Raw genomic sequence first — 57,671 nt, 5'->3', positions numbered from 1 at the left:
CCGATCCGCTGCGCGGGCTTCTCCAGCAGGTCGTCCAGGCGTTCCAGTGACAGCGCCAGGTGGGTGCCGCGCTTGGTGGTCGCCACCGCGTGCACCTCGTCGAGGATCACCACGTCCACCGCGGTCAGGGTCTCCCGTGCGGAGGAGGTCAGCATCAGGAACAGCGACTCGGGCGTGGTGATCAGGATGTCGGGCGGCGACTTGACCAGGTTGCGGCGGGCCGACGCCGGGGTGTCGCCGGAGCGGACGCCGACGGTGATGCCCGGTTCCGGGAGGTCGAGCTCCTGCGCCGCGCGGGTGATGCCGGTCAGCGGGGCGCGCAGGTTGCGTTCGACGTCGACCGCGAGAGCTTTGAGCGGCGACACGTAGAGCACCCGCGTGCCGTGTGCACGCTCGGGTTCGGCAGCCAGGCGGTCGAGAGCCCACAGGAACGCCGAGAGTGTCTTTCCGGAGCCGGTGGGTGCGATGACCAGCGTGTTGTCGCCGTCGGCGATCGAGTTCCAGGCGCCGACCTGGGCCGGGGTGGGCTCGTCGAACGCACCGGTGAACCACCGCCGGGTCGGGGCGGTGAACCGGTCGAGCACTGCGGGACTTCGGGCCACCATCCCATCTTCCATCACGCATCCGACAAGCCCGGGTATACAGTGCTCCCACACCAGCAGATGCGGGGAATCCGGTGAGAATCCGGAGCGGTCGCGCCACTGTGTCCCGCGGGAGAACCGCGGGGAGTCAGGTCGCCGTACCTGCTGGTCCGGACACCACAGGACGCGTAATCCTCAGGGAGGACCCCCATGACCTCGACCACTGCGTCGACCAAGCCCGTCGCCCCGGCGCTGGCCGTACCGAACCTCTCGGTCGCCAGTGCGGCACTCTGGCTCAGCCTGACCGTGCTGCTCGCCGCCCTTGCCTACTACTTCCTCGGTTACGACCAGGGCGCCGTCTCCGTCTTCGGATCGGACACCCACGTGCACGAGTTCGTGCACGACGCCCGTCACTTCCTCGGTTTCCCCTGCCACTGAGCGCACCAGAGACCAGGAGACAACCACACATGGAGAAGAAGTTCATCGGCGCAGGCCTGCTCTCGGGTCTGGTCGCCGGCATCGTCGCGTTCGTGTTCGCCCGGCTGTTCATCGAGCCGCAGGTGGCCAAGGCGATCGACTACGAAGAAGGACGTTCGCACGCCGAGGAGGCTCTCGAGGCCGCCGGTGGCGGCCACGATCACGGTGCCGAGGTGGTCACCCGGTCGGTGCAGGAGAACATCGGCGCAGGCGTCGGAACCGTCGTGTTCGCATTGGCGGTCGGGGCGATCTTCGCGGTCGCCTTCACCGTCCTCTGGGCGTACATCGGACGCCGCTACCCGGCCACCGATCCTCGTGCGGTGTCCGCCGCACTCGGCGTCATCGGCTTCGTCGCCGTGGTCGGCGTCCCGTTCTTCGCGTATCCGGCCAACCCGCCGGCCGTGGGCAACGACGACACCATCGGGGCCCGATCGGGTGCGTTCCTGACCATCACGCTGCTGTCGATCGCCTTCGCGATCGTCGCGGTGGTCGCGGCCCTCTGGTTGCGACCGCGCATCGGCGGGCTCGTCGGTGCCGTCGTCGGTGCCATCGGCTACCTGGTCGCGGTGACCATCGCCATCGCGTTGCTGCCGGAGTTCCACGAGGTGCCCGAACCGGTCACCGACGCACAGGGAACCATCGTGTTCCCGGGCTTCCCCGGTGGTGTGATCGGCGACTTCCGCGTCTACGCGATCGCCAACCAGGTCATCCTCTGGACGGTGCTGACCGTGGTCTTCGCGATCGTCATCGGAGTGTTCGCGCGATCTACCAGGTCGACCGCGGCCGAACGCGTCGAGGCCGACACGGCCTCCTGACACCTGCGATCGAGTGCGAATCCCGTCGCACACGGCTGATCACCGCCGGACGCACCGCGCCCAACCGCGCGGTGCGTTTCGGTGGTGCCCGGGTCGCCCTCGACCCGCGCGGACGCCGTGACGTCGGCGAGCTGATCGGCGATGTGGGCGACCCGACCCTTCTCGTCTGCGGTCCGGAGCGGCACGTCGCCGAGTCGGCGACCGTGCTGGGCGGCGGGTCCCGCATCGACGAGCGACTGCGGTCTCTGGATGTCGGCGCCTGGGACGGGCTGGCGCCCGACGACGTCGCGCCGGCAGACCTCGGCATGTGGTTCACCGACCCGACGAGTCGCCCGCACGGTGGTGAGACGGTCGCGGAGTTCGTGCGGCGCATCCATTCCTGGCGCGCGTCGGGGCCCCTTCCCGATGTCGTGGTCGTCGCGAAGCCGGTGGCACAGGCGCTCCTCTGCACCGACACCGATGCGTACTTCGCCACCGAGGTGCGCCCGGCGACCGTGTACGAGCTCGCGACCCCGATTTCGTAGAAGTTGTTCCCGGAATCCGGGAACGACTTCTACCGAATCGCGCGTCGTCGGCCAGCGGTAGGAACAGAATTTGCGATCTGTCTCTAGACAGTCATCGTGACTCCTGACACAGTAGTGATCGAAAAGTGAAACCTGTTCCAGGAGCGTGCGATGTTCGAATGGTCCGACGAGGACGAGATGGTCCGGGATGCGCTGCGCGCGTTCATCGACAAGGAGATCCGGCCACACGTCGACGAACTCGAGTCGGGGCAGCTGCCGCCGTACGACATCACCCGTAAGCTCCTCGCGACCTTCGGGGTCGACGCGATGGCCCGCGACAGCCTGGAGAAGGAGCTCGCCCGCGAGGCGGATCCCGATCACGACCCGTCGAAGAAGTCGGGCGGCGGCGGGGGTGGTCTCGGCGACTCGATGTTCCTGATCCTCAACAGCGAACTGGCCGGCGTCAGCCTCGGCCTGGTCGCGTCGATGGGCGTGAGCATGGGTCTCACGGTGTCGACCATCCGCGGAAAGGGGACGCTCGCGCAGAAGAAGCGCTGGCTGCCCGAGCTGGTCACGATGGAGAAGGTCGGCGCCTGGGCGATCACCGAACCCGACTCCGGCTCGGATGCGTTGGGCGGCATGAAGACGTCGGTGAAGCGGGACGGCGACGACTACATCCTCAAGGGCAACAAGACCTTCATCACCAACGGCCCGTACGCCGACACCATCGTGGTCTTCGCGAAGCTCGACGACGGTTCGGACACCCCGATGCGCGACCGCAAGGTGCTGTCCTTCGTGCTCGACAAGGGCATGCCGGGACTCACCCAGGGCAAGGCGTTCAAGAAGATGGGCATGAACAGCTCGCCGACCGGTGAGTTGTTCTTCGACGACATCCGAGTCGGTAAGGACCGCTTGCTGGGGGAGACCGAGGACACCGGCTCCGACAGCCGGGGCTCGGAGGGCGCCAAGGCCGGCTTCACCGCCGAGCGGATCGGGATCGCCGCGTTGTCGCTGGGCATCATCAACGAGGCGCAGCGCCTGTCCATCGACTACGCGAAGAGCCGCACACTGTGGGGGCAGGAGATCGGCAACTTCCAGCTCATCCAGCTGAAGCTGGCCGAGATGGAGATTGCCCGGATCAACGTGCAGAACATGCTCTTCAACGCCGTCGAGCGGTCACGGGCGGGCAAGCCGCCGAGTCTCGCCGAGGCGTCGGCGATGAAGCTGTACTCATCGCGCGCCGCCACCGATGTGGCGATGGAGGCGGTCCAGCTGTTCGGCGGCAACGGCTACATGGCCGAGTACAAGGTCGAGCAGCTCGCACGTGACGCCAAGTCGCTGATGATCTACGCCGGGAGCAACGAGATCCAGGTGACCCACGTGGCGAAGGGGCTGCTGCGCAGCTGATCTGCGCAGCAGCCGACCCTCACTCCGCGCGGTCGGTCACCAGCAGTACCCGGCCCCGACCGCCGTCGCGGAAGTCGACGTAGGCCTTCTCGGCGTCGGCGAGGCGATGCGTCGACCGGATCCGCGGGGCCAGGGTGCCCTGGTCGGCCTGTGCGAGCAGTGCGGCGAGGCGTGTGCCGTCCGAGGTCACGAATTGCGTGTGGACCGTGACGCCGTCGCGCGGCGGTGTGGCACCGACGACGACCTCGACGAAGGTGCCGCCGGGCCGGACGACACCGGTGGTGGCCCCGCCGAGGACTGCCGCGTCGAGGACCGCGTCGACCTGCGCGGTGCTGTCGGCGGCGATGAACTCGTCGGTCACGAACTCGACGCCGACACTCGCTGCGAATTCACGGTCCTGTTCGCGTCCGAGTCCGATCACACGCCATCCGCGAGCCACGGCGAGCGGGGCGGCGAATCCGCCCACCGCGCCGCCGATCCCGGTGATCAGCAACGTGCCCGCGGCCGGGCCCAGCAGATCCAGTGCCTGGTCGGCGGTCAACGTGTTGAGCGGTAGCGATGCGGCGTCGGTGAGGTCGAGACCGTCGGGCACGACGGCGATGTCGGTGGCCGCGAGCACGATCTCCTCGGCCTGCGGACCGACCGTCTTGGCGGTGCCGCCGGAGAGCCCGGCAACCCGTGTCCCGACCGTCAGCGACGCATCGGTCACCTCGGCGCCGACCTCGCTGATCACGCCGGCGACATCCCAGCCGAGCCCGAGGTCGCCTGCCTTCGTCCACCCCTGTCGGAGTGAGAAGCCGCCGATCACCTGATCGTCGATGGGGTTGATCGTCGCTGCGGTGACCGCGATCCGGATATCGGTCGGGCCGAGTTCGGGCGGGGTCACCGCCGCCACGCGGAGGTCGCCCTGCTGGTCGGTGAGGACTGCGGTGATGGTGCGGTCGGCGGTCATGGTCGCTCCTTCTCGTCGGACGTGAGTGCGCGTGCTGCGCGGTACCGTGACAACTCTGGACGTTGGGCTATCCGCTGGGAAGTAGGTACCTTGAAGTGCGTAACTCTCGCCGGGTGAGTGCAGACCAGGAGATGACATGCCGACGATGACCGCCGCACAACAGCGGCAAGAGGCCAAGCTCGCCTACGACGCGTACCTCGCGTTGTGCCCGAGCCGTCGGGTGCTGGAGCGCATCAGCGACAAGTGGGTGACGCTGGTCATGTGCGCGCTCGCCGATGGGCCGCAACGGTATTCGGAGCTGTCCCGCACGATCGCCGGGGTCAGTCCGAAGATGCTCACCCAGACCCTGCGCAACCTCGATCGCGACGGACTCCTGACCCGGGCGGTCACACCGACCGTGCCGGTGACCGTCGAGTACGCGATGACCGACCTCGGCCGGTCGCTGCATGCCCAGATCCAGGGGATCAAGATCTGGTCGGAGCAGCACATCGACGAGATCGATTCCGCGCGGGAGCGTTACGACGCCGCGGCGAGCGTGACCGACTGATCGCCCCCGGGGCATCACAGCTGACCGGCTCGCTGCGGTACGGATCGCCGGGGGCGATGACCGGCGTTGCCGTGTCGGATCAGATGTCGTCGACGGTGACCGGACGTCCGGTCGGGATCGCGAGAGCGATGACTGCGGCAGTCACGCTCGCCACCAACGAGATGGCCGCGGCCCACACATAACCCGACTCACCGGGCACCGACACCGGGCCCGCCGGAGTGGAGATCTCGATGGCCGACCACGTGAGGATCATCCCGACCGTGGCCGCCGACGCCGAGGTCCCGACCACTCGCATGAGGGCGTTGACGCCGTTGGCCTCGCCGGTCTGTTCCACGCGGACCACTCGCATGATCAGCGCGGGCATCGCCGAGTAGGCGATGCCGAGACCGGCGCCGATGATGCAGGCGACGGCGATGATCACCGGCCATCCGATCCGCCACGGGCCGATCAGCACGGTCAGGAACACGACGTAGCCGACACCGAGGATCCCGCCACCGACGGCGAGGGCGATCCGCGGTCCGTGGCGTGCGGCGATCCGCGCGCTGATGTTCGAGAAGACGAACATCACCAGACCACTCGGCGTCAGGATGAGGCTGGCGGTGACCATGTCCAGCCCCAGTCCGTTGGGACTCGATGTCGGGGCCATCAACAGCTGGATCGGGATGAGCTGCATCGAATAGAACGCGAAGCCGGCGGCGACGGACGCGATGTTGGTCAGCAGCACGGGACGGTGCATGGCGACCGCGAGATCGACGAGCGGGTTCGCCACGCGTCGCTCCACCAGCGACCAGATCACCGCAACGACGGCCGCGGCGCCGAACAGTCCCAGGGTGAGTGGACTGCCCCATCCCCAGGTCGCCCCCTTCGACAGCGGCAGCAGGATGCAGACCAGGATCGCGATCAGACCGATGGCGCCGACGGCGTCGAAGCGGCCGCCGACGCGCGTCGGACTTGCCGGGATGGTCCGTGCCAGGCCGACGCCGCACAGCACCGCGAACGCGGCCGTGACGAAGAAGAGTGCATGCCAGTTCACGTGCTCGGCGATGATCGCCGCGAACGGCAGGCCGAGTGCGCCGCCGATGCCCAGCGATGCGCTCATCGTCCCGACCGCGGAGCCCAGGTGCCGTGCGGGCACGATGTCGCGCATCACGCTGATCCCCAGCGCGATCGCACCGAATCCCATGCCCTGCAGCGCTCGGCCGATCAGGAACGGCAGCAGGGCGTCGACGACCGCGCACACCACCGAACCGGCCGCGACGCACGCCATGCTCAGCAGCAGCATCAACCGCTTGCCGTACATGTCGCCGAGTCGCCCCCCGATCGGGGTGATGGCCGCACCGACGAGCAGCGTGATCGTCAGTGCCCACGACGTGTTGTCGGCACTGGAGTGCAACATCGTCGGCAACTGCGGGATGAGGGGGACGATGATGGTCTGGGTCAGTGCGACGACGATCCCGGCGGTACACAGCAGGACCACCGCCAGACGCGGGGTGCGATCGGTCGGAGTCGGTGGTGGGGTGGTGGCCGTCGGATCGTCGCGACGCGTCGCGCTCACGGTCGCATCCACCTCCACGTCGCCATGCCGCCACGCTATCGGGTGGGGCGGGGCAGGACCGAACCGGAGTGGATCGGGTCACGCCGCGGTGACCGTACTCGCGCGTAGCCGATCCATTGGTCACAATCGTCGTCGTCGCCCGTCGACGTCCTGGTGTTCCACGCCGAATGCGCGTGGGACAGTCGGTCGGAGCCGCGAGACCTCGTGAGGCCACCGCGCCCGTGGGGGAGGGAGTAGTGATGTTCACCCGGATTGCCATCGTGAACCGTGGTGAGGCCGCCATGCGCCTCATCCGCGCCGCTCGAGCCATGTCGGCCGAGACCGGACAGCACATCGAGGTCGTCGCCCTGCACACCGACGTGGAGCGCACCGCCACCTTCGTGCGTGACGCCGACATCACCTACGACCTGGGACCGGCCGCCAACCGGCCGTACCTGAACCTGAAGACCCTGGAGCGCGCGCTGCTCGAGACCGGCGCCGACGCCGCATGGGTCGGCTGGGGATTCGTCGCCGAGGACCCGCGTTTCGCCGAGCTCTGTGAGCGGATCGGCATCACCTTCGTCGGCCCCTCGCCGGAGGCCATGCGCAAGCTCGGCGACAAGATCGGCGCGAAGCTGATCGCCGAAGAGGTCGGTGTGCCGGTCGCACCGTGGAGCGGTGGCGCAGTCGACAGCGTCGACGACGCCAAGGCCGCGGCCGCCCGGATCGGCTATCCGCTGATGCTGAAGGCGACGGCCGGCGGCGGCGGTCGCGGCATCCGCGTGATCACCAGCGACGACGAACTGGTGGATGCCTACGAGCGCACCCGCGCCGAGGCCGAGCGGGCGTTCGGCAGCGGCGTCGTGTTCCTGGAGCGTCTGGTCACCGGTGCCCGCCACGTCGAGGTACAGGTCATCGCCGACGGGCAGGGGACCGCGTGGGCGCTGGGGGTGCGCGACTGTTCGGTGCAGCGGCGAAACCAGAAGATCATCGAGGAATCCGCGTCACCGGTGCTCGCGCCCGAGCAGGCCGAGGAGCTCAAGCGGTCGGCCGAACGCCTCGCGCTGGCCGTCGGCTACCGCGGTGCCGCGACCGTCGAGTTCTTGTACCACCCGGGCGAGAAGCTGTTCGCCTTCCTCGAGGTCAACACCCGACTCCAGGTCGAGCACCCGATCACCGAGTCGACCACCGGCTTCGACCTGGTCCGTGCGCAGCTGTCGGTGGCGGCCGGCGTCCCGCTGTCGGGCGAGATGCCGCGTGAGCGCGGCCATGCCATCGAGGCCCGCCTCAACGCCGAGGATCCGGATCGCGACTTCGCGCCCGCGCCCGGCCGCATCGCCCGACTCGACCTCCCGACCGGACCGGGCATCCGCATCGACACGGGCGTCAGCGAGGGCGATGTCATCCCCGCCGACTTCGACTCGATGATCGCCAAGATCATCGCCGTCGGCAGCGATCGTGAGGAGGCGCTCGGACGCCTGCGCCGCGCGATGTCGGAGACCCGCGTCGTCATCGAGGGCGGCGCGACCAACAAGAGCTTCGTCCTGGAACTGCTGGACCGTCCCGAGGTGATCGACGGCAGCGCCGACACAGGTTGGATCGACCGGGTTCGGGCCGCCGACGGTCTCGTGGTCAATCGGCACGCCACCATCGCACTGGCCGCCTCCGCCATCGACGCGTACGAGGAGGAGGAGTCCGTCCAGCGCTCGCGGCTGCTCGCGACCGCCGCCGGTGGGCGCCCGCAGGTCCAGCATCGCAGTGGCCGGCCGCTCGACCTCAAGTTGCGCGGTGTCGGCTACCGCGTGCGGGTGGCCCGCATCGGCGCGCATCGCTTCCGGGTGGTCATCGAGGCGGGTGACCAGTCTCGCACCGCCGACGTCGATCTCGACCGTTTCGACGAGCACACCGCGCAGATGGTCCTCAACGACGTCCGCTACCGCCTGTTGATGGACACCCACGGGCCGGTGCGGTTCGTCGAGGTCGACGGAATCGCGCATCGCGTCAGCCTCGACGAGGGTGGCGTCCTGCGCGCTCCGGCGCCCGCCCTGGTGGTGGCCCTGCCGGTGGAGGTCGGTACCGAGGTGGAGGCCGGGGCCCCGGTTCTCGTCCTCGAGAGCATGAAGATGGAGACGGTGCTGCGGGCACCGACCCGCTCGCGCCTGCGCGAGTGCACGGTCTCGGTCGGGTCGCAGGTGGAGGTCGGCGCGCCGCTGCTGCGCCTCGAGCCGCTGTCCGACGACACCGACGACGAGGCCCACGCACCGGTCGAGGTGGCCGACCTCGAGCTCCCCGAGCCCGCACAGCTCGATGCCGCCGACCGCACCACCCGCACGCAGGAGGACCTGCGCAGCCAGCTGCTCGGGTACGACGTCGATCCGCACGACCGGTCCCGCCTGCTGCACGACTACCTGAACGTGCGCCGGGTCGCAGCGCAGGGCGGTCGCCGACCGCTGGCCGACGAGATCGAGTTGATCGACGTCTTCGCCGATCTCGCACAGCTGAGTCAGAACCGACTGTCCGACGAAGAGCTCGGCGTCGAGCACGTGCACAGCGCGCGGGAGAACTTCCACACCTACCTGCAGAGTCTCGACGTCGACCGCGACGGTCTGCCTGCGGCGTTCCACGATCAGCTCCTGAGGGCGCTACGGCATTACGGTGTCACGGATCTGGATCGCAGTCCCGATCTGGAGGCGGCGGTCTTCCGCATCTTCCTGGCGCTGCAGAACCCCGCCGACTCGGTGACCGTCGTCAGCGCGCTGCTCAAGGAGTGGCTCGCCGAGCCGACTCCGCGCGACGAACTGCGTGACGACGTCGCAGCCGGACTCGACGGGCTCGTCGCGGCGACGCAGGTCCGTTTCCCGGCGATCGCCGACCTCGCGCGCGCCGTGGTCTACGCCTGGTACGGGCAGCCGCTGCTGCGGCGCAACCGCGCCCGCATCTACAACGATGTCCGCAAGCAGTTGCGGCATCTCGACGGCGCGCCGGACTCGTCCGACCGCGACGAGCGGATCGCCGCGATGGTCCGCAGCACCGAGCCGCTGGTCCGCCTGCTGGGCCAGCGGATCGAGCGCGGCCATCTCGACAACACGGTGATGCTCGAGATCCTCACCCGCCGCTACTACGGGAACACCGGACTCAAGAGCGTGCGGACCCACCAGGCCGGTGGCACGACATTCGTCGTCGCCGAGCGCGACGGCGTGCAGTTGGCCTCGGCCGCGGTGAGTTTCGACAACGTCGCGGCAGCGGTCGGCGGGCTGGTCGAGCTGGCCAAGGACACCTCGTCGATGGACGCCGACATCTACCTCAGCTGGGAGCAGCAGCCCGACAGCTTCGACGAGATGGCCCGGGTCCTGCACGACATCGTCACCGCCAATCCCGGCCCGCACCAGTTGCATCGTCTGACCTTCGCCGTCGCCGGTTCGGGCAATGCGCGGATGCACCACCACTTCACCTTCCGCCCGTCGGCGACGGGGATGGTGGAGGAGCGGCTCATCCGCGGCCTGCACCCGCACATCGCGCGTCGGATGCAGATGGAACGCCTGCGCAAGTTCGACCTCACGCGACTGCCGTCGTCGGACGACGAAGAGGTCTACCTGTTCCGCTGTGTGGCCAAGGAGAACCCGGCCGACGATCGGCTGATCGCCTTCGCCCAGGTGCGTGACCTCGACGCACTGCGCGAGCACGACGGTCGCCTGATGACGCTGCCGACCGCGGAGACCACCCTGGCCTCCTGCGTCGACTCGATCCGTCAGGCCCGTGCCGACGGCAAGCGCACATCGGACACCAACCGCATCGTGATGTACGTGTGGCCCCCGATCGGCACCGCACCCGCCGACCTGCAGACGATCTCCGACCACATCTGGGCGACCACACGTGGAGTGGGCATCGAGGAGGTGCTGCTCATCGCGCGTCGTCGTGATCGCGTCAGCGGCACGCTCGAGAAGGTGACGGTCCGCTTCTCGGTCACCGCGACGGGCGGGTTCGATGTCGTCGTCGGCGACCCGACGGACGAGCCGATCGAACCGGTCGACTCCTACCGCCAGAAGGTGCTGCGCGCCGCGCGCCGCAACACCGTCTACCCCTACGAGCTCGTGGATCTGCTGGGTGCGTTCACCGAGCACGACCTCGACGACGCCGGGCAGCTCGTGCCCGTCGACCGGCCTCGTGGCAACAACTCCGCGGCCATCGTCGCGGGCATCGTCACGACGCCGACCGCCAAGCATCCCGACCAGGGGGTCACCCGCGTACTGCTGCTGGGCGATCCGACGAAGTCCCTCGGCGCATTGTCGGAGCCGGAGTGTGCGCGGGTGATCGCCGCCATCGACCTCGCGGACCGACTGGGGGTACCGGTCGAGTGGTACGCCCTGTCCTCGGGCGCCCGCATCTCGATGGACTCCGGCACCGAGAACATGGACTGGGTGGCCAAGGCGCTCAAGCGCGTCGTCGAATTCACCCAGGCGGGCGGAGAGATCAACATCGTCGTCGCCGGTATCAACGTCGGTGCGCAGCCGTACTGGAACGCCGAGGCCACGATGTTGATGCACACCAAGGGTGTGCTGGTGATGACGCCGGATTCGGCGATGGTGCTCACCGGTAAGCAGTCGCTCGACTTCTCCGGTGGTGTGTCGGCGGAGGACAACTTCGGTATCGGCGGCTACGACCGCGTGATGGGCCCCAACGGCCAGGCCCAGTACTGGGCGCCGAACCTCGCGGCCGCTCGCGACGTCCTGATGTCGCACTACGACCACACCTATGTGGCACCCGGTGAGGCCGGGCCGCGTCGCGCCACCACCACGGACCCGGTGGACCGCGACGTCCGCGACTTCCCGCATGTGCTGGCGGGCAGCGACTTCACCACGGTCGGCGACATCTTCTCGGTCGCGACCAACCCGGACCGCAAGAAGCCCTTCGACATCCGCACGGTGATGCGCGCCGTCGCCGATCAGGACCACCAGGTACTCGAGCGGTGGGCGGGGATGGCCGACGCGGAGACCGCGGTGGTCGCCGACGTGCACCTCGGAGGAATCCCGGTGTGCCTGCTGGGCATCGAATCGCAGGAGGTGCAGCGGCGCGGCTACAAGCCGACCGACGGGCCGGACGTGTACACGGCGGGCACGCTGTTCCCACAGTCGTCGAAGAAGGCGGCCCGCGCGATCAACGTCGCCAGCGGCAACCGACCGCTGGTGGTGCTGGCCAACCTCTCCGGCTTCGACGGGTCACCCGAGTCGATGCGCAAGCTCCAGTTGGAGTACGGCGCCGAGATCGGTCGTGCCATCGTGAACTTCCGTGGCCCCATCGTGTTCTGCGTGATCTCGCGCTATCACGGCGGAGCGTTCGTGGTGTTTTCCAAGGCGCTGAACCCGAACATGACGGTGCTGGCCATCGACGGTTCGTTCGCGTCGGTGCTCGGCGGCGCACCCGCGGCGGCTGTGGTCTTCGCCGGCGAGGTCGCCTCGCGGGTCGCGGCCGATCCACGGGTCCGTGCGGTCGAGGCGCGGATGGCCGAGGCCGCGGGAGCCGAACTGCCTGCGCTCAACGCCGAACTCGCCGACGTCCGGCAGTCGGTGCGCGCGGAGAAGATCAGCGAGGTCGCCGCCGAGTTCGACGGTGTGCACAGCATCCGACGTGCGGTGGAGGTCGGTTCGGTGGACGCCGTCATCGGCGCCGACGAACTGCGGCCCCGGATCATCGCGGCCATCGCCGGATTCGGCGGTGCCGCCGACAGCTGACCCTGTGATCTCGCCCGGGTCGGTCCGCGTCACCGGACCGGCTCGGGGCGGTACGGGATCGAGTCGCTGACACCGGGGTCGACCCGGATCGGTCTGCCCAGCTGGGGAAACGCCCGCTGCGGGCAGGCCGGCCGGTCGCAGACCTTGCACCCGGCGCCGATGGGCACCACCGTGCGTGGGTCGCGCAAGTCGACGCCGGTGGAGTAGACCAGTTCGTCGGCGTGCGCGAGATCGCAACCGAGGCCGACGGCGAATCCGGTACGGGGGCCGAGGAATCCGTGTCGGTCGTCGTCGGTGGTGCGTGCCAGCCAGAAATACGATCGGCCGTCGGGCATCTGCGACACCTGCGTGTGGATGCGTCCGGGCGCCGAGAAGGCGTCGTGCACCACCCACAGCGGACAGCTGCCGCCCACCCGGGAGAAGTGGAATGCGGTCGCCGACTGTCGCTTCGAGATGTTGCCGGCCCGGTCGGTGCGTACGAAGATGAACGGCACCCCGCGACTGCCGGGGCGTTGCAGCGTCGACAGCCGGTGGCACACGGTCTCGAACCCCACCTCGAACTGCAGCCCGAGCAGTTCGACGTCGTACCGTGACGCCTGCGCGGCCCGCAGGAACGGTCCGTACGGCAGTACCAGCGCCCCGGCGAAGTAGTTCGCTAATCCGATGCGTGCCAACGGGATCGACATCTCGTCGAGGCCGTCGTCGGCGGCCACCAACCGGTCGATGAGCTCACCCTGGGTGAGCAGCGCCAGCTGGGTGGCGAGTTGGAACGCCCGCTGGCCGGCCGTCAGTCGTCGGGCGAGGTGGACCACCCGGGCGGTCTCGTCGTACCGCCGTTTGGGTACGTGCGCCATCGTGGTCCGGCCCGGCTCGCCGGGGCCGCCGTCGCCCGGTTCGGTGTCGGACGTGATCGTGACCGAGATGCCGAACTCGGCGCGGAGCAGATCCGCGAGCTGTACGTCGAGTCCGCCGATCGACAGCCCGTGCAGTTCGAAGAGTTGCTCGGCGGCATCGTCGAGTTCCGGGATGTGGTTCTTGCGGTCGTAGAAGAAGTCACGGACCTCCTCGAACGGCATCGGCGGCAGGTTCGCCGTACCGGGATCGCTGACCTGGCCCCGGTAGGTCTCCAGCTCGGCGGTGGCCGCCATGAGTCGCCGGTGCAGCGACACCAGCGTCTGCCCGACGTCGGGCATCCGGGAGACCAGTTCGGCGACCTCGGAGCGTCGGGCTCGCCCTGATTCGGCGTGGGTGGCCAACGCGTCCGCGACGTCGGCGACGAGTCGGGCGTCGCCGTCGGCGGCGAAGTAGTTCGGGTCGAGGTCGAACTCGTGGGTCAGCGACATCAGGACCGGGACCGTGATCGGCCGCTGATCGTTCTCGAGTTGGTTGACGTAGCTCGTCGACAGGTCGATCCGCCGGGCCAGCGCGGCCTGCGACAGTCCCGCCTCGTCGCGCAGGCGTCGAAGACGAGCTCCGACGAACATCTTGGCCATGCGGGTCAGACTACGCGCAGGGGCGTACACAAGATTCACAGATTCGACGCCACCGATTCGCCAAAATACGCATCTGCCGCGTCTTTCGCTGGGGGTTACCGGCTGCGTACGGTGCGAACATGATCACCCACACCGTGCGGACCCGCCGCAGCGCCGACGAATTCCCGCAGTCCGACCATCTCGCCCAGAAGATCGCCGAGGTGGCGGTAGATCCCGTCGACGTTCCGCCGGAGACCGCGGCGATGGTGATAAACCGCATCATCGACAACGCATCGGTGAGTGCGGCGTCGGTCATCCGACGACCGGTGACCACCGCCCGGACGCAGGCCCTCGCGCATCCGGGGACGCCGGGTGCGACCGTCTTCGGCGTCGACGGCCGCTACTCGCCGGAGTGGGCCGCATGGGCCAACGGTGTCGCGGTACGCGAACTCGACTTCCACGACACCTTCCTGGCGGCGGAGTACTCACACCCCGGTGACAACATCCCGCCGCTGGTCGCGGTCGCCCAGCAGAAGGGCGTGTCCGGCGCGGATCTGATCCGCGGCCTCGCAACCGCCTACGAGATCCAGATCGACCTGGTGCGCGGGATGTCGCTGCACAAGCACAAGATCGACCACGTCGCGCACCTGGGACCGTCGGCGGCTGCGGGCATCGGCACCATGCTCGGCCTCGACGAGGAGACGATCTACCAGGCCGTCGGGCAGGCGCTCCACCTGACCACCGCGACCAGGCAGTCGCGCAAGGGCCTGATCTCCAGTTGGAAGGCGTTCGCGCCGGCGCATGCGGGCAAGATCGCCGTCGAGGCGGTCGATCGGGCCCTGCGCGGCGAGGGTGCGCCCGCCCCGATCTGGGAAGGGGAGGACGGCGTCATCGCCTGGCTGCTGGACGGCCCCGACGGCGCCTACGAGATCCCGCTGCCGGGCCCCGGTGAAGCCAAGCGCGCCATCCTCGACAGCTACACCAAGGAGCACTCGGCCGAGTACCAGAGTCAGGCGCCGATCGATCTGGCGCGTCGGCTGCGCGAGCGGATCACCGACCTCGACGAGATCGAGTCGATCGTGCTGCACACGTCCAACCACACGCACGTGGTGATCGGGACCGGGTCGAACGATCCGCAGAAGTTCGATCCGTCCGCCAGCCGCGAGACACTCGACCATTCGGTGATGTACATCTTCGCGGTCGCTCTCCAGGACGGCACGTGGCACCACGAGGCCTCCTATGCGCCAGAGCGTGCCAACCGACCTGACACCATCGCCCTCTGGCGCAAGATCTCGACGGTCGAGGACCCGGAATGGACCCGGCGGTATCACTCGGAGGACCCGCGCGAGAAGGCCTTCGGGGCCAAGGCTGTCATCACACTGCGCAACGGGGAGGTCATCTCCGACGAGCTCGCCGTCGCCGACGCGCATCCGCTGGGCGCCCGGCCGTTCGGGCGCGAACAGTACGAGGCGAAGTTCGCCACGCTCGCCGAGGGCGTCGTCGAGCCGGCCGAGCAGGAGCGGTTCCTCGGTGTGGCCACCCGTCTCGCCGAGCTCCGCGGTGACGAGCTGCTCGGACTCAACGTCCGGGTCGCGGACACCGTGCTGGACAAGGCGCCCACCATCCCCGACGGGATCTTCTGATGAGCGGCGCGAATCCGTCGTTGTTCTCCTCGTCGGTCGGTGACTCGGCCAAGCGTCGCGCCCTGCGGGACGGTTTGTCGTCGGGAACGCTGCAGCGCTGGCCGGGGGCGTTCTCGCCGCTGGTCGCGAAACTGGTGGCCGACATCGGATTCGAGGGTGTCTACGTCTCGGGCGCGGTGCTGTCCGCAGACCTCGGGCTGCCCGACATCGGGTTGACGACGCTCACCGAGGTCGCCGGCCGCGGTCAGCAGATCGCCCGGGCCACCGACCTGCCCACCCTCATCGATGCCGACACCGGGTTCGGTGAACCGATGAGCGCTGCCCGCACCGTGGCGACACTCGAAGACGCGGGACTCGCGGGTTGTCACCTCGAGGATCAGGTGAACCCCAAACGCTGCGGCCATCTCGACGGCAAGGACGTTGTCGGCGTGGGGGACATGGTGCGCCGCTTGGGCGCCGCGGTGTCGGCGCGGCGCGACCCGGACTTCGTGATCTGCGCGCGCACCGACGCACGTGCCATCGAAGGTCTCGATGCCGCGATCGACCGTGCGAAGGCGTATGTCGACGCGGGCGCCGACCTCGTCTTCACCGAGGCACTGCGCGACCTGGGGGAGTTCGAGGCGTTTCGCGCCGCCGTGGACGTCCCCCTGCTGGCGAACATGACCGAATTCGGCAAATCCGAGCTCCTGACGGCTCGGCAGCTCACCGACGTCGGCTACAACGCGGTCATCTACCCCGTGACCACACTTCGGATCGCGATGGGGGCCGTGGAAGCGGGACTCCGTGAGATCGATTCGGCCGGAACGCAATCAGCGCTTCTCGACGGAATGCAGCATCGGTCACGACTCTACGAGCTGCTCCGGTACTCCGACTACAACTCCTTCGACTCCGACCTGTACAACTTCACCATCGAGGAGGCACGGCTGTGACCATCGCGACGCCGACCGGCGACACCCAGACGACCATCCACAAGGGACTCGCCGGAGTGGTGGTCGACACCACGGCGGTCTCCAAGGTCGTCCCCGAGACCAACTCGCTGATCTATCGCGGCTATCCCGTGCAGGACCTCGCCGCGCACTGCTCGTTCGAGGAGGTGGCATACCTGCTCTGGCACGGCGAACTGCCGACACCGCTCGAACTGGATGCGTTTCTGCAGCGCGAACGCGCATCCCGCCGCGCGAGCCGATCACTGCTGAGCTTGCTGGCGAAGCTGCCCGATAACTGCCACCCGATGGACGTCGTCCGGACGGCGATCAGTTACCTGGGCGCCGATGACCCGATCGAGGACGACCCGACCCCGTCGGCGAACCTCGACAAGTCGCTCCGGCTCTTCGCGGTGTTGCCGACGATCGTCGCCGCCGACCTGCGTCGACGGCGCGGACTCGATCCGATCGCGCCGCACAGCCACCTCGGGTACGTCGAGAACTTCTTCGTGATGTGCTTCGGTGAGGCGCCGGACCCGGTCATCCTGAAAGCCTTCGAGCAGTCGATGGTCTTGTACGCGGAGCACAGCTTCAACGCCTCGACCTTCGCCGCTCGTGTCGTGACGTCCACGCAGTCGGACATGCACAGCGCCGTCACGGCGGCGATCGGCGCCCTCAAGGGGTCGCTGCACGGCGGCGCGAACGAGGCTGTCATGTACGACATGATCGACATCGACCGTCCAGAGAACGCGCGTGAGTGGCTGGAGGGCAAACTCTCCCGCAAGGAGAAGATCATGGGCTTCGGTCACCGCGTCTACAAGAACGGAGACTCCCGGGTGCCGACGATGAAGGCGGCCCTGACCAAGGTCTCCGAGCATCTGGGCGACCGACGATGGTTGGAGATCTACGATGTCCTGGAGGCGGAGATGTCGGGCCGCACCGGGATCAAGCCCAACCTGGACTTCCCGACCGGTCCGGCCTACCACCTGATGGATTTCGACATCGGATCGTTCACGCCGATCTTCGTGATGAGTCGGATCACCGGGTGGACCGCACACATCATGGAACAAGCGGCGGCGAATGCCCTGATCCGCCCGCTGAGTGAGTACTCGGGCACACCGCAGCGCGCCGTCGGCGCGTGATCGTCCCGGGTTCGCCCGGGTGAGAGAGGAAGTATCAGCGAGTGTTCGACAAGGTTCTGGTTGCCAATCGCGGCGAGATCGCGATCCGCGCGTTCCGCGCCTCCTACGAGTTGGGTGCCAACACGGTGGCGGTGTTCCCGTACGAGGACCGTAATTCGGTGCATCGGACGAAGGCTGATGAGTCGTATCAGATCGGGTCGCCGGGGCATCCGGTGCGGGCGTATCTGTCGGTCGAGGAGATCGTGGGGGCCGCGCGTCGGTCGGGGGCGGATGCGGTCTATCCCGGTTACGGGTTCCTGTCGGAGAATCCTGATCTGGCAGCCGCGTGTGCGTCGGCGGGGATCACTTTCGTGGGTCCGCCGACCGAGGTGTTGGAGCTGACCGGCAACAAGGCGCGCGCGGTGGCCGCTGCGCGTGAGGCCGGGCTACCGGTGTTGGCGTCGTCGGCGCCCTCTGCCGATGTCGAGGAGTTGCTGGCTGCGGCGCGGGATATGACGTTCCCGGTGTTTGTGAAGGCGGTGGCCGGCGGCGGTGGTCGCGGGATGCGTCGGGTCGCGACGATCGATGAGCTGGCGGAGTCGATCACGGCGGCCTCGCGGGAGGCGGAGTCGGCCTTCGGTGATCCGACTGTCTTCCTGGAGCAGGCGGTGATCAATCCCCGTCACATCGAGGTGCAGATCCTGGCCGACACCCACGGTGATGTGATCCATCTGTTCGAGCGGGATTGCAGCCTGCAGCGCCGGCATCAGAAGGTCATCGAGTTGGCGCCCGCACCGAACCTGTCGCCGGAGTTGCGGGAGCGGATCTGCGCGGATGCGGTCGCCTTTGCTCGCCAGATCGGTTATTCGTGTGCCGGTACCGTCGAGTTCTTGCTGGACCAGCGGGGGCAGCATGTGTTCATCGAGATGAATCCGCGGATCCAGGTCGAGCACACGGTGACCGAGGAGATCACCGATGTCGATTTGGTGGCGGCGCAGTTGCGGATCGCGTCGGGTGAGTCGCTGTCGGATCTGGGATTGTCGCAGGACACCCTGGCTATCCGCGGAGCGGCGCTGCAGTGTCGGATCACTACCGAGGACCCGACGAACGGGTTCCGACCCGACACCGGTCGGATCACCGCGTACCGCACGCCGGGTGGGGCCGGAGTGCGTCTGGACGGTGGCGCGAACCTGGGTGCGGAGGTGTCGGCGCACTTCGACTCGATGCTGGTGAAGCTGACGTGTCGCGGTCGTGATTTCGAGACCGCGGTGGCGCGGGCGCGTCGAGCTGTCGCCGAGTTCCGCATCCGCGGGGTCGCCACGAATGTGCCGTTCTTGCAGGCGGTCCTGGACGATCCGGATTTCCGGGCCGGTCGGGTCACCACGTCGTTCATCGAGGAGCGGCCGCAGTTGCTGACCGCTCGCGCGTCTGCCGATCGCGGTACCCGCATCCTGACCTACCTGGCTGATGTGACGGTGAACAAGCCGCACGGTGAGCGGCCGACCCCGGTGTATCCGCGCGACAAGTTGCCGGATGTGGATCGGGCGGTGTTGGCTGCACCGGTCGATGGTTCACGTCAGCGGCTGCTGGAGTTGGGGCCGGAAGGGTTCGCCGCGGATCTGCGGGCGCGTCCGCAGCTGGGGCTCACCGACACGACGTTCCGGGATGCGCATCAGTCGTTGTTGGCCACGCGGGTACGCACCAGTGGTCTGCTCGCGGTCGCGCCCTATGTGTCGGCGTTGACCCCGCAGTTGTTGTCGGTGGAGTGCTGGGGTGGGGCGACCTACGACGTGGCGTTGCGGTTCCTCAAGGAGGACCCGTGGGATCGGTTGGCGCAGTTGCGCGAAGCGATCCCGAACATCTGTCTGCAGATGCTGTTACGTGGCGCGAACACTGTCGGCTACACGCCGTACCCGAGCAAGGTCACCACCTCGTTCGTCGACGAGGCCGCGGCCACCGGTGTCGACATCTTCCGGATCTTCGACGCGCTCAACAACATCGAGGCGATGCGTCCGGCGATCGAGGCGGTCCGGGCCACCGGTACCGCGGTGGCCGAGGTCGCCATGTCCTACACCGGTGATCTGGCTGATCCGTCGGAGAGCCTGTACACCCTCGACTACTACCTGCGGTTGGCCGAGCAGATCGTCGATGCGGGCGCGCATGTGCTGGCCATCAAGGACATGGCCGGTCTGCTGCGCGCACCGGCCGCGACGAAGCTCGTCTCTGCGTTGCGGTCGGAGTTCGACCTACCCATCCACGTCCACACCCACGACACCCCCGGCGGCCAGCTCGCGACCTACCTCGCCGCGTGGGAGGCCGGTGCCGATGCGGTCGACGGTGCGAGCGCGGCGTTGGCGGGAACCACCTCGCAGCCGGCGTTGTCGGCGATCGTGGCCGCGACCGCGCACACCGACCGTGACACGGGTATCGATCTGTCGGCGGTGTGTGACCTCGAGCCGTATTGGGAGGCGCTGCGGAAGGTGTACGCGCCGTTCGAGTCCGGGCTGCCCGCCCCGACCGGTCGGGTCTACACCCACGAGATCCCCGGCGGCCAGTTGTCGAATCTGCGGCAGCAGGCCATCGCGCTGGGCCTCGGCGACCGGTTCGAGCAGGTCGAACAAGCCTACGCGGCCGCGGACCGGATGCTGGGCCGACTGATCAAGGTCACCCCGTCGTCCAAGGTGGTCGGCGACCTGGCTCTCGCGCTCGTGGGGCGGGGCATCTCGGCGGCCGATTTCGCCGCCGACCCCACCTCCTATGACATCCCCGACTCGGTGATCGGGTTCCTGCGAGGCGAACTCGGCGACCCCGCCGGCGGCTGGCCGGAACCGTTGCGCACCAAGGCGTTGCAGGGGCGGTCACCGGCACCGGAGGTGGTGGCGATCTCCGATGAGGACTCCGCCGCCCTCGACCAGCCGGGCCAGACCCGTCGCGACACCCTCAACCGGCTGCTGTTCCCCGGCCCGACCACCGATTTCGAGGAGCATCAGGTCACCTACGGCGACACCTCCCGATTGTCGGCGAACCAGTTCTTCTACGGCCTGCGCTACGGCGAAGAACACCGCGTCGCACTCGAACCCGGCGTCGAACTACTCATCGGCCTCGAAGCGATCAGCGAACCCGACGACCGCGGACTACGCACCGTCATGTGCATCCTCAACGGCCAACTACGCCCCGTACAGGTCCGCGACCGGGCCGTCGGTGTCGAGGTGCCCGCCGCCGAGAAAGCCGACCCCGACAACGACCACCACGTAGCCGCACCCTTCGCCGGGGTGGTCACCGTCGCCGTTGAGGTCGGCGACGAGATCGAACCCGGCGCACGCGTCGCCGGTATCGAAGCCATGAAGATGGAAGCCGCCATCACCAGCCCCAAAGCCGGCACCATCTCCCGCATCGCCATCACCACCACCGCACAAGTCGAAGCCGGAGACCTCATCATCGAACTCACCTGACCCCACCCCCGACGACCGTGCGCCCCAACACCTCGACCGTGCGCCCGAACGCGTTGATCGTGCGCCCGAGCGCGTTGATCGTGCGTTTGGGGAGGTCGATCGTGCGCTGGTGACCAATGGCGGCGCATCATCCGATTGGTGAGTGGCGTCTGATGTGCACGGTCGACGGTCAGGAGCGCACGGTCGGCGGTGTGGGGTGCACGATGAACGATCTGGAGCGCACGGTCGGCGGTGTGGGGTGCACGGTCAATGATCTGGAGCGCACGGTCGACGAGGGTGGGGATCAGCGGAAGAGGTCGGCGCGGGTGCGGGTGCCGGCGATGATCGCGGCGTTCGGCTCGTCGACGTCCGCGATCCAGGCTCCAGCCTGCTCTGGGGTCTTTCCGGCGGCGATGTGCCTGGTCGTCAATCGATCCCGACGGACGTCGGCGGGCGCGTCCACATAGACCAGGCGATCGAGCAGAGGTGCGATCCGATCCCACGGGGGCTCGTCGAGACCGAGGTAGTTGCCCTCTACGACGACAAGGCGTGCGGATGACGGAATGACCAGCGATGCCGATATCGGTTCGCCGACGGTGTGATCGAAGTCGGGGCAGTACACGTCGGACCGCCGGTACGCGCCGACGACACGCTCCAGCAGCGCCGCGAACCCCTCGGCATCGAAGGTGTCGGGAGCACCCTTGCGCGTTTCCCGACCGAGGGACCGCAGAACCGCGTTCGACAGATGGAAGCCGTCCATCGGCAGATATCCGACCGCGCTGTCGCCGTGGTGTTCTCGACACCGGCGCACCAGATCGAGTGCGACGGTGGTCTTGCCTGCCCCGGGAGCGCCGGTGATCCCGACGACGACGCGCGCACCGGCACCTGATTCGGTACCGAGTCCGACGAGGAGGTCGTCGAGATCACCGGGCCCGGTCATGCCCGTGAGCCTAGCGCCCGCGGACGAGGAGCAGGCCGGCCCGGCGCGGCGGCCTCAGGCCAGGGCATCCCGGAGTTCGCGGGCCGCGGCGACCATGTTGGTCAGCGACTCGGTGACCTCGGGCGTCCCGCGGGTCTTCAGTCCGCAATCGGGATTGACCCAGAGACGTTGCGGTCCGACTGCTTTCAGTGCGGACTGCAACGACGACGTGATCTCGGTCGACCCCGGGACACGGGGCGAATGGATGTCGTAGACACCCGGTCCCACCGCGTTGCCGAATCCGATCGCGTTGAGATCGTCGAGGACCTCCATGTGCGAACGCGCCGCCTCGATCGAGGTCACGTCCGCGTCGAGATCGGCGATGGCGCCGATGACCTCACCGAACTCGGAGTAGCAGAGATGAGTGTGGATCTGCGTCGCGTCGTCGACACCCGACGTCGAGATCCGGAACGCCCGCACCGCCCAATCGAGATAAGCGGCCTTCTCCGCGTCGCGGAGGGGGAGCAGTTCGCGCAGCGCGGGCTCGTCGACCTGGATGATCCCGACGCCCGCCCGCTCGAGGTCCACGGTCTCGTCGCGGATGGCGAGGGCGATCTGGTTCGCCGACGCCGACAGCGGTTGATCGTTGCGCACGAACGACCAGGCGAGGATGGTGACCGGACCGGTCAGCATGCCCTTCACCGGCTTCGAGGTCAGTGACTGCGCGTAGGTGATCCAGTCGACCGTCATCGGCGACGTGCGGACGACGTCGCCGAACAGGATCGGCGGACGCACGCACCGGGTCCCGTACGACTGGACCCAACCGTTGGCCGTGGCGAAGAACCCTTCGAGCTGTTCGGCGAAGTACTGCACCATGTCGTTGCGTTCGGGTTCGCCGTGGACGAGCACGTCGAGACCGATCTGCTCCTGCAGCGTGATCACGTCGGCGATCTCACCCTGCATCCGACGTTCGTACTCGGCCTGGTCGATCTCGCCCGTGCGCAACGCCGCCCGCGCCAGGCGGATCGCCGACGTCTGCGGGTACGAGCCGATGGTGGTGGTCGGCAGGGCAGGCAGTCCGAGACGTTCCTGCTGCTGGATCAGACGCTGATCCGCCGGGCTACGTCGTGCATCGGCATCGCCGATGGCGTCGAGGCGATCCCGCAGAGCGGTGACGTGCAGGCGGGGATCGGACGACCGGGTCGAGAGTGCCAGCGCATTGGTCTCGAACTCGCCGGCGACGGCCCCGCGCCCGTCGCGGAGCGCCCGCGCCAACGTGGCGACCTCGCGGAACTTCTCGGAGGCGAACGCGAGCCACCCGCGCAGGTTGCTGTCCAGCTCGTCTTCTGCCGCCAGGGTGTAGGGGACGTGCAGCGTCGAACTCGACGTCGAGACCGCCAGTGCACGGGCCGAACCGAGCAGCGTCGCCAGGGTCGCGGCGGCCGACGCCAGGTCGGTGCGCCAGATGTTGCGTCCGTCCACGACGCCGGCGATCAGCAGTTTGTCGCCGAGTCCCGGGACGGCCGCGACGGTGTCGACGGAACCCTCGACAAGGTCGACCGCGATGGCCTCGACGTCGGTACGGGCGAGGGCGGCGAGGCGGTCGCCGGCATCACCGAAGTAGGTGGCGACGGCGATCGCCGGACGATGGGAGGCCCCCGACAACGTGGTGTACACCGATTCCGCGTGATGAGCCAGCGAGTCGGCGGCGTCGGTCACCAGGACCGGCTCGTCGATCTGCACCCATCCGACCCCGAGGTCGGCGAGTTTGCCCAGCAGATCCAGATACAGCGGGAGCAGTTCGTTCAATCGGGTCAGTGGATGCGATGCCCCGTCGACGGCCTTCGCCAGTGCCAGGAACGTGAGCGGACCGATCACGACCGGACGGGCCGGGACACCCGCCTCGAGCGCCTCGGTGACCTCCGAGAGCACCTTCTCCGGTCGCAGCGTGAAGCTGGTGTCCGGCCCGATCTCCGGGACGATGTAGTGGTAGTTGGTGTCGAACCACTTGGTCATCTCCAGCGGGGCCAGGTCGGCCGTACCGCGGGCGGCGGCGAAGTAGCGATCGAGCGGATCGCTGATCTCGTCGAACCGTGCGGGCAGGGCACCGAGGAGCACCGCGGTGTCCAGCAACTGGTCGTAGAACGAGAACGTGTTGACGGGCACGGAGTCGTGTCCGGCGTCGACGAGCTCGGTCCACTGCGCGCGTCGCAGATCGGCGGAGGTGCGTTCGAGTTCGGATCGATCGATCCGGCCGGCCCAATAGCCCTCGATGGCGCGCTTGAGTTCCCGACGCGGCCCGATGCGGGCGGTGCCGAGGACGGTGGTGGTGAACGGGGCCGCGGATGCGCGGCTCGTGGTGTCGGTCATGGAGTCGAATCCCCTACTGACGTCGCGGACGGTTCACCGCCCATAACGGGGAGAGTCGACGAAGCCCCGGGTGCGCCGACGCAACGTCGGGCACGCACCACTGATTCCTCTTCGACCTGCGCCCATTCCACGAGGCGGTGAGCCACCGGACGCGGCGCGTCCGGTACACCTGGCAGGTCTTCGGGCTCGCCGTCGCGCCTCCGGGGAGGCTCCTACTGGCCGTCGCTTCCCGGACTCGTGGTCCAGTGCTCGATGACGATGGTCGTTACGGCATACCGCTGCGGGACAGCTCCGGAGTCACACCGGATTCCCTCTCGTCGGGACCGTCGGTCCCGACTCGACGCCACCCGCAGGAATAGGGGCTCCATGTGTCCCGGGGGAGGCGAACCACTTGCGTCGTCCACCCTAACGATCCATGCGTCACCGGCCAACAGTGGTACCGATCGACCCGGCGACCACAACCCGACAACGGTCGACTACGCGCCCGCACACCTACTGTGTGGGTCATGACCCCACAGCGTGAGGTGCCGCCCGCCGTCGTCCCGATCCTGCGTGTGTTCCCCGGCGACGAGGCCGACCGCTTCTACCTCGACTATCTCGGCTTCGTCGTCGACTGGGAGCACCGGTTCGAGCCCGACCTGCCGCTGTATCGGCAGGTCTCCCGTGGGGACTGGGCCCTGCATCTGAGCGAGCACCACGGCGACGCGACCCCGGGTTCGGCAGTACGCCTGCGCATCGCCGATCTCGATGCGTTCCATCGCGAGATCCGCGCCAAGGACTACCCGCTGCGCCCGGGGATCGAGACGATGCCGTGGGCGCGCGAGGTGCGCCTGACCGATCCGTTCGGCAACCGACTGGTCTTCCACACGCCGACCGAGGCCTGACGTCGCCGCGACACGTCAGCTGAGCCGGTATGCGGACGATGCGAAAGGCGACGACCCGCGGACAGCGACCGGGGGCGTCGGGTGAGGGTCACGATCGCCCGGACGGAATAATCAGTTCGGGAACACCGAGTCGACGAGACCGCTGACGACAGCGACGACCATGAGTCGCGCGCCGGTCCCGAAGGACGCCGCCAGGAGGTGTCCGATGGTGGAGTCCATCGGCGTCGGTGCGGCGGCCCGCGCGACCGCGCCCGCGACCCGAATCTCCTCGGACCAGTCGACGACCACGACGGACGATGAGTCCGTCGACGATTCCTCGAGGACGAACCGGCCGATCTCGTCATGCCCGGTGTAGCGCTCGCCACGGATCAGTCGATGCGCGTCGGCCGACGCGGGCGCGAAGAGCCGGACGCCGCCGGGGCCGTCGGTGCGGATCCGGTAGGAGCGCCGGGCGATACGGCCCGGTCCGACCCGAAGGTCATGCTGCTGACCGTCGACCGCGAGTCGCAGCCGAGACGACTCTCGGGTGCCGATGGGTACGTCGGTCCGGAGTACGTCGGTGCGGAGTCCGTCTACGCCCGTACGGTGCAGCACACCGGGAGGCACGGACTCGCCCTCGACCCGCACGACTCCGCCGTCGCGGTCCAGGTCGACGACGATCTCACCGAACAACGGGTCTCGCGACACCGTCCTCATGTCGGTCGACTCCGTCGTGGGAGGTCCATGGGCTCGCACGGTCCGACGCGGAGTCCCAGGGCGCTGTCGGCGAACCGCCCGACCGGCCCCTCGGCGGCCGTGAGCGCGGCATCATGGCCGGCCCGGGCCGATCCCCAGAGTCGGCCGACGGTGCCGTCGAGGCCGCCCGCGTGCCCGCGATCCACGCCGATCAACGCGATCAGTTCTCCGGTGGTCGGGATGCAGACAGCCCAGACGAACCGCGATTCCGTGGCCCAGCCGGCGTCGGCGGCTACGACGAAGGAGTTCGGGTCGTCGATGCCCAGATCCGACAATGCCGGGACGTCGGAGATCCGATCGTCCGCACGAAGCGCACGCAGATACCACGTCCCGGCATTGATCTCGACAGCCTGCATCGTGAAGGTCGGAGCGGCGGTCGGGTGTCGGCTACTTGAGTTCGAGCAGGACGGTGCCCTGGGTGACGGCTGCACCGGCGTCGACGGCGAGGCCGGTCACGACCCCGTCCTTGTGCGCGGTCACCGGGTTCTCCATCTTCATCGCCTCGAGTACGACCACCAGGTCGCCCGCTGCGACCTCCTGGCCCTCGGTCACGGCGACCTTCACCACGGTGCCCTGCATCGGAGCGGCCACCGCATCGCCCGAGACGGCTGCACCGCCGGCCTTCTTGCGCGAGCGTGACTTCGGCTTCTTGCGGACCACACCGTTGGTGCTGCCGCCACCGCCGCCGAGGGCGAGATCACCGGGCAGCGACACCTCGACGCGACGTCCGCCGACCTCGACGACGACGTTCTGGCGCGGTGCCGAGTCGTCCTCTTCGATCGGCTCGCCACCGGTGTAGGGCTCGATCGGGTTGTCCCAGTCGGTCTCGATCCACTTGGTGTAGACGTCGAAGGTCTCGTTGCCGTTCTCGTCCGTGCGGCCGATGAAGGCAGGGTTGGACACGATGTGGCGGTGGAACGGGATGACCGTCGCCAGTCCCTCGACCTCGTACTCGGCGAGGGCGCGGCGTGCGCGCTCGAGAGCCTGCTGGCGATTCTCGCCGGTCACGATCAGTTTGGCCAGCATCGAGTCGAACTGTCCGCCGATGACATCGCCCGCGACGACACCGGAGTCGACGCGCACGCCTGGGCCGGTGGGCTCACGGTAGACCGACACGGGGCCGGGGGCGGGCAGGAAGTTGCGTCCCGGGTCCTCGCCGTTGATGCGGAACTCGAAGGAGTGTCCGCGCGGAGTCGGGTCCTCGGTGATCTCCAGCTTCTCGCCGTTGGCGATGCGGAACTGCGCACGCACCAGGTCGATGCCTGCGGTCTCCTCGGTGACCGGGTGCTCCACCTGCAGACGCGTGTTGACCTCGAGGAAGGAGACCAGACCGTCGGCACCGACCAGGAACTCGACGGTGCCGGCGCCGTAGTAGCCGGCCTCCCGGCAGATGGCCTTGGCCGAGGAGTGGATGCGGTCGCGCTGTTCGGTGGTCAGGAATGGCGCGGGGGCCTCCTCCACCAGCTTCTGGAAGCGGCGCTGCAGCGAGCAGTCACGGGTACCGGCGACGACCACGTTGCCGTGCTGGTCGGCGATGACCTGGGCCTCCACGTGGCGGGCCTTGTCGAGGTAACGCTCGACGAAGCACTCGCCCCGACCGAAGGCGGCGACGGCCTCACGGGTCGCCGACTCGAACAGCTCCGGGATCTCCTCGATCGTGTACGCGACCTTCATGCCGCGTCCACCACCGCCGAACGCGGCCTTGATGGCGACCGGGACGCCGTGCTCCTCGGCGAAGGCGACGACCTCGTCGGCGTTGGCGGCCGGGTCCTTGGTGCCGGGGGCCATCGGCGCCTCGGCCTTGAGCGCGATGTGGCGGGCGGTGACCTTGTCGCCCAGGTCGCGGATCGCCTGCGGCGACGGACCGATCCAGATCAGGCCCGCGTCGAGCACGGCCTGCGCGAAGTCGGCGTTCTCCGAGAGGAAGCCGTACCCCGGATGGATGGCGTTGGCGCCCGACTTGGCGGCGGCGTCCAGGATCTTGTCGAAGACCAGGTACGACTCGGCAGAGGTCTGACCACCCAGGGCGAAGGCCTCGTCGGCCAGCTTCACGAACAGCGCGTCGGCGTCGGGCTCGGCGTACACCGCGACGCTCGGGATCCCCGAGTCCCGTGCCGCGCGGATCACGCGGACAGCGATCTCACCGCGGTTGGCGATGAGGACCTTGCTGATGGTGGGCGAGCTGTTCGCTGCGTGACTTGGCACTTGTTCTCCTGGCGTCGTGACGCTGCCGTGTAGCGGCACAGGCGTACTTGTCGGACATCGTCGGTTGATCTCCACCCCGAGTGCGCTCTTGGGTACACGACCCGGGGTGACGCACGGCACTTGGAGTCTAAGCACCGCAGGTTCCGGGCAATACCCTAGCCCACACCGAGCAATTGTTCGGTAGGGGTCCGTTCAGTGATCGGAACCGAAGGTACTGGCGTCGCCGACCTCGCGCAGGAACGTCGCGAAGTCGCGCAGGTAGGAGCCGACGGGCCCACCGGGGCCGCCGTCGGCATCGACCTCCGTAGACGGCTCCTCGGGAGGGAACCGTGCCGAGAACCGCAGACCCGATGGTGTCCGGTTCACCCAGATGTAGACCTCGTCGGGCGAATAGCTGTGACTGCGCAGCACCGTGGCCCGCCCGGCGTCGGCCTCGACGGCGCCCGGTGCGTAACGGGTGTCGATGAACGAGATCACGAACCGGGGCTGGAACGGACGATCGATGAGCTCGGCCACCCGCAGGAAGGGCAGCTCGGCACTGTGCCGGGTGTCCTTGAGGTCTCTCGTCGCCCGTGCGATGGCCTGGTCGAGCGACGGGGAGTCGGACATGTCGATGCAGAACGGTGAGAGACCGACGAACCAGCCGAGAGCGGCCAGCCACTGCCGGTCGTCGCGGGTGTGCCGCGGGATGACGCAACGAAACGTCGGGTCTCCGGTACGCCGGTGGTAGACGATCGCGAAGGCGGCGAGGACACCGGCCGTCAACGTCCCCTCGGCAGCCGAGCAGACCGCGGTGAACCGATTGGTGGCCTCGTCGTCCAGGATCGTGCCGACCAACGACTGCTGCGCCGGGTAGACCGCCTCGCGACCCGTCACGTCTGCCGCCCGGGTCACCTCGGCCGGTGGTTCCGGCGTCCCGGCGAAGGCCGGCATGCCGCGGCTCAAGAAGTCGTCCCAGACGTCGACCGCGGGATGGTCGGCCCCGGTCTGGTCGGCCTGGCGGCGCTCGCGCGCGCTGAAATCGACATAGCTGCCCACCGGGGCCAGTTCGGGCGTCACCCGGTCGCGTGCCGCCCGGTAGAGGTTCACCAGCTCGTCCTGCGCCATGATCAGCGAGTACCCGTCGACCAGCGAGTGGTCGGCGGCGAACAGCAGCGTGAACGAGTCCTCGCGCCCGACCGTCGCGAACAGATACGCGGGCCACTGCAGGGGAGCGGTCGCCCGGTCGAAGGACCCGGCCAGCTGCTCCATCAGCGGCCCCGGCTCGCCGTACCAACCGATCCGACCCATCTTCAGCCGGACGGTCCCCGGCGCGGTGGTCAGCCGGGCCAACCCGTGCCCCTTGATCACCACGTGGCTGCGCAGCACCTCGTGCCGGTCGATCCAGGAGATCAGGGCCGAACGGATCGCCGGGATCGACAACGGCTCGTCGAACTCGATCGACAGCCCCAGCCACGATTCACGTCCACCCTCACGACGGGTCCGCAGACGGTAGTCGAAGGCCGACCGCAGATGCTGCTCGTGGTTGTGCGAGGTCAATCGGGGGTCCGGATCCCAGGCGCCGAGACCGCCGGGGACATTGGGGATCCACTCGACGAGGCCACCCGGTTCGATCGGCTCGTCCGCGATGGCGACGAACTTCATCCCGAGGAGCCCGGCAGGGCCGGATTCTGTGCGCGGACCTGCGACTTCACCCGGGACAGCATGCCGGCCATCCCACGCAGCCGCAGCGGACTGACAGCCGCCTGGAGACCGAGGTCGTAGTAGAAGTCGGCCGGGACGTCGAGGATCGCGGTCGCCGACGCATGATCGAGACCCTGATGCAGGATCGACGCGAACCCCCGTGTCGTCGGAGCCTGCGGGGGAGCCGAGAAGTACAGGCGCACGTCGGCGGGGTCGGCCGCATCCACCGACAGGAACACCGGCGACTGACACTCGGGTACCGGTTCCATCGCGTCTTCGCGCAGGTGCTCCGGGAGCGGGGGCAATTCGTTCGCCAACTCGAGAAGCATCGTCACCCGATCCGCATCGCCCAGCGCGGCGAAGTCGTCGACGATCTCCGCGAGCGCGGGTGGGAGTTGCGACTCGCTCACTTCGTTCCCGGCGCCCGTGTCACATTCGGCCCACTCACTTCGTTCCCGGCGCCGTGGGTGTCCGGCCCGCTCACTTCGTTCCCGGCGCCGTGGGTGTCCGGCCCGCTCACTTCGTTCCCGGCGCCGTGGGTGTCCGGCCCGCTCACTTCGTTCCCGGCGCCGCGGGTGTCCGGCCCGCTCACTTCGTTCCCGGCGCCGGGCCCGGCTCGGGGCCCACCGCGATCGGGACGCGCACCGCGTTGCCCCACTCAGTCCACGAACCGTCGTAATTGCGCACCTTCGAGAACCCGAGCAGGTGGGTCAGCACGAACCACGTGTGGCTCGAACGCTCACCGATGCGGCAGTACGCGATCGTCGGGGTGTCGGCACCCAGATCGCCGTAGATCTCGTCGAGCTCCGTCCGCGACCGGAAACGACCATCCGGTCCGGCTGCCTTCGCCCACGGGATGGACACGGCCGTCGGGATGTGGCCGCCGCGCAACGCGCCTTCCTGCGGGTAGTCGGGCATGTGTGTGCGCTCGCCGGTGTACTCCTGCGGGGACCGTACGTCGACGAGCGGCTCCACTCCCAGCGACGCCAGGACCTCCGGTGCAAAGGCGCGGATCGTCGAGTCGTCACGCTCGACGACCGGGTAGTCCGACGCCGGGTACTCCGGCACGTCGAACGACGTCTCGCGATCCTCGGCGAACCACGCATCGCGACCGCCGTCGAGCAGACGGACGTCCTCATGCCCGAACAAGGTGAAGACCCACAGTGCGTAGGCGGCCCACCAATTGCTCTTGTCGCCGTAGATCACGACGGTGTCGTCGCGTTCGATGCCCTTGGCGCGCATGAGCTCGGCGAACTTCGCACCGTCGATGTAGTCGCGCGTGACCGGGTCGTTCAGATGCAGATGCCAGTCGACCTTCTGGGCGGTCGGGATGTGGCCGATGTCGAAGAGCAACACGTCCTCGTCGGACTCGATGATCTTCAGGCCCTTGGCCCCCAGGTGCGCCGACAGCCACTCGGTGGTGACCAACCGCTCCGGATGGGCATATGAGGCGAACGCGGGGTTCGGGTCGGTCTCTACGCTCAACTGCGGTCCCTCCAAGGGTGACGCGTGCCGATGACGAGCACCGACACACGGGCTGTGGTGTCGCCGATGAGCCTACCGACACCTCACCTCGGACGGCACCCGGGCGACGGCATCGATGACCTCCGAGAGGAAGTCGGAGATCACCGACCTGCCGGTTGCGGTGTCGGGGAACCGACTCCGGATCGCCAGCCCGCTCTCGGTCCGCGACAGCCAGAACTGTGCGTCGTCGGCGGTGGTCACGTTCGAGACGTGGTGGGCGCGCACGGCGTCGTGGCGTCCCGCGCCCGGTAGGGCCCGATAGTCGACATAGGACACCATGAACACGTCCGAGCGCTCCTGCCGCAGTCCGCCGATCGCGCCGACCACCTCGGGGATCGGGATCTCGCCGAGCCGTACCGCCGCGCGCAGGGCCGGGCCGGTCCGGCGCATCGTCTCCGTCAGGTCGAGACCCGCCACCACGCTCAGCGGAGCGTTCGTGGTGAACCACCCGACCGCCCGGCGGGCCGGTTCGTCATGCCGCGTGTGCATCGGGAACAACAGGGCCAGCTCCGGCCCGCCGCCCATCGCGCGGGTGGCCCCGGCCATCGCCGAGAGCACACCGGCGAACAGGCTCGCCCCGTTGCGCCGACAGTGCGCCTCGAACAGCGCGGTCGCCCCGGCATCGAGCACCGGTCGCACGTCGGCGCCCTGCGGAGCGGACTCCCCGGGGGCGACGCCGAGGTCGAGCGGGAACGACGGGGGAGTGCCGTCACGTGCGTCGAGGAACCGCACCCACTCCCGCAGCCGTGGGTCGCCGGGGCCGGTCGGTGGTCGCAGCGTCTCCGCAGCACAGAAGTCGAGGAAGTTGCCGCTCATCGGGAGGTGGTCGGCGTCGAACCCGCCGGGTTCGGCGAGGAAGCCGTGGTAGAGCGAATGCAGGTCGTCGATGATGATCGAGATCGACCAGGCGTCCACATGTGAGTGGTCGAACGCGCAGATGAGTGTCGAACGATCCGGTCGGCTGATCGCAGCCGGCAGATACGCGGGGAACCCGAACGGGCCGCAGGCCGCGTCGAAGTCGGACCACAACCGCTGCCGCAGTGCGGCACCGGAGTCCAACCGCAGCGGCGGGCGCTCGACCAGCGTCAGGTCATCCGGATCGAAGACCTCGCGGACGATCTCGCCGCCGTGACGGGTGAACGAACTGTGCAGCGTCCCGTGCCGAGCGATCAGTGCCCGGTAGGCGTATTCGGCGGCTTTCAGGTCGACCGGTCCGTCGATGTCGAAGGCGGCCGCCAACCACACGGTCGCGCCCTCGGCGCCGCCGAGATGCACACTCTGGTTGAACGAGGGGGGCACCGGCGATGCGACCGGGACCCGCCCCTCGGTGTCGACCGCCCAGGTCACCAGTTCACCCGGTTCGGGTGCGAATCGGTCGATGGTCGTCACCTGCATGGTCGCGCTCCTCGGAGTCGTCTGTCGGCGTTCGGTGTCACGCGGCGCTGACCGCTCGGGCCGTGCCGGCGGTGGTTCCCGGGGCCGTTCCGGCGGTGGGCTCTGGGGCCGTTCCGGCTGTGGAGTCCAGGGCCGACGGGTCGAACGGGCCCACCCGCCGGTCGCCACCCGCCACCACATCGGCGAGCACCGCCCGCAACCGGGAGAAGTAGATGTCGAGCCGATGCCGCGCGGCCGGGGTGTCCGGGGTCTGGCTCCCCAGGTACAGCCGGTCGGAGTCCCGGTTGACCCACAGGGACGCGTTGGCCGTGCGCCCCTCTCCGGTGAACAGGACGCCACGGTCGTACGCCGCCGTGCCGGCGCCCGGGAACCAGCGGAAGTCGATGTAGGAGAGCAAGTTCGGCGCATTCACCACCTCGTCGACCGGCATGCCGCCGGCCACCAGCGCGGTCAGTGCGGTCTGCACCGGGACCGTGGCCATGGTCCGGGTCCGGGCCAGCGCCGTCCGGGCGTCGGCGACCAGTTCGGTGAAGGGGGTGGCCCTGGCGACCGCGAAGGCAACCGGTGCGAACGCGCAGAACCAGCCCTGCGCCGTGTCGCAGTCCTCCACCGCGCCGCGGGTGTTGAGCACCGACATCCCGAAATACGCTTCCTGCCCGGCCAGCTCGTGATCGACCATCGCGAGGGCGGCATAGACACCCGCCAGGGTGTTGCCACCTGCCGCACGACAGATCCGACCGAACTCGTCCGCGTCGTCGGCGGTGAGCAGCGTCATCTCCACCGGACGCACCGGAGCCGTCTCACCCGGAGCCAGCCCGAGATCGATCGGGAATCCGGGCATGCGGTTACCGTTCGCGGCGAAGACGTTCTGCCACTCCCGGACCACCTCGGCCAGCGACGAATCCGCGTCGGCGGCGGCCGCCGCGACCGCAGCGTCCACGCGGGCGTAAGAGCTGAAACCACCTGCCGGCCTCGGTGCTCCAGGCGCCTCGGCCAGCACCGTCTCGTAGATCGACACGATCTCCGCGAGTGCGAGTGCCTGGGATGCGCCGTCGCTGATCGCGTGGTCGCAACCGATGTACAACGAGAACCCGTCGGCGTGGCGGATGGCTCCGAAGGCGAAGCCCGGGAAGGAGTCGGCGATCGCCTCCTCGGCGAACCGCTCGGCGAGATGGTCGGTCACGTCGGCCGCGGTGTCGAGGCCTGGCCCGACCACGGCCTCGAACGCCACCGCCTCGGGATCGATCACGTGACGTCGAATCCCGTTGCCGTCATGGCCGAACCAGGTGCGCAGCGCGTCATGGCGTGCCACGAATTCATCGAGCGCCATGGACATCGCGGCGACGTCGAGCTCACCGTCGAGTTCGGTCCCCGAACCCAGGTAGGCACTGTGAGCGCGACCAGCCGCCCGGGCCGCATGTCCCGACCGCAGGTGGTTCTCCTGCAGGAAGGTGATCGGCCCGTCGTCTGCGCATACCGACCCCGCCGTCGCCTCGGTGGCTCGCACCGGGTGCCACTCGACGACCTCCCCGGGTGTCGGTTGCCACCAGCCCATTGCGGTGATGATCACGGCCATCCTCCTTCATCCCCGGTCAGGCCGGGTGTCGCTGTCGGTCGTCGGGAAGTGTCGCGACGACCGGGTGGCCGATCCGCCTGTGGATTCCTCCGGTCGTCGCCGCCTCGAGCACGGTGCGCAACGTCTCCAGGTAGCGCGACATCGACTCCGCCGCGACGTCGTTGCCGGGATGACGGAACGAGACGGTGATGCCCGTGGTGCTCCTGGTCACCCACAGGTAGACCTCGGAGTCCGTCCGGACCCCGCTGCGGATGGTGCGGGCGTTCCACTCCGGCCACTCCGGTGCGCCGGGCACGAAACGCAGGTCCAGGAACGAGATGACGAACCGCGGTTCGGAGTAGTTGCCGAGTAGTTGGGCTATCCGCGGGTAAGGATGTCGCGACGTCTCCTTGGTGATCGCGAGGGCCGAACCCGCAGCCTCCAGGCAGGGTTCCAGCGTCTCCATCCCGTCGATCTCGACCGCCAGAGGGCCGACGCCGACATACCAGCCGACCGACTCGGCGAACTGCGACTCGTGTCGCGTGTGCATCGGCATCGCGAACCGCGTGGACGGTGAGCCGGTGAGTTCACGGTTGGTGAGCGCCAGGGCCGCCACGATCGCGGTCTGCATGCTGTACCCCGCTCGCCGGCAGTGCGCGTTGAGCGTCGAGGCGTCGGACGCGGTCATCAGATGGACGGCTCCGCCGGACTGCGGTGGTGGCGGACCGGGGCGGACCGGCTCGAACAATTCCTCGTCCAGCAGACCGCGGACCGCGGAGATCGGCAGCACATCGGCTCCCGAGCCGGACCTCGAGAGCGTGCGGAACGGTGCGGCGATCGGTAACGGGAACCCGGGGAAACCACCGCCGGAACCGGCGAGGAAGTCGCGCCATCGTTCCACCGCAGGATGATCGACCGTCAGTTGCTCCCCGATCCGGCGGTCGATGATGCTGAAGTCGGCGTGGCTTCCGATGTCGGGGAGACCCGCATCGGTCCCGTCGAGTTCTCCTGCATAGAGGCGCTGGAGTTCACTGATGGTCAACAACATCGAGTACGCGTCCATCACCGAGTGGTCTGCGCCGAACGCGAGGACGAAACGCTCGCCGGCACTCGTCTCCGCGTTGGCGGCGTCGCTGTCCGGAGTCCGCTGGGTTTCCGACACGACCGAGCAGTCGGACGGGACCGTGCCGTGCACGGTCGTCACGACGCAGTGCGGCCAGGTCAGCGGGGACAGTTCGGCGTCGAAGACCTTCTGGATGTGGTCCCGGACCCCGTCGCCGGTCGCGTACGCGGCCGATCTCCGTGCCACCGCGGTCAACCCGTCGGGGCCGTGCGTCACCCGTTGGAGTCGACCCCCGACCCCGTCGTCGACCGATCGGACCGTGGTCCGGAAGGCTTCGTGCCGGACCCACCAGGTCCGCAGCGCTCGACCGAGTGCGTCGTGGTCGTAGGGCAACGGGATCTCGAACACCGCTCCCAGCCAGGCGGATTGACGGTCGGGTGACCAGCCGGTGCCGTCCGCGCGGCGGTAGTGCAGTTCGTGATCGTGGGTGATCGGCCGGTCGTCGGGTCGCCATCCCGGGCCGTCCGACGCGACTGTCGGGACCCATTCGGTGACCTCGCCGGCCGGCATCGCGTGCTCGGCGAGCTCTGTGAATTTCATTCGTACGTACCTGTTCTCGGCTGCTTCTCGTGGGCGAACTGGATCGAGACGTCGGCGGGTGTAGGTCTCGGCCGCTGCGCCGAGGTGCCCACCGTGCGACGGTGATTCCTGATTGACGTCGAGATATCGAGTGACACTGTTGGATTCGTGATGAATCCGGATGTGTTGAGGGACGATGGCCGGAACGAGCCGCGGTGCGTCGATGTCCGGTTGCCACTGATCCTAAGCGCGGCACACGACTCGGTTCCCGGTCGGCGAACGGTGTGCTTCATCACGTCGGTCGTATCCGGCATACCGGATGCGTCCGCCGTGTTGTGGGTCTGTTGCATCGAGGTGAAATCGGGGTTGTTCCGGTGGCCCGGAGCGCTACGCGGAGGGCGTGTCGATGCTGGTCGCGGACCTGTTAACACGCGAAATACACATGAACGCAACAAATGTGTCGAAAGGCACTGCGGCTGTGAATGTTTAGCCGACGATTGCGTACAGCAGGGTGGCGCTGCGTGTAAATGGTTGTGATACTGGAATTCTCACGAGACGGCGAGTGCACCACGTGCTCCGCCGATTCACCATCTGACACATCGGCGCCGGAGCTCGGGCGCCGGAATCGATCGCCGGCCGTCTTCGGTCGGCCACTGCACTGGGGGTGGCGATGCCGGAACCGATCAGCCCGACGGAAGGATCCGAGGGAGTCTCGAGTCGGCGTCAGGAGGAGTCGGTCACACCGGCGATCGAGACCGCCGGTCTCACGAAGATCTTCGGGGGCCGTCGGGTCGTCGACTCCGTGGATCTGAGCGTCCCGGCCGGATCTGTCTACGCGGTGCTCGGTACCAACGGCGCGGGTAAGACCACCACGGTCCGGATGCTGGCCACCCTGCTGCGGCCGGACGCCGGAACCGCCCGGGTCTTCGGGCGCGACGTGGTCTCCCACCCCACCGCGGTCCGCTCGGTGATCGGATTGACCGGACAGTACGCGTCGGTGGACGACGACCTCACCGCCCGTGAGAACCTGGCGCTGTTCGGGCGACTGGTCGGTGCCGGGCGCCGGCGCGCACGTTCGACCGCCGACGACCTGCTGGCGGAGTTCGGACTGGCCGACGCGTCCGATCGCCGTGTGCGGGAGTTCTCCGGCGGTATGCGCAGGCGTCTGGATCTGGCGGCGTCGATGATCACCCGCCCGCCCCTGCTGTTCCTCGACGAACCGACCACCGGACTGGACCCACGCACGAGGACCCAGATGTGGCAGAAGGTGGAGGAGCTCGTTGCCGCCGGCTCGACCGTCCTGCTGACCACCCAGTACCTGGACGAAGCCGATCGCCTGGCGGCCCGGGTGGCCGTGATGGATGCGGGGCGGGTCGTCGCCGAGGGCACACCTGATCAGCTCAAGTCGGAGGTCGGCGAGGCGAGTGTGCACCTCGACGTCGTCGATCAGGATGCGATCGTGCGGGCGGCGCAGGTGTGCGCGCACTTCGCGACCGGCGAGGTGAGCGTCGCGCACGGGCGCACCGTGGTGGTCCCCATGCCTGATCTGACCGCACTACCCGAACTCCTGGCGGCGGTCCGCGGCGCCGACATCGCCTACAGCTCTGTGGCGGTGAACCGGCCGACACTCGACGACGTCTTCTTCGCCCTCACCGGCCCCGATGCCCGCGCCGCCGAGGTGGCCGATCCCGAGTCGGCCACCCCCGATGCCGCCGTGGCCGGGGTCGCCGGCCGTCCGACCCGATCGAGGAGCGCTGCATGAGCACGATGGCCATGGGAGTCCCGTCTTCGCCCGTCCCGTCGTCGGTGATGACCGGTGTCGCCGACCACGTCCCACCGATCGCCGCGGTCCGGCAGTCGCTGACCATGGCCGGGCGGGGCCTGCTGCGGCTGAAGCACAATCCGCAGCAACTGTTCGACGTCATCGTGCTGCCGATCGTGTTCACGGTGATGTTCTCCAGCATCTTCGGTGGTGCGATCGCCGGAGACGTCGACGCGTATCTGCCGATCCTGATCCCCGGCGTGCTGGTCCAGGTCGCGGTCGCGGCGTCGGTCACCACCGGGGTCGGTTTGCGTGAGGACATGGATTCCGGTGTCTTCGACAGGTTCACGTCGTTGCCCATCGCCCGGATCGCTCCGCTGGCAGGAGCGTTGCTGGCGAACACGGTGCGCTACGTGGTCGCGACATCGGTGACCATCGTCGTCGGACTCGTGATGGGCTACCGGCCCGGATCGCCGATGGGGCTGGTGGTGGCCGCCCTGCTGATCGTCGTGGTCGCTTTCACGCTCAGCTGGATCTTCGCGTTGCTCGGCGTCGTGATGTCCACCGCGTCCGGCGTACAGGGGCTGTCGATGCTGGTGCTGATGCCGCTCACCTTCGTCTCCAATGCACTGGTCCCGACCGCGACCATGCCGGGCTGGATGCAGGCCGTGGCCGAGGTGAACCCGGTCTCGCACCTGGTGTCCGCAGTGCGGACACTGGCCGACCACGGAGCGATCGGCGCCGACGTCGGCTGGTCCCTGCTCGGGGCGGCAGCCGTCCTGGCCGTCTTCGTCCCCCTCACGCTGCGCGCGTATCTGCGCAGCCCGTGACCGTCTCGCCCGATGACCTACCGCCATCCGGACCCGCCCGAATCTGCGCTCGACGCAGCATGATCGAGAGGAAGTACACGTGACCGGACTGTCGGTGGTCATCCCCGCCTACGACGAGGGCGAGGTGATCGGGGGCTGCCTCGAACGTCTTACGGCACAGAGCGAGTATCTCCACGAGGTGATCGTGGTGGACAACAACTCCCGGGACGACACCGTGGCCGTGGTCGAGACCTTCGCATCCCGGCTCCCCGGACTACGCGTGATCACCGAGGCCCAGCAGGGACTCGTCTACGCCCGCAATGCCGGCATGGACGCGGCCACCGGTGGTCTCATCGCGCGGATCGATGCCGACACCCACGTCGGTGAACGCTGGGCGCAGACCGTCGTCGACTTCTTCGCCGCCGATCACGACGGCCGGTGGTCGGCGTTGTGTGGCCGCGGCGAAGCCTACGGCGTGCCCATGTCAGGGCGGTGGGAACGCCTGAAGGTCAGACTCCATCCTCTCGGCCGGCGCCGATCACCGACCGCGGTGACCGAGGTCCCAGTCCTGTACGGCTCCAACATGATCCTGCGATCGTCGACCTGGCAGGCCATCCGCGGCCGAGCAGCGCTGCGGCGCGATGTGTTCGAGGACGTCGACATGGGTCTGTGCGTCCAGGACGTGGGCGGTCGCAACGCCTTTCTCGGCGATCTGACCGTCGGGGTGTCACCGCGCAGGATGCACACCGGCATGCGCGGGTTCGTCACCTACATGAGCGCGCTGCCCCGGACGTTCCTGCTGCACCGGCGAATCGGTCTCGCGATCGGGGCTGCAGCGGTGTACCTGCCGGCGATCATCGTCGTCCACGCCGCCCGACTCGCGGTGATGCGGGTGTACGACGCGGAGACCGGCGGTTTCCGTGCGTCGGGGTCAGCTCGACCGGCGGCCGATCGGGTGCTGCCGTGATCGCTCGACCGCACTCTCGATCAGATCTGCTGCCCGCTCCGCGGCCCGGGCGGGGGTGATGAGCCGATGAGCGAGTTCGGTTGCGGCGTCGCGGGTCCGCGGGTCCAGCGCAGTGGTCAGGGCACTGCGGAGCCGACGATGGTCGGTGGCGGCCATCGGCAGGCTCGTACCGACGCCGAGCCTGCGGACGGCGTTTCCCCACATCGGCTGGTCGGCGCCCACCCAGGACACGACGGTGGGCAGACCGGCACGCAAGCTCGCTCCCACCGACCCGGCGCCCCCGTGGTGCACCGCGGCGACACAGCGGGGCAGTACCGCATCGTGGTCGATCGCGCCGACGACCCGGACCCGATCATCGGACACGTCGGAGAGGAACCCGCTCCATCCCGACGTGACCAGCACTCGCAGCCCCAACTCCTCGGTCACGTCGAGGACTGCTCGTCGCAGTCCCTGGGGGTTGGGGACCGACATGCTGCCGAAGCCGACGCACACCGGCGGTGGTCCCGCCGAGAGCCAGGTGTCGGTGTCGGCGTCCACCCCCGATTCGCCCAGTCGCACACGGTCGTCCGTCGACAGTCCGAGGAATCCGACGAGCGGGCGCCGGGGGCCCCATTCACGGTCCAGGCCGGGGAACAGCGCCGGGTCGTAGGCCTGCACCTCGGGTGTCGCGCTCGCCGCGATCTCGTCACCGGCCGGTCCCTGCGACGGGGGCAGGCCGAGGTCGGCGCGCAGGGTGTCCTCGCCGCGTCGCCCGGCTCGCCAGAGCAACTGCTCGACGAGTCGCCAGCTGGCCCGGGCGATCGGCGCCGGGGCATCGACCCCGATATGCGTGAGCAAGGATGCCGAACCGTTGCGCCGCACCGGGCAGTAGTGCAGCGGGATGTACGGGATGCCGCGGCGCGCAGAGACATTGAGTGCGCGTTCCTGACCGGCGCTGCCGGCGATGACGGCGTCGGCACCTTCGGTCAGCTCCATCAGCTCGGCCTGCATCTGCCTGCCGCCGTGGACCGTGATCTCCGACACCGCCCGCAGACGGGTTCGGGGGTTGCGGGACTTGAGATCTCGTTCCACGACAGGGGAGTCGAGCAGCTCCTTGGTGCTGGTGCCGTAGTCGGCGGTCGGCAGTCCGACCCCCTGCGCGAAGGCGGTGAGATTGGGTGGAACCGCGAGCACGGCCTCGTGGCCGCGTTCGACGAGTCGGGCGCCGAGCGCGACGGCCGGCTGGACGTCGCCACGACTTCCGCTGAATGCCAGGACGAATCGCATGCGCCGACCCTAACGCGAACCACGCGAACACGAGTGGTGAGCGATCCCACACCCCGGCTGGGCCCGGGAGATCGGAGTCGATGATGGATGGAGGACGGCGACGCCTGTCCGCGCCCGATGCGACGTACTGGTTCGTGCACGATACGTTGCACTGGTCGGTGGTGCTGCAGCTCACCTGGACGGTCGAGGGCTCGGTGCCCGATGCCGCACTGGAAGAGATGGCCGCCCGGTTGTCGGCGGGTCGTCTGCACCGCAGGCTGTGCCGCCCCCGTGTGCCCGGCGCCCGCCCGTACTGGGTCCGGGCGGAGGAACCGCTGACGGCGGTCATCGATCGGGTGCCCGTCGCCGACGACGAGATCGACGCGTGGTCGGGAGCCGAGCTCGACGGGGTACCGCTCGATCCGGAGGAGGGCCGGTGCTGGCGACTGCGCGCGGTGACCACCCGCGACGGGCGGTCGGTGCTCTCCCTGACCGCATTGCACCTGGTCACCGACGGACGGTCGATGGTGGCGGCGGCCTCCGACGCCCTGGCGGCCGTCGCTCTCGGCCGCGACATCCCGGTTCGCGGCAGCGCCGATCTCATTGCCGCAGATCGCATTCCCGCCGATACATCTGCGGCCGGTGGCCGGACCGCGGGGGCCGTCGCCGACCTCGTCGACGCGGTCCGGCAGGTCGGTGCGGCCGCATCCGGTGTCGCACGGGTGGCCGTCGGTGTCGGCCGTGATCGGCTCACCGAGGGGCGGGCCGGAGGCGGCCGCGCGCAGACGTCGAAGACGGTCGAGGCGGCTCCCACCTCCACGGAACCCGGACGCGCATCGCTGAGTGATCGTGCCCCGACCGCGGTCGGAGCACGCGCGACGGCAACAGTTGCCGCAGATGCCTGGGAGGCCGTGGCCGTACGGCACGGTGGGACGACGAATTCCCTGTTCGTCGCCGTGGTGTCGGGAACCCTCCGCTCGGCGGGGCACGCTGACCTCGGGGTGCCGATCCGGGTCGGGCTGCCGGTGGACGTCCGGGCGGACGGCGACGACGGCGGAAACGCCACCGCGGGTGTCACCGTCACGCTCACCGACCAGCCGGTGGCCGGGACCGACCTGGGGCCGATCCGGCGTGCCTGCAAACACGCCTTCACCGAACTCGGTGCTGGACGACGGACCTCCACGGTGCATCTTCAACCCCTGATGTGGCTGTTACCCAATCGCTGGCTGTTGCCGATGGTGACGGCCGGATCGGGCATGCCCGACGTCGTCGCATCGAACCTCGGCGCATCCGAGGGACTCTCGTCCGTAGCCGGCCGTCGCGCATCCCGGGTGGCGTTCCGTGGGATCGCGCAGGGTGTCGACCCCGACCTCCCGTACCGGTTCGGTGACGGTGTCCAGGCCTGGTTCTTGCGGTCGGGCGACTCGATCACCATCGCGGCACAGGCGTTCGACGAGAAGACCTTTCCCGACGACTCCACACTCCGTGCGGCCCTGCGCGGCGAACTGCTGAAATGGGAGGTACCCCATGAGATCCGGTGACACCATGGTCCGTCGCGTGAGCGGCGCCGACGAGTCGTACCTGCTCGCCGAGCAGTTCTTCGGCCTTCGCGCACCCATCCAGTTCATCTGGTCGTTCGCCGACGATCCCGGCTTCGATGCGGTCGTGGACCTGCGCGACCGGCTCGCCGAGGGCGCCTTGAACCGTGCCGTGGTCGGTGCCCGCGTCCCGGGAGCGCGCCACCGGTGGGTCCGCGCGCACTCGATCCCGTCCCTGGACAAGGCCGATCAGGCGATCTCCGACGAGGAGATCGGCGCGTGGGCCGACGAGCGGCTACGGCAGAGCAGACTCGCTCCGGCCGACGGTCACGGTTGGCGGCTCGACACCGTGTCGGTCATCGGTGGCGGACGCGTGGTCTCACTCCTGGTCTCGCACATGATCGCCGACGGCGAAGGCGTGTATCGCGCGCTCGCCGCGGCCCGGTCGGCGGACCCGTCGTCGGCCGCACTGCCCGAGCGCCACGACGACGCCGAGTCGGCAATGCGAGGCGATGCCCGGGACGCTCTCCGGCAGGTGGGGGCGGCCGGACGTGCTCTTCGACAATTGGTCCGCGCCGCGACCGCGGCTCGTCGTCGACCGGACGGGACCGATCCGACACCAGCTCCCACAGGTGTCGGCGAACCGACTGCACAGCAGGTGTCACCACAACCGGCACCGGTCGTCCGGGTGGGCGCCGGGCTCGTCGACCCCGAACCAACCCTCGCGATCCTCGATCTGGATCGGGACGAACTGCACAAGCGCGCAGCCGAACACGGCGGCACGGCGAACTCGTTGTTCACCGCCGTCCTCGCCGGCGTCATGCGACGGTCGAGCTACCCGGTCGACGGGCCGCTGCGCGTGTGCATGGCGGTCAACACCCGCGCCGGAGATGCCGACGACCGAGCCAATGCGTCCGGTGGGGTCTGGATTCGACTCCCGGATCCGGTGGAACCCGCGGACGGGCTGTCGATGATCCGCGCCCTGAGCAAACGCGCCTTCGCCGACTATGCGGCGACCGGCGCCGACCAGGTCGCCGACAACCTCCAGCCCGTGGTGCGATTACTGCCGCGGCCGGTGGTGCGTCGACTCATGCAATCGGTACCGGGACCCGACACCACGGTCTCGAATCTCGGTGTCGCCCCGGCCGATGTGCTGATCATCGGCGACAGTCGGCCCTCGTCCTTCGCGATCCGGGCGATCATGCAGGGCCGTCCCGCGGCCAACCGTCGGGAACAGGGGCCGGCGCTGGCGGCATGGGCGGTGGAGTACGGAGATCGGGTGACGCTCACCTTCTTCGGTATCCATCCCGATCACTTCGGCGACGTCGACCACGTCCGCGAGATCGTCGGTGCCGAACTGGCGGAGTGGGGGCTGGGCCACCGCTGGTGGTGAGGGAGTCGGGCGGCGATGCCGTCAGTGGGGCGCGTCGGCCGATCCGGCGGAGATGTTCGACGTGGCGGTGTCCGACCAGAGTCGGGTGACGTCGATACCGACGCGTCGCAGCAGCGCTCGGACCGTCGGCAACCCGATGCCCAGGACCGACGACGGGTCGCCGTCGATGCCGTCGATGAACCAGCCACCGAGGCCGTCGAGAGTGAAACCCCCTGCGACCGAGAGGGGTTCGCCAGTGGCGACGTAGGAATCGATGGTCGCGTCGTCGATGTCGGCGAATCGGATCATCGTGCCCGCGTCGGCGTGCGCGGACGCGGTGACCTCACCACCCGACAGCACGGCGACACAGTGCCCGGTCAGCAGTTCGCCCTGGCGTCCCCGCATCGATCGCCATCGCTCGGCAGCGACCGCCGCAGTGTGTGGCTTGCCCGCGAGCACCCCGTCGATCAGCAGCATCGAGTCGCACGTGAGCACCACGGTGTCGACGGCCGAGCTCTCGTCGGGTCGGGTCTCGTCGGTCGGGGCGTCGGGACGCTCCTCGGCCAGCAGAGCGGCCACCACGGCATCGGCCTTGGCCTGCGCCAGGCGCACGACCACCTGATGGGGCGGTGCGGTCACAAGTTCTTCGAGGAGGGCGTCCTCGTCGACGTCGGATACGAGCACCCGCGGCCGGAGGCCGGCGGCGCGCAACACCCTGAGTCGGGCCGGTGACGCCGACCCGAGTACGACGCGCACGCCGTCGGCGGTCACCAGCGCTGGTTGATGAAGCTCGTGGGTGAGCCCCAGTCGGCGCGCAGTCGATCGACCGGCGTGCCCCAGTTGTCTCGCGGCCCGGTGTCGACCGGACCGCCACCCGAGGACGACGATGCAGCGGCCACGACCGCGACCAGCGCGGCGACCTCGTCGTCGGTCGGATTGCCGCGCACGACGCGCAGGAAGGGTGCCTTCGTGGTCTCGCCGGCGTCGGTGCTCACCGTGTCCCCGTTCTCGTTCGGCGCCATCAGAGCGGGATGTTCCCGTGCTTCTTCGGCGGCAGCGTGACGAGCTTGCGCTCGAGCAGCTTGAGGGCGGTCGCCACCTGACCACGGGTGTGGCTGGGCGGGATCACCGCATCGACGTAACCGCGTTCGGCGGCAACGTACGGGTTGACCAGCGTGTCCTCGTACTCCTGCTGGAGCTGGAGGCGCAGCGCATCGACGTCCTCGCCGTTGGCAGCGGCCTCCTTGAGACGACCGCGATAGACGAATCCGACCGCGCCGGACGCGCCCATGACCGCGATCTGAGCAGTCGGCCACGCGAGGTTGACGTCGGCGCCCATGTGCTTGGACCCCATGACGTCGTACGCGCCGCCGTAGGCCTTGCGGGTGATGATGGTGATCTTGCCGACCGTGGCCTCGCCGTAGGCGTACAGCAGCTTGGCGCCACGGCGGATGATGCCGTTGTATTCCTGCTCGGTGCCCGGCAGGAAGCCCGGGACGTCGACCAGGGTGACGATGGGGATGTTGAAGGCATCGCAGGTGCGGACGAAGCGCGCGGCCTTCTCCGAACCCTTGATGTCCAGACAGCCGGCGAACTGGGTCGGCTGGTTGGCGACGATGCCGACGCTGCGGCCGTCGACGCGACCGAAACCGACGATGACGTTGGTCGCGTATTCGGCCTGCACCTCGAGGAACTCGTCGTCGTCGAGGATGCGACGGATGACCTCGTGCATGTCGTACGGCTGGTTCGGCGAGTCGGGGATCAGCGTGTCGAGTTCGAGATCCTCGTCGGTGAGGGTGTCCTCGATCGAGCCTGCGGCAGGCTGGTCGACGGGCAGCCGCGGCGCCTCGGCGCGATTGTTGCTGGGCAGGTAGCCGAGCAGGTCCTTGACGTACTCGAGTGCGTCCTCTTCGTCCTGCGCGACGTAGTGCGCGGTTCCGGACTTGCTCATGTGCGTGTGGGCGCCACCGAGGTCCTCCATCGTGACGTCCTCGCCGGTGACCGTCTTGATGACGTCGGGGCCGGTGATGAACATCTGGCTGGTCTTGTCGACCATGACGACGAAGTCGGTGAGGGCGGGGGAGTAGACGTGGCCGCCGGCCGCCGCTCCGAGGATGAGCGAGATCTGCGGGATGACGCCGGACGCGCGGACGTTGCGGTGGAAGATCTCGCCGTACAGACCGAGCGAGACCACACCTTCCTGGATGCGGGCACCCGCGCCGTCGTTGATACCGATCAGCGGGCGACCGGTCTTGATCGCGAGATCCATGACCTTGACGATCTTCTCGCCATAGACCTCACCCAGGCTGCCGCCGAAGACGGTGGAGTCCTGGGAGAAGATGCAGACCTCGCGGCCGTCGATGGTGCCGTAGCCGGTGACCACACCGTCGCCCAGCGGACGTCGCTCGGCCAGACCGAAATTGGTACTGCGATGACGGGCGAGGGCGTCCAATTCGACGAAGGAACCCTCGTCGAGCAGGTGCGTGATGCGCTCGCGTGCGGTCAGCTTGCCCTTCTCGTGCACGCGCTCCACAGCGGCCTCGCCGACCGGGTGACGCGTCTCCTCAAGCCGATTACGCAGGTCGGCGAGCTTTCCCGCCGTTGTGTGGATGTCGGGAGCGGCGCCGGGATCGGGCGAAGCGGTGGTCATGACCAACGATGCTAACGACCCGAGGTAGTGCTCGGTCAACCGCACCGATTATGAGAGATTCCTCATGTTCATTGTGACGCCGGTCGCGTCGGGCGTCCGGTGCGTGTCGGCTGAGGTCGCCGGGGTCGGAGGTGGGTGCTCGGCTCGGGAGTGATCACGGGCTGACTGGGGCCTGCGGGCCGGACACGATCTGCCGTGGAGTCGGGAGTCGTGTGGATGGTGCACGTGGTGGTCGGCTGGGCGGCAGTGTGGGGGCGGGGTGGCCGCCGGCGGTCGGCTGGGGTCGGTCGCCGAAAGCGGTCCCGCGGTCATCGAAAACCACCCGAGAGCTGCTCCATCCGACCACAATCTGCCGTCCAGCGCGGAGCTGCGTGGATATTGCACACGACACCCCGCTAGGCGGCAGATTGTGGTCGGGTTTGCGCGGCTGACGGGGCTGCCCGGGTCCGTGCCGAAAACCGCCCCACGGCCACCGAAAACCACCCGAGACCCGCTCGCGGATGTCGATACGGTCGAGTGTTCCGCTCCCGGGTGGATTTCGGGGGGATCGTGCGCAGCGACCTGAGCCTGTCGTGTCAGTTGGGCTCGACGGTCGTCGCGGGGCGATAGGGTTCGGTCTCATGGCTGACGTCTACGAATCCGGTTCCGACCAGCTCGACGGCGATCGTCTGGCCGCCGCTCTCGCCGATACCCGATGGACCAGGGTGGAGGCGGTCGACTCGACATCCTCCACCAACGCCGACCTCATCGGGCGGGCCGAGGAATCCGGCCTGGACGGAACTGTCCGACTGACCACCGACCAGACGGCCGGCCGTGGCCGCCACGCACGGGTGTGGGCGGCGCCGGCCGGTGGCCAGCTCGCCACGTCGGTGGTCATCGCCGTGGGCGACAACACGGCGCAGCTGGGCTGGTTGTCGCTGCTCACCGGGCTCGCCACCGCGGAGGCCATCGAAGAGGTGATCGGCGTGCGTCCGGTCCTCAAGTGGCCCAACGACGTCCTGCTGGACGACCGCAAGGTGGCCGGCATCCTCGCCGAGTACGCGCGGACCCCCGACGGTGGCATCGCGGTCATCGGCACCGGGATCAACACGGCTTTGACCGAGGAGCAGCTGCCGGTGGAGACGGCGACGTCGCTGCAGCTGGCCGTCGGGCACCCGGTGTCGGCCGAGGACGTGGCCATCGCCTACCTGCGCGCGCTCTCGTCCTGGCTGGCCTGGTGGCCGGATCGTGTGGACGAGCTCGTCGAGGCCTACCGTCGGCGCAGCGACACCATCGGCCGGCGCGTGCGACTCGTGCTGCCGGGCGACCGAACCGTGGAGGGCACCGCGACCGGGGTGGATGCTCAGGGGCGGATCCTCGTGGACGCCGACGGCGAACGGATCGTCGCGGCGGCCGGAGATGTCACACACCTCCGCGCCATCGACTGAGTCTCAGGACGGGCCTACCGCGGGCGGGAGAAGTAAGGAGACGCAGCCGCAAGTCCGCCCGAAGTCTGTCGAAATCCGCCCGCGAGTGGACCGTCTGGACCGTATTGGCATCCGCGAGCAGGTCTCGGGTGGTTTTCGACGGGCGCGGGGTGGGTTTCGGGGTGGTCGGGGACGCGGCCGGAGGCGTGACCACAATCTGCCGCGCAGCGGGGAGCCGCGTGCAATATCCACTCGGCGGTTCCCTGGACGGCAGATTTTGCCCGATTGCGCTGCGGCGCGGGGTGGTTTTCGGGGTGGTCGGGGACGCGGCCGGAGGCGTGACCACAAACTGCCGCTCAGCGGGGTGTCACGTGCGATATCCACGCGACTCCGCGCTGGACGGCAGATTGTGACCAGACCCCACCCCCGCACCCCGGCCCCGACAGCTCAGCGCTGAGTGCTCTTGTGCCCCATGGCCGGGATGAGTGCAAGGATCGGCAACCCGATCACCAGGTGCATCACCGCGGTGCCGATGCCGACCGAGATCTCGGACGAGAGCAGTAGCGGGACGATCACGGACGCGACGACCAGCAGGCCGACGATCCATCGGAAGAACTGGTCCGGCGACGGGGTCACCAACTGGAGCACGTACCAGAGGGCTGCGGCCGCGAGGGCACACAGGAATCCGACGACGGCGAACCAGATCTCGTCTCGCGCAACAGGATTCCAGACCCCGAACTTGCCGGCCTCGTTCACGCGCTCGACGATGGTGCGGATGATCCAGGCCACCAGCCAGGCGGCGAGACCGGTGACCACACCGGTCATCACGACGCCTCCGACGAACAGCGTCGGGTTCACGTTCGGTTTCATCGTCGACGCCCGTTTCGGCTTCGGTTGCTCGTACGCGCCGCGGGCCTGCGTGTAGCGGTCGTCGGCGTACCGGTCGGCCGGATACTGCCCAGGCGGGTACTGCTCGGCCGGGTACTGCTGGGCCGCATAACGGTCGTCGTAGTACTGGTTGGTCGAGTAGTCGTCGTGCTGGCTGTAGGCGCGTGTCTCCGGCGGTCGGCCCGCGTCGTAGCGGGAAGTGTTCCGATCGCGGGGGTCCCGCGGGTCGCGATAGCTCATGAGGGCCTCCTGACCTGCTGTGGCCGACGCCGGCCGCAGAACGTCGTTCTTCAGGGAGTGTACCGACCGCGCACTACGCTCATGGGTATGTCGTTTCCGAGGGAGAACCTCGCGCCCGGTGAACGGATCGTCCTGCACCGTCACCCGCACTGGAAGTGTCTGCTCGGTCCCTTCCTGCTGTTCGTGGTGGTCACCGCCGTCGCAGGCGTGTTGACCGGCATGGTGACCGGCTCGCAACTGGGCGGAACCGCCCGGATGTGGCTGCTGATCGTCATCGGGGTCGCCTGGGCGCTGGTGTTCGTCTGGTACTTCGTGCGTCCGCTCGTCTCCTGGAAGACCACCCATTTCGTCCTCACCGATCGTCGGGTGATCTTCCGCAACGGGATCGTGACGCGATCGGGTATCGACATCCCGATCCGGCGGATCAACACCGTCGAATTCCGGCACGGACTGATCGACCGCATCCTGCGCACCGGGACGCTGATCATCGAGTCGGCGTCCGACGATCCGCTGTCCTTCGACGACATCCCGCAGGTGGAGAAGGTCCACTCGCTGCTCTATCACGAGGTCCTCGACATCCACGGCGACGATGACCAGCGCTGGCCCGGAGAACCCGTCGACGGAGAGGCGCCGCAACGATGACCGATGTCCTGCTGGCCGAGGACGACTCGGCGATCGCCGAGCCACTGGCCCGTGCACTCATCCGCGAGGGGTACGGCTGCCAGGTCGTCACCGACGGTGCCGAAGCCCTCGAGCAGGCCGGTGACAGCAAGTACGAGCTGCTGATCCTCGACCTCGGTCTACCGGTGATGGACGGTCTCGAGGTGTGCCGACGCGTCCGGGCATCGCGGCCCCAGCTCGCGGTGCTGATGCTCACCGCGCGTACCGACGAGGTCGACTTCGTCGTCGGGCTCGACGCCGGTGCCGACGACTATGTCGGCAAGCCGTTCCGGCTGGCCGAATTGCTGGCACGCGTGCGGGCGCTGCTGCGACGTCGCCAAGGCGTAGACGACGTGGTCCTCGACGGCGGCGACATCCAACTCGACACGCGTGGTCGGCGCGTGCTGGTCCGTGGCGAGGACCTGGTGCTGGCCAACCGTGAGTTCGACCTGCTCCGCTTCCTGATGGAGCGCGCCGGTCAGGTCGTGAGCCGGGACGAGATCCTCACCGAGGTCTGGGGATCAGCTGATCTGCGCTCGTCGAAGACCCTGGACATGCACGTGTCGTGGCTGCGTCGCAAGATCGGTGACGACCAGTACGACCGTCCGCGCCACATCGTCACGGTCCGGGGCGTCGGCTTCCGGTTCGATCCGTAGGCGTATCCGGTGCGTCGACGAATTCTGAACACCATGGTCGCGATGATCGTGGCGGTCGGTGCCCTGCTCGGCATCCCGCTGTGCGTGATCGCCTGGTGGTGGGTCGCCGACAACGCGCATCAGGACATCGACGACCGCCTCAAACTGATCTCCGACCAGCTCATCGAGCAGGAGGGCACGTCCGGGTTGATCGATCCGGGGCAGCTCGACACGTCCGCCTTCCGGCTGTTACTTCCGGAGGGTGGCCAGCTCACCGTCCGTTATCCGGTCGATCGCGCGACCGGGCTGGACGAGACGACAGTGGTCGGCGGACCGATCGAGGGTGCGCACCTGTCGGATTCGATCGCGCTCGGGAGTGCGGGTTCGCTGCTGCTGGAGATCCCTCAGGACACGGTCCGCAACGATCAGCTCGCCGCGGTCGGCATCGTCGCGGTGATCGTCGCGGGATCGGTGGCAGCGGCGACCGCGGTCGCGGCGGTCACGGCCGGTCGGCTCGCCGACCCGTTGACCGAACTCGCCGATCGTGCGGCCGCGATGGCTCGAGGTGACTTCCGCTCGGACTGGAAGACCTACGGCATCGGCGAACTCGACCGCGTGTCCCGGGCGCTCGGCGACGCCAATGCCGAGATCGCGTTGCGGCTCGAGCGGGAGGGCGAGATCGTCGGTGACGTCTCCCACCAACTGCGTAGCCGACTGACTGCGATCCAACTGCGCCTCGACGAACTCGCGATGCACCACGATCCGGCGGTCGTGGGGGAGGCCGATGCGGCCCTCGACCAGGTGGAGCGGTTGTCGCGGGAACTCGACGAGATGGTCGCGGCGTCCAGGGATGCGCCCGCGACGCCGGACGAAGTGGATGTCGCCGACCTGGTCACCACACTGGTCGGGGATTTCGCGCAGTCGTTCGAGGCGATCGGCCGGTCGGTGTCGGCGACATTCGCCGGACGCGCCATCGCCTTCAGCGCCCATCCGGGCCGGTTACGAGAGGCGGTGAGCGTGCTCGTCGACAACGCTCTTCAGCACGGCTCGGGTCGATGCACGATCCAGGTGGGCGACCTCCCGTCGGACATGATGCGGATCTCGGTGTCCGACGAGGGGCAGGGTGTTCCCGACGACCTGGTCTCCGACATCTTCCGGCGTGGGTTCTCCGCCGGACGCGGCAACGGTGTGGGGTTGTCGCTGGCTCGTGCGCTGGTGGAGGCAGATGGTGGTCGGCTCGACCTGACCGCCCGTCGGCCCCCGGTGTTCGCGATCGTCGTCCCCGCTGCTCCCGCCGCGGGCGGCGTGCAACCGTCGGTCAGGCGTGACCGAGTTCCTCATCGCTGAGCTCGTCCAGCGTGGCGTGCAGATCGGTGGATCCGGCGTCGCCGCCCCGGAGCAGCTCCTCGGGGAATGCGAACTTGCGCAGGGCCCAGAAGCGGAACGTCATCTGCAACACGTTGCCGATGATGAAACCGAGTACGAAGTCGATCACGACCACCTCGGTGACCGTCACATTGCTGCGCAGGTCGAACAGGTTGTTGGCCACCCACAGCGGTGCCGCCTGCAAGATGACGCCGATGCCGCTGATGCCGAAGAACAGCAAGGCCTCATGGTGTCGCTCGCGCCCGCCACGGTTCTTGAACGACCACTCGCGGTTGAGGATGTAGCTCAGGATCGTGGCCAAGACGCCGGAGATGATCTTGGCGACCACCGGCTTCGACTCGAGCACGGTGAGGCTGAGCGTGTAGAAGATCGCCAGGTCGAAGACGAACGTCGTACCGCCCACGAGGGCGAATTTGATGAGTTCGTGGTGCCGCATGAGTAGACGGCGGACCGGCTCGGGGAGGCGAGCCACCAGCTCGTCGATCAGAGACACAAGATCCGAGTGTACGAAACGTCGGCCAACACGGCCGTGTCCGGGCGGTCCTGCGAGGTGGCGACGTGTCGTGCCACGATTGACCGCGTGAGTGCGAGCGAGGGCCGTCCGTCGAGGTCGGGCCAGGATATGCCAACTGTCGTGATGATCGGCGGGGGCCAGTTGGCCCGGATGACCCATCAAGCATCGATAGCGTTGGGCCAGTGTCTGCGGGTGCTCGCGGCCGGGTCGGCCGATCCCGCCGCCCAGGTGAGCGCGGACGTGGTCATCGGCTCGCACGACGAGATCGACGACCTGCGTCGGGCCGCGGTCGGGACGACCGCGCTGACCTTCGACCACGAGGGCGTGCCGCTGCACCACCTACAGACGCTGGAGGCCGAGGGCGTGGCGGTGCGACCGCCGTCGGCGGCGCTCCACTTCGCCCAGGACAAGTTGGCGATGCGGGTCCGGCTCGCGGAGCTGGGGCTGCCGGTCCCCGACTTCGTCGACCTCTCCGGTGACCGCACCGCCGCCCGGGCGGCACTGACCGAGTTCGGCGAGCGGCACCACTGGGCGATCGTCCTCAAGGCGGTGCGCGGCGGCTACGACGGTCGTGGTGTCTGGCTGACCGATTCGGCGGACGAGGCACTCGCGGTGCTCGACGAGTACGACGGCGCGGCCGAGTTGATGGCCGAGCAGAAGGTGGACATGCGCCGCGAGTTGTCGGCGATGATCGCGCGTTCACCGTTCGGCCAGGGCAGCGCATGGCCGGTGGTGGAGACCGTGCAGCGGCGCGGCCAGTGCGCGGTGGTGCTCGCCCCGGCCCCCGGACTCGACGACGCGACCGCCGAGACTGCGCAGCAGATGGCGCTGCGGTTGGCCGACGAACTCGGCGTGGTCGGCGTGATGGCGATGGAACTGTTCGAGACCGTCGACGGCGGGTTGGTCGTCAACGAGTTGGCGATGCGACCCCACAACAGCGGGCACTGGACGATGGACGGAGCCGTGACGTCCCAGTTCGAGCAGCACCTGCGCGCGGTACTCGACTATCCGCTGGGAGCGACCGCACCGCGTGCGGCGGTCACCGTGATGGCCAACATCCTCGGCGCAGTTGAGGCTCCGGCGATGTCGATGGACGAGCGCGCACACCACCTGATGGCACGCATGCCGGACGCGAAGATCCACCTGTACGGCAAGGGGGAGCGTCCCGACCGCAAGATCGGACATGTCAACATCGTCGGTGCGGCCGACGAGTCGGTCGAGGTGGTGCGTGAGCGCGCCGAGCGTGCGGCGCAGTGGATGTCGCACGCCGAGTGGACCGACGGATGGGATGTGCACGGATGAGCGAAGCGGGCGAGGGCGTGACCGGTGGACCGCGGGTCGGTCTGATCATGGGCAGCGACTCGGACTGGCCCACGATGGAGGCAGCCGCCGAGGCGCTCGCCGAGTTCGAGGTGCCTTTCGAGGTCGGGGTGGTCTCGGCGCACCGGACCCCGCAGCGCATGCTGGACTACGCGACCGGCGCTGCGGCACGGGGTATCTCGGTGATCATCGCGGGAGCCGGGGGAGCTGCGCACCTGCCGGGCATGGTCGCGTCGGCGACGCCGCTGCCGGTGATCGGTGTGCCCGTGCCGCTGAAGTACCTCGACGGTCTCGACTCCCTGCTGTCCATCGTGCAGATGCCTGCCGGTGTCCCGGTGGCGACCGTATCGGTCGGCGGGGCCCGCAACGCCGGTCTGCTCGCGGTGCGCATCCTCGCCTCCGCCGACGATGCCCTGCGCACCCGCATGGAGACGTTCCAGGCCGATCTCGAGAAGTTGGTGCTGGAGAAGGATTCCGCGCTCCAGCACCGCCTGCTCGGCGAGGACTGAGCCTCTCCGCCCGGCTGCCCGAGCCTCACTTCCCGGTCCGGGCGGCCCGACCGGTGGGGCGCGGGTCAGACCTGCAGTTTGCGGCGAAAGAAGTCGAGGACCTGCTCGCGGGCCTCGTACGTCGGTTCGCCGGGCTCGTCGACGAAGTGTTCGGTGACCACCGAATGTGGCTCGGGCACGAAGGAATCCGGGTTCGCGGCGGAGTCCGGCAACTCGATGGCCAGGAAAGCATCCCCGAGTTGTTCGCGGAGGAACTCGAAACGCACTGCGGGCGAGAGCCGGTCGCCCTCGAACCGGAGTCCCATCACCTGCAGGCCCTGTGCGCAGCGGTTCTTGACGCGGGCCAGGTCGGCGTCGCCGATGTCGATGGATCGATTGCGGCTCGGGATCACACCGAACGGCAACGACGGCTGTGACAACACCGGTGCCAGGAGCCGGTCGTCGGTGGCCATCGCGAGCGCGAACCCTCCGGTGAGACACATGCCGATCGCGCCGACACCAGGGCCGCCGCACCGCTCGTGCTCGTCGGCGGCGAGGGCGCGCAACCAGTCGGCGACCGGGGACGCCTTGCCGGTCGCGAGCACGGTGAACTCGCGACTGATGCACGCGCGCACGATCGGTGCGGTCATCGCCCGTGCACTGCCGAGCAGCCCGAGGTTGGCCGGACTCGCGTCCAGACCGTCGACCCCGAAGAGTGACGGCATGACCGCGGTGCACCCGATCTCGGCCACCTTTCGGGCGAACCCCGCCACCGCCGGGGTGATCCCCGGGATCTCCGAGATGACGATGACCGCCGGACCGGTTCCCTTGCGGAAGACACGTTTACGTTTGCCGAGGTATTCGACGTCGACGGCCTCGAAGTCGTCGAGCGGGTCATTGGTCACGGGAGGGTCCTCTCGGTGGGGGCTGGGTGAGGGGGCCACCGACCGGGGGTCGGGTCAGATCGGGGCCGGCGACAACGGGTGGACGGCGTGGGACGAAGAGCTTGTGTGCCTCGCGGGCGGATCTCAGTCGATGATCCGGCCGATGAGCACGGAGTCGAACAGACGCGCAGGGAGCCGTGCACTGCGGGCGACATCGGGTGAGTCGGAGGGGATCACCCGGGCCTCGACCACCCGGTGCGAGCGCGATCGGCGGGTGAGGCCGAACGATCCGGCGGCACGGACGTTCCGGACCCAGTCGGTGTCCCGGCCGTAGGTCAGGATGATCGACACGCGGTCGCCGTCGACCCATGCCGTCACCGGCGTCGCGTAGGTGCGCCCCGACTTCCGACCGACATGTTCGACCATCGCGTAGGGCGGCAGGTGCGGTGCCCACAACCGTTGGACGGGATTGGTCACCGCCTTGTTGAATCGACCGATCGCGGGCGGCAGGTGCATGGGTCCACAGTGCCCCACCCTGACGGCCGGGCCAAGGGATGACACCGAAAAAGGGGAGAGACCGCGAGAAGTGGAGACGACACCGAGAGCACCGGACGTTTGGTGGCGGGTCGCTCACCGCGATGCCCGATCCGAACGGGCAACGGGGCCGGTGGATGCGTCGTGCGCGTCGGTCAGCGCAGGACGAGAGTGGCCTTCTCCGACTCGGCACGCGCCTCGATCCGGGCGTCGTCGGCGTTGACGACGGCGATCAGCGACGCGCCGGCGAGCAGCGGTGACACCAGGTTCGCGACGATCTCGTCGGTGTCGGCCCAGGGGCGGGTCGACAACACCCGGGCTCCGGCGCCCACGCCGTCTGCGGCGGCCGTCCGAGCGGCGACCGCGGCCACGTCGGTGATCGTCCGACCGTCGAGGACGACCTCACCCGCTGGGCGAGGGCGGTACTGGTCGCCGTGGACTCGCGCCGCGGTGCCGAAATCGGCCACCCCGGGCGGCAGATCGCGGACCGGCAGCGCGAAGGGATCCAGTGAAGCCACGTACACCTCGTCGGCGTCGACCGCGTCCAGCCGTGCCACCGAGGTGAAGGCCGCGACCGGCTCCCCCGCGGTGTCCGGCTGCGCGGCGCCGGTCCGCACATGCGCGCCGGACCACCAGGCGCCCAACAGGATCGCCGCGGTCTGCCAGTGCTCGGGCAGATCGACGAGCACTTCGTCCCCGGGCACCAGACCGACCTCGTCGACGATCAGGTTCGCGGTCTTGGCCGCCCAGTTGCCGAGCGTCGCCGCGGACAGCTCGGTGCGTTCGCCGGTTGCGTCGTCGTAGAACGTCAGCAGTGGCTGGGACCAGTCACCGACCCCGTCGAGGATGCGACCCGTGATGGTGTCGGTCATCAGTTCACGCAGGTGGGGCCGTCGGAACCTGCGGTCACCGGCGGGCGGTTGTTGCCGACCCGCTCGCTGGCCGGCCGGTTGTCCTGCTGCGACCCGGTGTCGAGGATCGATCCCGGTCCCTCGTAGGTGTTGGTCAGGACGACCTTCAGATGCTTGTCGGGCAGTGCGGAATCCACGCGGACCACGCTACCGCCGAGATCCTTGGCCAGCGCGCGGGCACCGTCGTCGTCGGAGTGCGCGTACACGACCGAATCCTTGTCGTCGCTGGCGGAGTTGGTGGTCGCACCGGCTTGATAGCCCTTGTTGGTCAAGATGTTCGCGACATTGCCTGCGAGCCCGTCGACGGTTCCGGCGTTGACGACGTCGACGGTGTAGTCGCCGCGTGAGACGTCGCCCGCAGCGGTCTGCGGGTTGAGCAGGTTGTCGGTGAACTTGTGGACCGCTGCCGGATCGATCCGGACCACGCTCTGTTGACCGTCGTCGCTCCATCCCTGCTCGGTCAGCACCGGGATGGTCGCGAACCGGACCTTTCCGCCGCTCAGATCCTTCAGTTGCTCGACGAACTTGAGGATGTCCCAGTTGTCGTCGATGACGACCGACCGCGAGACCGCGTTCTCCAGCTGGGAGAGTTTGCCCGAGTCGGTCAGGGTGCCTGCGGAGAGGACCTTCTGTGCCAGCGAGGCCATGAACACCTGCTGCCGGGTGATCCGGTCGAGGTCACCGCGGGGGAGACCGTGGCGCTGTCGGACGAAGCTGAGGGCACGCGGACCGTCGAGGGTCTGTCGGCCCGCCCGGAACCGTGCACCCGAGTAGGGTTCGCGCACCGCGTCCTTGAGGCACACGTCGACACCACCGACGGCGTTGGTCAACAGGACGAATCCCAACAGTCCCACCTCGGCGTAGTGATCGACCTCGACACCGGTCAGCTTGGCGACCGTGTCGATGAGGGCGCGCCGACCGGCCTGGGTGCCCTCGCGCTCGGCCTCGCCGGCCGACTTCCCGGACTCGACCGCCCGGGCGCGGGTGCCCTCCTTCGTGGCGCCGTAGGCCGCGTTGATCTTGCTCATGCCGATTCCGGGGACGTCGACGTAGGAGTCGCGCGGTATCGAGATGGCCGTCGCCGACGATCCGTCGTTCGGGATGCGGATCAACAGGATGGTGTCGGTGTTGGTGGCCACCTCCTCGCCCGATCGCAGCATCCGGAGTTCTTCCGGAGCAAGGGGATTGCCCTTCGCGTCGGTACGTGAGTCGGTGCCGACCAACATGATGTCGACTGCGCCGTCGTCGCCACTGCCCAGACCCAGCCCGCCGAGTTGCGTGATCGTCGACTTGAGGTCGGTCATGCTGTTCCAGGCGTAGCCGGTGCACACCAGGACCGCGACGGAGAGCAACGCCACCACGCCGCGCGCCGCGGCCCGTGGCCGCCACCCACCAGCCGACGCGAGGAAGATCGG

At 68.7% G+C, this 57,671-nt stretch carries 47 protein-coding genes and 2 riboswitches (1 of these 49 running past the window's edge); of the genes, 22 read left to right on the top strand and 25 right to left on the bottom strand.

What is annotated here, in order from left to right; translation table 11 throughout:
• A protein-coding gene (locus GS4_RS18095; protein WP_007623225.1) for an ATP-dependent helicase crosses the window boundary here: on the bottom strand, window positions 1–605 show its 5' end (the start). The gene continues 4,006 nt to the left of window position 1, outside the view; the window shows 605 of its 4,611 coding nt (coding positions 1–605); its start codon is at window positions 603–605; its stop codon lies off the left edge, out of view.
• A 49-nt stretch (window positions 606–654) separates the two neighbouring features.
• A riboswitch (adenosylcobalamin (AdoCbl) riboswitch) is annotated at window positions 655–751 on the top strand.
• A 40-nt stretch (window positions 752–791) separates the two neighbouring features.
• Here GS4_RS18095 and GS4_RS18090 point away from each other — a divergent pair.
• The 4 genes from GS4_RS18090 to GS4_RS18075 all read left to right on the top strand — a co-directional run bounded on the left by GS4_RS18090 (window position 792) and on the right by GS4_RS18075 (window position 3,783).
• Complete coding sequence (locus tag GS4_RS18090) at window positions 792–1,019, top strand: CbtB domain-containing protein (RefSeq protein ID WP_007623223.1); 228 nt, start codon at window positions 792–794, stop codon at window positions 1,017–1,019.
• A 29-nt stretch (window positions 1,020–1,048) separates the two neighbouring features.
• A complete protein-coding gene (locus tag GS4_RS18085) occupies window positions 1,049–1,873 on the top strand; it encodes a CbtA family protein (RefSeq protein ID WP_007623222.1) in 825 nt (274 codons plus the stop codon).
• A 71-nt stretch (window positions 1,874–1,944) separates the two neighbouring features.
• Window positions 1,945–2,397, top strand: a complete 453-nt coding sequence (locus GS4_RS18080) for a histidine phosphatase family protein (RefSeq protein WP_007623220.1) — start codon at window positions 1,945–1,947, stop codon at window positions 2,395–2,397.
• 150 nt (window positions 2,398–2,547) lie between these two features.
• On the top strand, window positions 2,548–3,783 hold the full coding sequence (locus GS4_RS18075) for an acyl-CoA dehydrogenase family protein (protein WP_007623218.1): 1,236 nt from the start codon (window positions 2,548–2,550) through the stop codon (window positions 3,781–3,783).
• Between the two features lie 19 nt (window positions 3,784–3,802).
• Here the strand turns inward: GS4_RS18075 and GS4_RS18070 are convergent, their stop codons facing one another.
• On the bottom strand, window positions 3,803–4,735 hold the full coding sequence (locus GS4_RS18070; RefSeq protein WP_007623214.1) for an NADP-dependent oxidoreductase: 933 nt from the start codon (window positions 4,733–4,735) through the stop codon (window positions 3,803–3,805).
• Window positions 4,736–4,871: 136 nt separating this feature from the next.
• Between GS4_RS18070 and GS4_RS18065 the strand changes: the two genes are divergently transcribed.
• Window positions 4,872–5,282, top strand: coding sequence for a winged helix-turn-helix transcriptional regulator (locus GS4_RS18065; RefSeq protein WP_007623212.1), 411 nt, complete (start codon window positions 4,872–4,874; stop codon window positions 5,280–5,282).
• Window positions 5,283–5,361: 79 nt separating this feature from the next.
• Here GS4_RS18065 and GS4_RS18060 read toward each other — a convergent pair whose 3' ends face one another.
• Entirely contained in the window at window positions 5,362–6,837 is a 1,476-nt protein-coding gene (locus GS4_RS18060; protein WP_007623210.1) for an MFS transporter, read from the bottom strand.
• 239 nt (window positions 6,838–7,076) lie between these two features.
• On the opposite strand from GS4_RS18060, the gene GS4_RS18055 reads away from it, so the two are divergent.
• Window positions 7,077–12,545, top strand: a complete 5,469-nt coding sequence (locus tag GS4_RS18055; protein ID WP_007623208.1) for an ATP-binding protein — start codon at window positions 7,077–7,079, stop codon at window positions 12,543–12,545.
• Window positions 12,546–12,574: 29 nt separating this feature from the next.
• On the opposite strand, the gene GS4_RS18050 is transcribed toward GS4_RS18055, so the two are convergent.
• A complete protein-coding gene (locus GS4_RS18050; protein WP_040511040.1) occupies window positions 12,575–14,038 on the bottom strand; it encodes a short-chain fatty acyl-CoA regulator family protein in 1,464 nt (487 codons plus the stop codon).
• Window positions 14,039–14,157: 119 nt separating this feature from the next.
• Between GS4_RS18050 and prpD the strand changes: the two genes are divergently transcribed.
• The 4 genes from prpD to GS4_RS18030 are packed head-to-tail and all read left to right on the top strand — an operon-like array spanning window position 14,158 to window position 21,156.
• The gene (gene prpD, locus GS4_RS18045) at window positions 14,158–15,660 is read left to right on the top strand and encodes a 2-methylcitrate dehydratase PrpD (RefSeq protein WP_007623199.1); all 1,503 of its coding nucleotides are present in this window, start codon (window positions 14,158–14,160) and stop codon (window positions 15,658–15,660) included.
• Window positions 15,660–16,589 carry a methylisocitrate lyase gene (gene prpB / locus GS4_RS18040; protein ID WP_007623196.1) on the top strand — a complete coding sequence of 310 codons (930 nt, stop codon included), beginning with the start codon at window positions 15,660–15,662 and terminating at the stop codon, window positions 16,587–16,589. The genes prpD and prpB overlap by 1 nt, the downstream gene beginning before the upstream one ends.
• The gene (locus tag GS4_RS18035) at window positions 16,586–17,725 is read left to right on the top strand and encodes a bifunctional 2-methylcitrate synthase/citrate synthase (RefSeq protein ID WP_007623194.1); all 1,140 of its coding nucleotides are present in this window, start codon (window positions 16,586–16,588) and stop codon (window positions 17,723–17,725) included. The genes prpB and GS4_RS18035 overlap by 4 nt, the downstream gene beginning before the upstream one ends.
• A gap of 41 nt (window positions 17,726–17,766) precedes the next feature.
• Window positions 17,767–21,156: a pyruvate carboxylase gene (locus GS4_RS18030; RefSeq protein ID WP_007623192.1), complete on the top strand. Its 3,390-nt coding sequence runs from the start codon at window positions 17,767–17,769 to the stop codon at window positions 21,154–21,156.
• A 283-nt stretch (window positions 21,157–21,439) separates the two neighbouring features.
• On the opposite strand, the gene GS4_RS18025 is transcribed toward GS4_RS18030, so the two are convergent.
• Window positions 21,440–22,075, bottom strand: coding sequence for a nucleoside/nucleotide kinase family protein (locus GS4_RS18025; protein WP_007623190.1), 636 nt, complete (start codon window positions 22,073–22,075; stop codon window positions 21,440–21,442).
• 54 nt (window positions 22,076–22,129) lie between these two features.
• A complete protein-coding gene (metE, locus tag GS4_RS18020; RefSeq protein WP_007623188.1) occupies window positions 22,130–24,424 on the bottom strand; it encodes a 5-methyltetrahydropteroyltriglutamate--homocysteine S-methyltransferase in 2,295 nt (764 codons plus the stop codon).
• A gap of 154 nt (window positions 24,425–24,578) precedes the next feature.
• Window positions 24,579–24,780: riboswitch (cobalamin riboswitch) on the bottom strand.
• A gap of 150 nt (window positions 24,781–24,930) precedes the next feature.
• Between metE and GS4_RS18015 the strand changes: the two genes are divergently transcribed.
• Window positions 24,931–25,308 (top strand): glyoxalase superfamily protein, encoded by a 378-nt coding sequence (locus tag GS4_RS18015; protein WP_007623187.1) that lies wholly within the window; start codon window positions 24,931–24,933, stop codon window positions 25,306–25,308.
• A gap of 111 nt (window positions 25,309–25,419) precedes the next feature.
• Here the strand turns inward: GS4_RS18015 and GS4_RS18010 are convergent, their stop codons facing one another.
• The 9 genes from GS4_RS18010 to GS4_RS17970 all read right to left on the bottom strand — a co-directional run bounded on the left by GS4_RS18010 (window position 25,420) and on the right by GS4_RS17970 (window position 36,068).
• Window positions 25,420–26,004 (bottom strand): hypothetical protein, encoded by a 585-nt coding sequence (locus tag GS4_RS18010; RefSeq protein WP_007623185.1) that lies wholly within the window; start codon window positions 26,002–26,004, stop codon window positions 25,420–25,422.
• Window positions 26,001–26,399, bottom strand: coding sequence for a hypothetical protein (locus tag GS4_RS18005; RefSeq protein ID WP_007623183.1), 399 nt, complete (start codon window positions 26,397–26,399; stop codon window positions 26,001–26,003). Before GS4_RS18005 ends, GS4_RS18010 begins: the two co-directional genes overlap by 4 nt.
• Before the next feature lie 31 nt (window positions 26,400–26,430).
• Window positions 26,431–28,248, bottom strand: a complete 1,818-nt coding sequence (locus tag GS4_RS18000; RefSeq protein ID WP_007623181.1) for an acetyl/propionyl/methylcrotonyl-CoA carboxylase subunit alpha — start codon at window positions 28,246–28,248, stop codon at window positions 26,431–26,433.
• 192 nt (window positions 28,249–28,440) lie between these two features.
• Entirely contained in the window at window positions 28,441–29,892 is a 1,452-nt protein-coding gene (locus GS4_RS17995; protein WP_007623179.1) for a condensation domain-containing protein, read from the bottom strand.
• Window positions 29,889–30,341, bottom strand: a complete 453-nt coding sequence (locus GS4_RS17990) for a SufE family protein (RefSeq protein ID WP_007623177.1) — start codon at window positions 30,339–30,341, stop codon at window positions 29,889–29,891. The genes GS4_RS17995 and GS4_RS17990 overlap by 4 nt, the downstream gene beginning before the upstream one ends.
• A gap of 178 nt (window positions 30,342–30,519) precedes the next feature.
• Complete coding sequence (locus tag GS4_RS17985; RefSeq protein ID WP_007623172.1) at window positions 30,520–31,416, bottom strand: sulfurtransferase; 897 nt, start codon at window positions 31,414–31,416, stop codon at window positions 30,520–30,522.
• 72 nt (window positions 31,417–31,488) lie between these two features.
• Window positions 31,489–32,850, bottom strand: coding sequence for a condensation domain-containing protein (locus GS4_RS17980; RefSeq protein ID WP_007623170.1), 1,362 nt, complete (start codon window positions 32,848–32,850; stop codon window positions 31,489–31,491).
• Between the two features lie 37 nt (window positions 32,851–32,887).
• Window positions 32,888–34,426 (bottom strand): condensation domain-containing protein, encoded by a 1,539-nt coding sequence (locus GS4_RS17975; RefSeq protein ID WP_007623169.1) that lies wholly within the window; start codon window positions 34,424–34,426, stop codon window positions 32,888–32,890.
• 16 nt (window positions 34,427–34,442) lie between these two features.
• Entirely contained in the window at window positions 34,443–36,068 is a 1,626-nt protein-coding gene (locus GS4_RS17970; RefSeq protein ID WP_007623168.1) for a condensation domain-containing protein, read from the bottom strand.
• A 649-nt stretch (window positions 36,069–36,717) separates the two neighbouring features.
• Between GS4_RS17970 and GS4_RS17965 the strand changes: the two genes are divergently transcribed.
• The 3 genes from GS4_RS17965 (at window position 36,718) to GS4_RS17955 (ending at window position 39,585) form a co-directional block, all read left to right on the top strand.
• Window positions 36,718–37,809: an ATP-binding cassette domain-containing protein gene (locus GS4_RS17965; RefSeq protein ID WP_007623167.1), complete on the top strand. Its 1,092-nt coding sequence runs from the start codon at window positions 36,718–36,720 to the stop codon at window positions 37,807–37,809.
• A 5-nt stretch (window positions 37,810–37,814) separates the two neighbouring features.
• Complete coding sequence (locus GS4_RS17960; RefSeq protein WP_040511032.1) at window positions 37,815–38,639, top strand: ABC transporter permease; 825 nt, start codon at window positions 37,815–37,817, stop codon at window positions 38,637–38,639.
• Window positions 38,640–38,718: 79 nt separating this feature from the next.
• Window positions 38,719–39,585 carry a glycosyltransferase family 2 protein gene (locus GS4_RS17955; RefSeq protein WP_007623164.1) on the top strand — a complete coding sequence of 289 codons (867 nt, stop codon included), beginning with the start codon at window positions 38,719–38,721 and terminating at the stop codon, window positions 39,583–39,585.
• Here GS4_RS17955 and GS4_RS17950 read toward each other — a convergent pair.
• Complete coding sequence (locus GS4_RS17950) at window positions 39,550–40,851, bottom strand: glycosyltransferase (RefSeq protein WP_007623162.1); 1,302 nt, start codon at window positions 40,849–40,851, stop codon at window positions 39,550–39,552. The two genes, GS4_RS17955 and GS4_RS17950, sit on opposite strands and share 36 nt — an antisense overlap.
• A gap of 80 nt (window positions 40,852–40,931) precedes the next feature.
• Here GS4_RS17950 and GS4_RS17945 point away from each other — a divergent pair, with 80 nt between their 5' ends.
• Together GS4_RS17945 and GS4_RS17940 are read left to right on the top strand one after the other, a co-directional pair.
• Window positions 40,932–42,371, top strand: coding sequence for a hypothetical protein (locus GS4_RS17945; RefSeq protein ID WP_007623160.1), 1,440 nt, complete (start codon window positions 40,932–40,934; stop codon window positions 42,369–42,371).
• Window positions 42,358–43,761 (top strand): hypothetical protein, encoded by a 1,404-nt coding sequence (locus GS4_RS17940; RefSeq protein ID WP_007623159.1) that lies wholly within the window; start codon window positions 42,358–42,360, stop codon window positions 43,759–43,761. Before GS4_RS17945 ends, GS4_RS17940 begins: the two co-directional genes overlap by 14 nt.
• A 21-nt stretch (window positions 43,762–43,782) precedes the next feature.
• Here GS4_RS17940 and GS4_RS17935 read toward each other — a convergent pair whose 3' ends face one another.
• From GS4_RS17935 to GS4_RS17925, 3 genes are read right to left on the bottom strand one after another with little or no spacing between them, the layout of a single operon-like run.
• Complete coding sequence (locus GS4_RS17935) at window positions 43,783–44,511, bottom strand: Maf family protein (protein WP_245555755.1); 729 nt, start codon at window positions 44,509–44,511, stop codon at window positions 43,783–43,785.
• A complete protein-coding gene (locus tag GS4_RS17930; RefSeq protein WP_007623156.1) occupies window positions 44,508–44,762 on the bottom strand; it encodes an acyl-CoA carboxylase subunit epsilon in 255 nt (84 codons plus the stop codon). Before GS4_RS17930 ends, GS4_RS17935 begins: the two co-directional genes overlap by 4 nt.
• The gene (locus GS4_RS17925; protein ID WP_007623155.1) at window positions 44,762–46,390 is read right to left on the bottom strand and encodes an acyl-CoA carboxylase subunit beta; all 1,629 of its coding nucleotides are present in this window, start codon (window positions 46,388–46,390) and stop codon (window positions 44,762–44,764) included. Before GS4_RS17925 ends, GS4_RS17930 begins: the two co-directional genes overlap by 1 nt.
• 620 nt (window positions 46,391–47,010) lie before the next feature.
• Here GS4_RS17925 and GS4_RS17920 point away from each other — a divergent pair.
• Complete coding sequence (locus GS4_RS17920) at window positions 47,011–47,817, top strand: biotin--[acetyl-CoA-carboxylase] ligase (protein ID WP_007623154.1); 807 nt, start codon at window positions 47,011–47,013, stop codon at window positions 47,815–47,817.
• 426 nt (window positions 47,818–48,243) lie between these two features.
• On the opposite strand, the gene GS4_RS17915 is transcribed toward GS4_RS17920, so the two are convergent.
• A complete protein-coding gene (locus GS4_RS17915; RefSeq protein ID WP_007623153.1) occupies window positions 48,244–48,924 on the bottom strand; it encodes a DUF6069 family protein in 681 nt (226 codons plus the stop codon).
• 87 nt (window positions 48,925–49,011) lie between these two features.
• Between GS4_RS17915 and GS4_RS17910 the strand changes: the two genes are divergently transcribed.
• From GS4_RS17910 to GS4_RS17900, 3 genes are read left to right on the top strand one after another with little or no spacing between them, the layout of a single operon-like run.
• On the top strand, window positions 49,012–49,566 hold the full coding sequence (locus GS4_RS17910; RefSeq protein WP_040510999.1) for a PH domain-containing protein: 555 nt from the start codon (window positions 49,012–49,014) through the stop codon (window positions 49,564–49,566).
• Window positions 49,563–50,240, top strand: a complete 678-nt coding sequence (locus tag GS4_RS17905; RefSeq protein ID WP_007623151.1) for a response regulator transcription factor — start codon at window positions 49,563–49,565, stop codon at window positions 50,238–50,240. The genes GS4_RS17910 and GS4_RS17905 overlap by 4 nt, the downstream gene beginning before the upstream one ends.
• Window positions 50,241–50,249: 9 nt before the next feature.
• Entirely contained in the window at window positions 50,250–51,566 is a 1,317-nt protein-coding gene (locus tag GS4_RS17900; protein WP_007623150.1) for a sensor histidine kinase, read from the top strand.
• Here the strand turns inward: GS4_RS17900 and GS4_RS17895 are convergent.
• Window positions 51,538–52,098 carry a GtrA family protein gene (locus GS4_RS17895; protein WP_007623148.1) on the bottom strand — a complete coding sequence of 187 codons (561 nt, stop codon included), beginning with the start codon at window positions 52,096–52,098 and terminating at the stop codon, window positions 51,538–51,540. The two genes, GS4_RS17900 and GS4_RS17895, sit on opposite strands and share 29 nt — an antisense overlap.
• A 129-nt stretch (window positions 52,099–52,227) precedes the next feature.
• Between GS4_RS17895 and GS4_RS17890 the strand changes: the two genes are divergently transcribed.
• The gene (locus GS4_RS17890) at window positions 52,228–53,421 is read left to right on the top strand and encodes a 5-(carboxyamino)imidazole ribonucleotide synthase (protein ID WP_083862776.1); all 1,194 of its coding nucleotides are present in this window, start codon (window positions 52,228–52,230) and stop codon (window positions 53,419–53,421) included.
• Window positions 53,418–53,948, top strand: coding sequence for a 5-(carboxyamino)imidazole ribonucleotide mutase (gene purE / locus GS4_RS17885; RefSeq protein WP_007623144.1), 531 nt, complete (start codon window positions 53,418–53,420; stop codon window positions 53,946–53,948). The genes GS4_RS17890 and purE overlap by 4 nt, the downstream gene beginning before the upstream one ends.
• A 65-nt stretch (window positions 53,949–54,013) precedes the next feature.
• Here the strand turns inward: purE and GS4_RS17880 are convergent, their stop codons facing one another.
• From GS4_RS17880 to GS4_RS17865, 4 genes are all read right to left on the bottom strand, one after another.
• A complete protein-coding gene (locus GS4_RS17880) occupies window positions 54,014–54,832 on the bottom strand; it encodes a dienelactone hydrolase family protein (RefSeq protein ID WP_007623142.1) in 819 nt (272 codons plus the stop codon).
• 123 nt (window positions 54,833–54,955) lie between these two features.
• A complete protein-coding gene (locus tag GS4_RS17875; protein WP_007623140.1) occupies window positions 54,956–55,327 on the bottom strand; it encodes a nitroreductase family deazaflavin-dependent oxidoreductase in 372 nt (123 codons plus the stop codon).
• 173 nt (window positions 55,328–55,500) lie between these two features.
• Entirely contained in the window at window positions 55,501–56,217 is a 717-nt protein-coding gene (locus GS4_RS17870) for a TIGR03089 family protein (RefSeq protein ID WP_007623139.1), read from the bottom strand.
• On the bottom strand, window positions 56,217–57,671 hold a 1,455-nt coding region (locus GS4_RS17865), incomplete at its 5' end, for an LCP family protein (RefSeq protein ID WP_007623137.1). The genes GS4_RS17870 and GS4_RS17865, both read right to left, overlap by 1 nt.

The organism is Gordonia soli NBRC 108243, from assembly GCF_000334455.1.
Taxonomy (GTDB): domain Bacteria; phylum Actinomycetota; class Actinomycetes; order Mycobacteriales; family Mycobacteriaceae; genus Gordonia; species Gordonia soli.
This window is presented reverse-complemented; position numbering and strand designations above follow the sequence as displayed.

What these genes read in the sequence shown, in the direction of transcription:
- GS4_RS18090 (WP_007623223.1), top strand. Translation starts at nt 792, where the DNA reads ATGACCTCGACCACTGCGTCGACCAAGCCCGTCGCCCCGGCGCTGGCC.
- GS4_RS18085 (WP_007623222.1), top strand. Translation starts at nt 1,049, where the DNA reads ATGGAGAAGAAGTTCATCGGCGCAGGCCTGCTCTCGGGTCTGGTCGCC.
- GS4_RS18075 (WP_007623218.1), top strand. Translation starts at nt 2,548, where the DNA reads ATGTTCGAATGGTCCGACGAGGACGAGATGGTCCGGGATGCGCTGCGC.
- GS4_RS18070 (WP_007623214.1), bottom strand. Translation starts at nt 4,735, where the DNA reads ATGACCGCCGACCGCACCATCACCGCAGTCCTCACCGACCAGCAGGGC.
- GS4_RS18065 (WP_007623212.1), top strand. Translation starts at nt 4,872, where the DNA reads ATGCCGACGATGACCGCCGCACAACAGCGGCAAGAGGCCAAGCTCGCC.
- GS4_RS18055 (WP_007623208.1), top strand. Translation starts at nt 7,077, where the DNA reads ATGTTCACCCGGATTGCCATCGTGAACCGTGGTGAGGCCGCCATGCGC.
- GS4_RS18050 (WP_040511040.1), bottom strand. Translation starts at nt 14,038, where the DNA reads ATGGCCAAGATGTTCGTCGGAGCTCGTCTTCGACGCCTGCGCGACGAG.
- prpD (WP_007623199.1), top strand. Translation starts at nt 14,158, where the DNA reads ATGATCACCCACACCGTGCGGACCCGCCGCAGCGCCGACGAATTCCCG.
- prpB (WP_007623196.1), top strand. Translation starts at nt 15,660, where the DNA reads ATGAGCGGCGCGAATCCGTCGTTGTTCTCCTCGTCGGTCGGTGACTCG.
- GS4_RS18025 (WP_007623190.1), bottom strand. Translation starts at nt 22,075, where the DNA reads ATGACCGGGCCCGGTGATCTCGACGACCTCCTCGTCGGACTCGGTACC.
- metE (WP_007623188.1), bottom strand. Translation starts at nt 24,424, where the DNA reads ATGACCGACACCACGAGCCGCGCATCCGCGGCCCCGTTCACCACCACC.
- GS4_RS18015 (WP_007623187.1), top strand. Translation starts at nt 24,931, where the DNA reads ATGACCCCACAGCGTGAGGTGCCGCCCGCCGTCGTCCCGATCCTGCGT.
- GS4_RS18010 (WP_007623185.1), bottom strand. Translation starts at nt 26,004, where the DNA reads ATGAGGACGGTGTCGCGAGACCCGTTGTTCGGTGAGATCGTCGTCGAC.
- GS4_RS18005 (WP_007623183.1), bottom strand. Translation starts at nt 26,399, where the DNA reads ATGCAGGCTGTCGAGATCAATGCCGGGACGTGGTATCTGCGTGCGCTT.
- GS4_RS17995 (WP_007623179.1), bottom strand. Translation starts at nt 29,892, where the DNA reads ATGAAGTTCGTCGCCATCGCGGACGAGCCGATCGAACCGGGTGGCCTC.
- GS4_RS17980 (WP_007623170.1), bottom strand. Translation starts at nt 32,850, where the DNA reads ATGCAGGTGACGACCATCGACCGATTCGCACCCGAACCGGGTGAACTG.
- GS4_RS17975 (WP_007623169.1), bottom strand. Translation starts at nt 34,426, where the DNA reads ATGGCCGTGATCATCACCGCAATGGGCTGGTGGCAACCGACACCCGGG.
- GS4_RS17970 (WP_007623168.1), bottom strand. Translation starts at nt 36,068, where the DNA reads ATGAAATTCACAGAGCTCGCCGAGCACGCGATGCCGGCCGGCGAGGTC.
- GS4_RS17965 (WP_007623167.1), top strand. Translation starts at nt 36,718, where the DNA reads ATGCCGGAACCGATCAGCCCGACGGAAGGATCCGAGGGAGTCTCGAGT.
- GS4_RS17960 (WP_040511032.1), top strand. Translation starts at nt 37,815, where the DNA reads ATGGCCATGGGAGTCCCGTCTTCGCCCGTCCCGTCGTCGGTGATGACC.
- GS4_RS17950 (WP_007623162.1), bottom strand. Translation starts at nt 40,851, where the DNA reads ATGCGATTCGTCCTGGCATTCAGCGGAAGTCGTGGCGACGTCCAGCCG.
- GS4_RS17945 (WP_007623160.1), top strand. Translation starts at nt 40,932, where the DNA reads ATGATGGATGGAGGACGGCGACGCCTGTCCGCGCCCGATGCGACGTAC.
- GS4_RS17940 (WP_007623159.1), top strand. Translation starts at nt 42,358, where the DNA reads ATGAGATCCGGTGACACCATGGTCCGTCGCGTGAGCGGCGCCGACGAG.
- GS4_RS17930 (WP_007623156.1), bottom strand. Translation starts at nt 44,762, where the DNA reads ATGGCGCCGAACGAGAACGGGGACACGGTGAGCACCGACGCCGGCGAG.
- GS4_RS17925 (WP_007623155.1), bottom strand. Translation starts at nt 46,390, where the DNA reads ATGACCACCGCTTCGCCCGATCCCGGCGCCGCTCCCGACATCCACACA.
- GS4_RS17920 (WP_007623154.1), top strand. Translation starts at nt 47,011, where the DNA reads ATGGCTGACGTCTACGAATCCGGTTCCGACCAGCTCGACGGCGATCGT.
- GS4_RS17915 (WP_007623153.1), bottom strand. Translation starts at nt 48,924, where the DNA reads ATGAGCTATCGCGACCCGCGGGACCCCCGCGATCGGAACACTTCCCGC.
- GS4_RS17910 (WP_040510999.1), top strand. Translation starts at nt 49,012, where the DNA reads ATGTCGTTTCCGAGGGAGAACCTCGCGCCCGGTGAACGGATCGTCCTG.
- GS4_RS17905 (WP_007623151.1), top strand. Translation starts at nt 49,563, where the DNA reads ATGACCGATGTCCTGCTGGCCGAGGACGACTCGGCGATCGCCGAGCCA.
- GS4_RS17890 (WP_083862776.1), top strand. Translation starts at nt 52,228, where the DNA reads ATGCCAACTGTCGTGATGATCGGCGGGGGCCAGTTGGCCCGGATGACC.
- purE (WP_007623144.1), top strand. Translation starts at nt 53,418, where the DNA reads ATGAGCGAAGCGGGCGAGGGCGTGACCGGTGGACCGCGGGTCGGTCTG.
- GS4_RS17875 (WP_007623140.1), bottom strand. Translation starts at nt 55,327, where the DNA reads ATGCACCTGCCGCCCGCGATCGGTCGATTCAACAAGGCGGTGACCAAT.
- GS4_RS17870 (WP_007623139.1), bottom strand. Translation starts at nt 56,217, where the DNA reads ATGACCGACACCATCACGGGTCGCATCCTCGACGGGGTCGGTGACTGG.